The 55,420-nt window shown below is 54.9% G+C and carries 53 protein-coding genes, 1 tRNA gene and 1 pseudogene; 30 read left to right on the plus strand and 25 right to left on the minus strand.

Going from position 1 to position 55,420, the window contains the following annotated elements:
- Positions 1 to 121: 121 nt before the first annotated feature.
- Entirely contained in the window at positions 122 to 595 is a 474-nt protein-coding gene (gene trmL / locus HMPREF3143_RS15910; protein ID WP_021242431.1) for a tRNA (uridine(34)/cytosine(34)/5-carboxymethylaminomethyluridine(34)-2'-O)-methyltransferase TrmL, read from the plus strand.
- Here the strand turns inward: trmL and cysE are convergent.
- The 5 genes from cysE to HMPREF3143_RS15935 all read right to left on the minus strand — a co-directional run bounded on the left by cysE (position 592) and on the right by HMPREF3143_RS15935 (position 3,701).
- Positions 592 to 1,413 (minus strand): serine O-acetyltransferase, encoded by an 822-nt coding sequence (gene cysE, locus HMPREF3143_RS15915; RefSeq protein WP_008502718.1) that lies wholly within the window; start codon positions 1,411 to 1,413, stop codon positions 592 to 594. The two genes, trmL and cysE, sit on opposite strands and share 4 nt — an antisense overlap.
- A 74-nt stretch (positions 1,414 to 1,487) precedes the next feature.
- A complete protein-coding gene (gene gpsA / locus HMPREF3143_RS15920) occupies positions 1,488 to 2,507 on the minus strand; it encodes an NAD(P)H-dependent glycerol-3-phosphate dehydrogenase (protein WP_070533608.1) in 1,020 nt (339 codons plus the stop codon).
- Entirely contained in the window at positions 2,507 to 2,974 is a 468-nt protein-coding gene (secB, locus tag HMPREF3143_RS15925) for a protein-export chaperone SecB (RefSeq protein WP_008502716.1), read from the minus strand. Before secB ends, gpsA begins: the two co-directional genes overlap by 1 nt.
- A gap of 32 nt (positions 2,975 to 3,006) precedes the next feature.
- Positions 3,007 to 3,258, minus strand: a complete 252-nt coding sequence (grxC, locus tag HMPREF3143_RS15930; protein ID WP_008502715.1) for a glutaredoxin 3 — start codon at positions 3,256 to 3,258, stop codon at positions 3,007 to 3,009.
- Positions 3,259 to 3,269: 11 nt separating this feature from the next.
- Positions 3,270 to 3,701 (minus strand): rhodanese-like domain-containing protein, encoded by a 432-nt coding sequence (locus HMPREF3143_RS15935; RefSeq protein WP_008502714.1) that lies wholly within the window; start codon positions 3,699 to 3,701, stop codon positions 3,270 to 3,272.
- 247 nt (positions 3,702 to 3,948) lie between these two features.
- Here HMPREF3143_RS15935 and gpmM point away from each other — a divergent pair, with 247 nt between their 5' ends.
- The 3 genes from gpmM to HMPREF3143_RS15950 are packed head-to-tail and all read left to right on the plus strand — an operon-like array spanning position 3,949 to position 7,722.
- Positions 3,949 to 5,493 (plus strand): 2,3-bisphosphoglycerate-independent phosphoglycerate mutase, encoded by a 1,545-nt coding sequence (gpmM, locus tag HMPREF3143_RS15940; protein ID WP_070533610.1) that lies wholly within the window; start codon positions 3,949 to 3,951, stop codon positions 5,491 to 5,493.
- A 33-nt stretch (positions 5,494 to 5,526) separates the two neighbouring features.
- Positions 5,527 to 6,786: a murein hydrolase activator EnvC gene (envC, locus tag HMPREF3143_RS15945; protein WP_025910576.1), complete on the plus strand. Its 1,260-nt coding sequence runs from the start codon at positions 5,527 to 5,529 to the stop codon at positions 6,784 to 6,786.
- 3 nt (positions 6,787 to 6,789) lie between these two features.
- The gene (locus HMPREF3143_RS15950) at positions 6,790 to 7,722 is read left to right on the plus strand and encodes a divergent polysaccharide deacetylase family protein (protein WP_045337134.1); all 933 of its coding nucleotides are present in this window, start codon (positions 6,790 to 6,792) and stop codon (positions 7,720 to 7,722) included.
- Between the two features lie 33 nt (positions 7,723 to 7,755).
- On the opposite strand, the gene HMPREF3143_RS15955 is transcribed toward HMPREF3143_RS15950, so the two are convergent.
- The 6 genes from HMPREF3143_RS15955 to kbl all read right to left on the minus strand — a co-directional run bounded on the left by HMPREF3143_RS15955 (position 7,756) and on the right by kbl (position 14,926).
- Positions 7,756 to 8,676 carry a capsular polysaccharide synthesis protein gene (locus tag HMPREF3143_RS15955; protein ID WP_224162538.1) on the minus strand — a complete coding sequence of 307 codons (921 nt, stop codon included), beginning with the start codon at positions 8,674 to 8,676 and terminating at the stop codon, positions 7,756 to 7,758.
- Between the two features lie 15 nt (positions 8,677 to 8,691).
- Positions 8,692 to 9,540 (minus strand): glycosyltransferase, encoded by an 849-nt coding sequence (locus tag HMPREF3143_RS15960; RefSeq protein WP_070533612.1) that lies wholly within the window; start codon positions 9,538 to 9,540, stop codon positions 8,692 to 8,694.
- A gap of 71 nt (positions 9,541 to 9,611) precedes the next feature.
- On the minus strand, positions 9,612 to 10,871 hold the full coding sequence (locus tag HMPREF3143_RS15965; RefSeq protein ID WP_307729161.1) for an O-antigen ligase family protein: 1,260 nt from the start codon (positions 10,869 to 10,871) through the stop codon (positions 9,612 to 9,614).
- 65 nt (positions 10,872 to 10,936) lie between these two features.
- Positions 10,937 to 12,517 carry a phosphoethanolamine transferase family protein gene (locus HMPREF3143_RS15970; RefSeq protein ID WP_070533614.1) on the minus strand — a complete coding sequence of 527 codons (1,581 nt, stop codon included), beginning with the start codon at positions 12,515 to 12,517 and terminating at the stop codon, positions 10,937 to 10,939.
- 177 nt (positions 12,518 to 12,694) lie between these two features.
- Complete coding sequence (gene tdh, locus HMPREF3143_RS15975) at positions 12,695 to 13,720, minus strand: L-threonine 3-dehydrogenase (protein WP_021242426.1); 1,026 nt, start codon at positions 13,718 to 13,720, stop codon at positions 12,695 to 12,697.
- A gap of 9 nt (positions 13,721 to 13,729) precedes the next feature.
- Positions 13,730 to 14,926, minus strand: coding sequence for a glycine C-acetyltransferase (kbl, locus tag HMPREF3143_RS15980; protein WP_023294809.1), 1,197 nt, complete (start codon positions 14,924 to 14,926; stop codon positions 13,730 to 13,732).
- Positions 14,927 to 15,141: 215 nt separating this feature from the next.
- Here kbl and rfaD point away from each other — a divergent pair, with 215 nt between their 5' ends.
- The 5 genes from rfaD to HMPREF3143_RS16005 are packed head-to-tail and all read left to right on the plus strand — an operon-like array spanning position 15,142 to position 20,321.
- A complete protein-coding gene (rfaD, locus tag HMPREF3143_RS15985; RefSeq protein WP_008502707.1) occupies positions 15,142 to 16,074 on the plus strand; it encodes an ADP-glyceromanno-heptose 6-epimerase in 933 nt (310 codons plus the stop codon).
- A 2-nt stretch (positions 16,075 to 16,076) separates the two neighbouring features.
- On the plus strand, positions 16,077 to 17,123 hold the full coding sequence (gene rfaF, locus HMPREF3143_RS15990; protein WP_070533616.1) for an ADP-heptose--LPS heptosyltransferase RfaF: 1,047 nt from the start codon (positions 16,077 to 16,079) through the stop codon (positions 17,121 to 17,123).
- A gap of 3 nt (positions 17,124 to 17,126) precedes the next feature.
- A complete protein-coding gene (rfaC, locus tag HMPREF3143_RS15995) occupies positions 17,127 to 18,113 on the plus strand; it encodes a lipopolysaccharide heptosyltransferase RfaC (protein ID WP_070533617.1) in 987 nt (328 codons plus the stop codon).
- On the plus strand, positions 18,106 to 19,215 hold the full coding sequence (gene rfaQ, locus HMPREF3143_RS16000; RefSeq protein ID WP_023294805.1) for a putative lipopolysaccharide heptosyltransferase III: 1,110 nt from the start codon (positions 18,106 to 18,108) through the stop codon (positions 19,213 to 19,215). Before rfaC ends, rfaQ begins: the two co-directional genes overlap by 8 nt.
- Positions 19,212 to 20,321, plus strand: a complete 1,110-nt coding sequence (locus tag HMPREF3143_RS16005; protein ID WP_070533619.1) for a glycosyltransferase family 4 protein — start codon at positions 19,212 to 19,214, stop codon at positions 20,319 to 20,321. Before rfaQ ends, HMPREF3143_RS16005 begins: the two co-directional genes overlap by 4 nt.
- On the opposite strand, the gene HMPREF3143_RS16010 is transcribed toward HMPREF3143_RS16005, so the two are convergent.
- On the minus strand, positions 20,300 to 21,403 hold the full coding sequence (locus tag HMPREF3143_RS16010; RefSeq protein ID WP_044597365.1) for a glycosyltransferase family 4 protein: 1,104 nt from the start codon (positions 21,401 to 21,403) through the stop codon (positions 20,300 to 20,302). The genes HMPREF3143_RS16005 and HMPREF3143_RS16010 overlap by 22 nt on opposite strands.
- A gap of 157 nt (positions 21,404 to 21,560) precedes the next feature.
- Between HMPREF3143_RS16010 and HMPREF3143_RS16015 the strand changes: the two genes are divergently transcribed.
- From HMPREF3143_RS16015 to coaD, 4 genes are all read left to right on the plus strand, one after another.
- Entirely contained in the window at positions 21,561 to 22,544 is a 984-nt protein-coding gene (locus tag HMPREF3143_RS16015; protein WP_025910598.1) for a glycosyltransferase, read from the plus strand.
- 66 nt (positions 22,545 to 22,610) lie between these two features.
- On the plus strand, positions 22,611 to 23,885 hold the full coding sequence (gene waaA, locus HMPREF3143_RS16020; RefSeq protein ID WP_025910600.1) for a lipid IV(A) 3-deoxy-D-manno-octulosonic acid transferase: 1,275 nt from the start codon (positions 22,611 to 22,613) through the stop codon (positions 23,883 to 23,885).
- A complete protein-coding gene (locus HMPREF3143_RS16025; RefSeq protein WP_045406923.1) occupies positions 23,885 to 24,655 on the plus strand; it encodes a glycosyltransferase family 2 protein in 771 nt (256 codons plus the stop codon). The genes waaA and HMPREF3143_RS16025 overlap by 1 nt, the downstream gene beginning before the upstream one ends.
- Positions 24,656 to 24,658: 3 nt before the next feature.
- Positions 24,659 to 25,138, plus strand: a complete 480-nt coding sequence (coaD, locus tag HMPREF3143_RS16030) for a pantetheine-phosphate adenylyltransferase (RefSeq protein ID WP_008502695.1) — start codon at positions 24,659 to 24,661, stop codon at positions 25,136 to 25,138.
- Positions 25,139 to 25,140: 2 nt separating this feature from the next.
- Here the strand turns inward: coaD and mutM are convergent, their stop codons facing one another.
- The 4 genes from mutM to radC all read right to left on the minus strand — a co-directional run bounded on the left by mutM (position 25,141) and on the right by radC (position 27,336).
- Positions 25,141 to 25,950 carry a bifunctional DNA-formamidopyrimidine glycosylase/DNA-(apurinic or apyrimidinic site) lyase gene (gene mutM / locus HMPREF3143_RS16035; RefSeq protein ID WP_008502694.1) on the minus strand — a complete coding sequence of 270 codons (810 nt, stop codon included), beginning with the start codon at positions 25,948 to 25,950 and terminating at the stop codon, positions 25,141 to 25,143.
- 72 nt (positions 25,951 to 26,022) lie between these two features.
- The gene (gene rpmG / locus HMPREF3143_RS16040; RefSeq protein ID WP_003024094.1) at positions 26,023 to 26,190 is read right to left on the minus strand and encodes a 50S ribosomal protein L33; all 168 of its coding nucleotides are present in this window, start codon (positions 26,188 to 26,190) and stop codon (positions 26,023 to 26,025) included.
- Between the two features lie 22 nt (positions 26,191 to 26,212).
- Positions 26,213 to 26,449, minus strand: coding sequence for a 50S ribosomal protein L28 (gene rpmB, locus HMPREF3143_RS16045; RefSeq protein ID WP_002436699.1), 237 nt, complete (start codon positions 26,447 to 26,449; stop codon positions 26,213 to 26,215).
- Positions 26,450 to 26,667: 218 nt separating this feature from the next.
- A complete protein-coding gene (gene radC, locus HMPREF3143_RS16050; RefSeq protein ID WP_008502693.1) occupies positions 26,668 to 27,336 on the minus strand; it encodes a RadC family protein in 669 nt (222 codons plus the stop codon).
- Positions 27,337 to 27,508: 172 nt separating this feature from the next.
- Here radC and coaBC point away from each other — a divergent pair, with 172 nt between their 5' ends.
- From coaBC to slmA, 3 genes are all read left to right on the plus strand, one after another.
- On the plus strand, positions 27,509 to 28,720 hold the full coding sequence (gene coaBC, locus HMPREF3143_RS16055; protein ID WP_139145874.1) for a bifunctional phosphopantothenoylcysteine decarboxylase/phosphopantothenate--cysteine ligase CoaBC: 1,212 nt from the start codon (positions 27,509 to 27,511) through the stop codon (positions 28,718 to 28,720).
- Complete coding sequence (gene dut, locus HMPREF3143_RS16060) at positions 28,698 to 29,156, plus strand: dUTP diphosphatase (RefSeq protein WP_008502691.1); 459 nt, start codon at positions 28,698 to 28,700, stop codon at positions 29,154 to 29,156. The genes coaBC and dut overlap by 23 nt, the downstream gene beginning before the upstream one ends.
- Before the next feature lie 120 nt (positions 29,157 to 29,276).
- Positions 29,277 to 29,873, plus strand: a complete 597-nt coding sequence (gene slmA / locus HMPREF3143_RS16065) for a nucleoid occlusion factor SlmA (RefSeq protein ID WP_008502690.1) — start codon at positions 29,277 to 29,279, stop codon at positions 29,871 to 29,873.
- Positions 29,874 to 29,955: 82 nt separating this feature from the next.
- Here the strand turns inward: slmA and pyrE are convergent, their stop codons facing one another.
- Entirely contained in the window at positions 29,956 to 30,597 is a 642-nt protein-coding gene (pyrE, locus tag HMPREF3143_RS16070) for an orotate phosphoribosyltransferase (protein WP_045406921.1), read from the minus strand.
- A gap of 67 nt (positions 30,598 to 30,664) precedes the next feature.
- Entirely contained in the window at positions 30,665 to 31,381 is a 717-nt protein-coding gene (gene rph / locus HMPREF3143_RS16075; RefSeq protein ID WP_006812424.1) for a ribonuclease PH, read from the minus strand.
- Positions 31,382 to 31,506: 125 nt separating this feature from the next.
- On the opposite strand from rph, the gene HMPREF3143_RS16080 reads away from it, so the two are divergent.
- Both HMPREF3143_RS16080 and HMPREF3143_RS16085 read left to right on the plus strand, forming a co-directional pair.
- Positions 31,507 to 32,370, plus strand: a complete 864-nt coding sequence (locus tag HMPREF3143_RS16080) for a YicC/YloC family endoribonuclease (RefSeq protein ID WP_008502687.1) — start codon at positions 31,507 to 31,509, stop codon at positions 32,368 to 32,370.
- Positions 32,371 to 32,576: 206 nt separating this feature from the next.
- Positions 32,577 to 33,194, plus strand: a complete 618-nt coding sequence (locus tag HMPREF3143_RS16085; protein ID WP_023345196.1) for a trimeric intracellular cation channel family protein — start codon at positions 32,577 to 32,579, stop codon at positions 33,192 to 33,194.
- A gap of 2 nt (positions 33,195 to 33,196) precedes the next feature.
- On the opposite strand, the gene ligB is transcribed toward HMPREF3143_RS16085, so the two are convergent.
- Positions 33,197 to 34,867 (minus strand): NAD-dependent DNA ligase LigB, encoded by a 1,671-nt coding sequence (gene ligB / locus HMPREF3143_RS16090; RefSeq protein ID WP_070533623.1) that lies wholly within the window; start codon positions 34,865 to 34,867, stop codon positions 33,197 to 33,199.
- Between the two features lie 251 nt (positions 34,868 to 35,118).
- Here ligB and gmk point away from each other — a divergent pair, with 251 nt between their 5' ends.
- From gmk to recG, 5 genes and pseudogenes are all read left to right on the plus strand, one after another.
- Positions 35,119 to 35,742 carry a guanylate kinase gene (gene gmk / locus HMPREF3143_RS16095; protein ID WP_008502674.1) on the plus strand — a complete coding sequence of 208 codons (624 nt, stop codon included), beginning with the start codon at positions 35,119 to 35,121 and terminating at the stop codon, positions 35,740 to 35,742.
- Between the two features lie 54 nt (positions 35,743 to 35,796).
- Positions 35,797 to 36,072, plus strand: a complete 276-nt coding sequence (gene rpoZ / locus HMPREF3143_RS16100; RefSeq protein ID WP_000135058.1) for a DNA-directed RNA polymerase subunit omega — start codon at positions 35,797 to 35,799, stop codon at positions 36,070 to 36,072.
- Between the two features lie 19 nt (positions 36,073 to 36,091).
- Positions 36,092 to 38,206, plus strand: coding sequence for a bifunctional GTP diphosphokinase/guanosine-3',5'-bis pyrophosphate 3'-pyrophosphohydrolase (gene spoT / locus HMPREF3143_RS16105; RefSeq protein ID WP_008502673.1), 2,115 nt, complete (start codon positions 36,092 to 36,094; stop codon positions 38,204 to 38,206).
- Positions 38,207 to 38,210: 4 nt separating this feature from the next.
- Complete coding sequence (gene trmH, locus HMPREF3143_RS16110; RefSeq protein WP_021242410.1) at positions 38,211 to 38,900, plus strand: tRNA (guanosine(18)-2'-O)-methyltransferase TrmH; 690 nt, start codon at positions 38,211 to 38,213, stop codon at positions 38,898 to 38,900.
- Between the two features lie 3 nt (positions 38,901 to 38,903).
- A pseudogene (gene recG / locus HMPREF3143_RS16115) lies at positions 38,904 to 40,985 on the plus strand (ATP-dependent DNA helicase RecG).
- Between the two features lie 2 nt (positions 40,986 to 40,987).
- Here recG and gltS read toward each other — a convergent pair.
- A complete protein-coding gene (gene gltS / locus HMPREF3143_RS16120) occupies positions 40,988 to 42,190 on the minus strand; it encodes a sodium/glutamate symporter (RefSeq protein WP_023293746.1) in 1,203 nt (400 codons plus the stop codon).
- Between the two features lie 225 nt (positions 42,191 to 42,415).
- Here gltS and xanP point away from each other — a divergent pair, with 225 nt between their 5' ends.
- Together xanP and HMPREF3143_RS16130 are read left to right on the plus strand one after the other, a co-directional pair.
- Entirely contained in the window at positions 42,416 to 43,807 is a 1,392-nt protein-coding gene (gene xanP, locus HMPREF3143_RS16125) for a xanthine/proton symporter XanP (protein WP_008502668.1), read from the plus strand.
- Positions 43,808 to 43,926: 119 nt separating this feature from the next.
- A complete protein-coding gene (locus HMPREF3143_RS16130) occupies positions 43,927 to 45,621 on the plus strand; it encodes an AsmA family protein (RefSeq protein WP_070533625.1) in 1,695 nt (564 codons plus the stop codon).
- 128 nt (positions 45,622 to 45,749) lie between these two features.
- Here the strand turns inward: HMPREF3143_RS16130 and yicI are convergent, their stop codons facing one another.
- Together yicI and HMPREF3143_RS16140 are read right to left on the minus strand one after the other, a co-directional pair.
- Positions 45,750 to 48,068 (minus strand): alpha-xylosidase, encoded by a 2,319-nt coding sequence (yicI, locus tag HMPREF3143_RS16135; protein ID WP_070533627.1) that lies wholly within the window; start codon positions 48,066 to 48,068, stop codon positions 45,750 to 45,752.
- A gap of 12 nt (positions 48,069 to 48,080) precedes the next feature.
- A complete protein-coding gene (locus HMPREF3143_RS16140; RefSeq protein ID WP_059362242.1) occupies positions 48,081 to 49,472 on the minus strand; it encodes a glycoside-pentoside-hexuronide family transporter in 1,392 nt (463 codons plus the stop codon).
- A 290-nt stretch (positions 49,473 to 49,762) separates the two neighbouring features.
- On the opposite strand from HMPREF3143_RS16140, the gene HMPREF3143_RS16145 reads away from it, so the two are divergent.
- From HMPREF3143_RS16145 to HMPREF3143_RS25030, 5 genes are all read left to right on the plus strand, one after another.
- A tRNA-Sec gene (locus HMPREF3143_RS16145) sits at positions 49,763 to 49,857 on the plus strand.
- Between the two features lie 161 nt (positions 49,858 to 50,018).
- On the plus strand, positions 50,019 to 51,194 hold the full coding sequence (locus HMPREF3143_RS16150) for a tyrosine-type recombinase/integrase (RefSeq protein WP_070533629.1): 1,176 nt from the start codon (positions 50,019 to 50,021) through the stop codon (positions 51,192 to 51,194).
- Positions 51,195 to 51,198: 4 nt separating this feature from the next.
- Positions 51,199 to 52,107: a GapS4a family protein gene (locus HMPREF3143_RS16155; RefSeq protein WP_052929747.1), complete on the plus strand. Its 909-nt coding sequence runs from the start codon at positions 51,199 to 51,201 to the stop codon at positions 52,105 to 52,107.
- A 2-nt stretch (positions 52,108 to 52,109) separates the two neighbouring features.
- A complete protein-coding gene (locus tag HMPREF3143_RS16160; protein ID WP_070533631.1) occupies positions 52,110 to 53,219 on the plus strand; it encodes a GapS4b family protein in 1,110 nt (369 codons plus the stop codon).
- Between the two features lie 232 nt (positions 53,220 to 53,451).
- Positions 53,452 to 53,595 carry an acetyl xylan esterase gene (locus tag HMPREF3143_RS25030; RefSeq protein WP_084832189.1) on the plus strand — a complete coding sequence of 48 codons (144 nt, stop codon included), beginning with the start codon at positions 53,452 to 53,454 and terminating at the stop codon, positions 53,593 to 53,595.
- 5 nt (positions 53,596 to 53,600) lie between these two features.
- Here the strand turns inward: HMPREF3143_RS25030 and HMPREF3143_RS16165 are convergent, their stop codons facing one another.
- The 3 genes from HMPREF3143_RS16165 to HMPREF3143_RS16175 are packed head-to-tail and all read right to left on the minus strand — an operon-like array spanning position 53,601 to position 55,157.
- Positions 53,601 to 54,164 carry a phage polarity suppression protein gene (locus HMPREF3143_RS16165; RefSeq protein WP_070533633.1) on the minus strand — a complete coding sequence of 188 codons (564 nt, stop codon included), beginning with the start codon at positions 54,162 to 54,164 and terminating at the stop codon, positions 53,601 to 53,603.
- A 28-nt stretch (positions 54,165 to 54,192) separates the two neighbouring features.
- Positions 54,193 to 54,411 carry an ogr/Delta-like zinc finger family protein gene (locus tag HMPREF3143_RS16170; protein ID WP_070533635.1) on the minus strand — a complete coding sequence of 73 codons (219 nt, stop codon included), beginning with the start codon at positions 54,409 to 54,411 and terminating at the stop codon, positions 54,193 to 54,195.
- A 2-nt stretch (positions 54,412 to 54,413) separates the two neighbouring features.
- Positions 54,414 to 55,157, minus strand: a complete 744-nt coding sequence (locus tag HMPREF3143_RS16175) for a capsid protein (RefSeq protein ID WP_070533637.1) — start codon at positions 55,155 to 55,157, stop codon at positions 54,414 to 54,416.
- Positions 55,158 to 55,420 lie beyond the last annotated feature (263 nt).

A 55,420-nucleotide genomic window follows, 5' to 3' on the forward strand; every position in this document is an offset into this window, starting at 1 on the left:
AAAAACGGGAGTGACCATAGATTCCGTTTTCCAAACGGCCCTCTATAGTCGCTCGCAGGAACCCGGCGTCGCGTAGTTCCTCTCTTTTCTGCTATTCTGCCCCCGCTATTAAGGGGGCAGCATGCTTAACATCGTTTTATTCGAACCAGAAATTCCGCCGAATACCGGCAATATTATCCGCCTGTGTGCCAACACCGGTTTTCGTCTGCACATTATTGAGCCGATGGGCTTTACGTGGGACGACAAACGCCTGCGTCGCGCAGGGCTGGATTATCATGAATTTACCGCCGTTATTCGCCACCACGATTACGCCGCGTTTCTGGAAGCAGAGCAGCCGCAGCGCATGTTCGCCCTGACCACCAAAGGCACGCCAGCGCACAGCGCCGTAAGCTATCAGGCAGGTGACTATCTGATGTTTGGCCCGGAAACCCGCGGCCTGCCGGCCACGATCCTGGATGCCCTGCCCGCTGAGCAGAAAATCCGTATTCCGATGATGCCGGACAGCCGCAGCATGAACCTGTCGAACGCGGTGTCGGTGGTGGTGTATGAAGCATGGCGCCAGCTGGGATATCCGGGCGCCATTCTCAGAAGTTAAATGCCGTCACCATACTCGAAGGTATGGTGAATGCCGTTGAAGTGCTGATCCATATCCATGGACGGCTTATCGCTGTCTGGCTTACCGACGATGCGCGCCGGTACGCCAGCGGCGGTGGTGTGCGGCGGCACCGGCTGGAGCACCACGGAGCCTGCGCCGATCTTCGCGCCGCGTCCGACTTCGATATTGCCGAGGATTTTGGCACCCGCGCCAATCATCACCCCTTCACGAATTTTCGGATGGCGATCGCCGCTGGTTTTCCCGGTACCGCCCAGGGTAACCGACTGCAGGATCGAGACGTCGTCTTCAATCACCGCCGTTTCCCCGACAACGATCCCGGTGGCGTGGTCGAGCATGATCCCGCGGCCAATCTTCGCCGCCGGGTGAATATCAACCTGAAACGTCACGGAAACCTGGTTTTGCAGGAAGATCGCCAGCGCGCGGCGGCCTTCATTCCATAGCCAGTGGCCGATGCGGTAAGCCTGCAGGGCGTGGAAGCCTTTCAGGTACAGCAGCGGCGTAGAGTATTTATCGACCGCCGGGTCACGGGTGCGCACGGCCTGGATATCACAGGCGGCAGAGGCGATCATTTCCGGGTCAGCGGCGTAAGCCTCTTCCACCACCTCACGAATCGCAATCGCGGGCATGATCGAGGACGCCAGCTTGTTGGCGAGCATATAGCTCAGCGCGCTGCCGAGGTTTTCGTGCTTGAGTAGCGTTGCGTGGTAGAAACTGGCCAGCATAGGCTCACAGTCGGCCAGCGCCCGGGCTTCGGCTTTAATGTTATTCCAGACGATATCCAGTTCTTCACACGGCATTGCTTACTCCAGACGATAGTTAATGACCAGCCAGTTCTGCGCTGGCTGGGTCATTCAGGTGACAACGGTTCCGACTAGTTACTGCTGCGCTCGTCCTTGCGCGCACGACCTAATAAGGTCAATGCTGCCTCGCGCGCATTTTTTCCGCAATACAATACCTGATAAATTTCCTCGGTTATTGGCATTTCGACACCGAAACGGTGCGCCAGCTCGCGGACTTCTTTGGTATTGCGGTAGCCTTCCACCACCTGGCCAATCTTCTCCTGCGCGTCTTTCACATCGCTGCCCTGTCCGAGCATCATGCCAAAGCGGCGGTTACGAGACTGGTTGTCGGTACAGGTCAGCACCAGGTCGCCCAGGCCCGCCATTCCCATAAAGGTGGCCGGATCGGCACCCAGCGCTTCGCCCAGGCGGGACATCTCGGTCAGACCGCGGGTGATCAGCGCCGTACGGGCGTTGGCACCAAAACCAATGCCGTCGGACATCCCGGCGCCAATCGCAATCACGTTCTTCACCGCGCCGCCCAGCTGCACGCCGATAAAATCGGGGTTGCTGTAAACGCGGAAGCTCTTGCCGCAGTGCAGCAACTGCTGGAGATCGTCGGAGAAGGCCTGATCGGTGGAGGCCAGTGAAATCGCCGTCGGCAGGCCAGCGGCCAGCTCTTTCGCAAAGGTCGGGCCGGAGATGACCGCCAGCGGGATCGCATCACCCAGCGCTTCGCGGGCAACGTCCTGCAGCAGGCGTCCGGTTTCGGCTTCCAGTCCTTTCGTCGCCCAGACAACGCGCGCATCCGGGCGCATCAGCGGCTTAATCTGACGCAGCACGTCGCCAAAGACATGGCTCGGGACCACAATCAGAATGTTGCGGCTGGCCGCCAGCGCGGTCGCAAGGTCGCTTTCAAGGTGCAGGGAGTCAGGGAACGGAACGTCCGGGAGAAACGCCACGTTACAGCGGTCGCGCTGTAGCGTCGCGATATGTTTTGGGTCGTGGCCCCACAGGACCACATCGTGACCATTTCTTGCCAGCGTGATGGCAAGAGCGGTGCCGTATGAGCCGGCACCGATCACAGTCATTGACGCATTAACAGTGCTCATCAGGCATCCTGATGTTGTTCAGCACCTTCGCCAGCTTGCTGCTGCAGATAGTTCATGAACAGCGCATCAAAGTTAACTGGCGCAAGGTTCAGTTGCGGGAATGTACCGCGAGAAACCAGGCTGGTGATGCATTCACGTGCATACGGGAACAGAATGTTCGGGCAGTACGCCCCCAGGCAATGCGCCATCTGGTTTCCTTCGATACCGCCGATGGAGAAGATACCGCCCTGCTGTACTTCACACAGGAAAGCAGTCTCTTCGCCCAGAGAAGCGGTCACGGTCACACGCAGTACGACTTCATACACGTCATCAGCCAGTTGGGTTGATGCGGTATCCAGATCAAGTTTAACCTCTGGCTGCCAGTCTTTCTGGAAAACGTGCGGCGCATTTGGCGCTTCAAAAGAGACATCTTTGGTGTAGATGCGCTGGATCTGGAAAATCATTTCATTATTGCTTTGTTCTGACATGGAAATACCCTTTTTAATTGTCCTAAAGTCTCTTAGCTCAGCAGCGGATCGAGTCCACCACGGGCGTCGAGCGCATACAAGTCATCACAGCCGCCAATGTGCTGCGCATCAATAAAAATCTGTGGAACCGTCGTACGACCACTACGTTGGATCATCTCTTCGCGTTTAATCGCGTCACCGTCAATCGGCAGTTCCTGGAACGTGACGCCTTTGCTGTTCAGCAACGCTTTCGCACGGTGGCAGAACGGGCACGTCGCTTTGGTGTAGATCTCAATATGGGCCATGACTGAACTCCTTATTTACCGCGTACCAAAGGAAGATTTTCCCCGCTCCAGCCGGAAATGCCTTCTTTCAGCACAGATACGTTTTCGAAGCCTGCTTTATGTAGCAGGCTGGCGGATTCCTGCGCCTGCATGCCGGTACCGTCAACAACGATAATCGGCTGGGCTTTATGCTTCTCAAGCTCGCCCACATTGTTCGCTTTGATTTCAGCAGGCAGCAGGTTAATCGCACCTGCAATGTGCCCTTTGCGGAAATCGTCACGCTGACGCAGATCGACCACGACAGCATCTTCTTTGTTAATCAGACGCGTCGCTTCACCACGGGTGATAACCTTAATCTTAGACGTCAGGCTCTTAAATGTGGTGAACAGCACAGCAGCCAGCAGGCCAATCCACGCGATGCTCAGAACCGGATGGCGGCTAACGAATTGCATAATTTCTTGCATGGAGGGTAACTACTCCCGACTTAGTGATTAAAAAAACCAGGACAGGAGTATACCTGTGCGTTCTGGCAAATACAGCCAGCGACCCTAACCTAATCCATTTTCTGCGGCATGCCACCTAAAAAAATGCCTCAAAATGGTCTGGCGAGTACCTTGCCCCTGCGCTTTCTTTGATCTTCTGCGGCTATTTGATCGATTCAGCTGTAGTAAAATTACGCAAATTTTGACTCTTGAGCATGAGGTTGTCGCAATGTCGGTTTCTAAAAAACCTATGGTACTGGTGATTCTGGATGGCTATGGCTACCGTGAAGACAGCCAGGATAACGCTATTTTCAACGCCAAAACCCCGGTCATGGATGCCCTGTGGGCAAAACGTCCGCATACGCTGATTGACGCGTCTGGCCTGGAAGTGGGCCTGCCGGACCGCCAGATGGGCAACTCCGAAGTCGGTCACGTTAACCTGGGCGCCGGGCGTATCGTGTATCAAGACCTGACGCGTCTGGACGTTGAAATCAAAGAACGCACCTTCTTCTCCAACCCAACGTTGTGTGGCGCGGTTGATAAAGCCGTTGCTGCTGGCAAGGCCGTTCACATCATGGGTCTGCTCTCTGCTGGCGGCGTTCACAGCCACGAAGATCACATCATGGCAATGGTTGAACTGGCCGCTGAGCGCGGTGCGGAAAAAATCTATCTGCACGCCTTCCTGGACGGTCGCGACACGCCACCACGCAGTGCGGAAGGCTCCCTGAAAGCCTTCGAAGACAAATTCGCCGCGCTGGGTAAAGGCCGCGTGGCCTCCATCATTGGTCGTTACTACGCCATGGACCGCGACAACCGCTGGGATCGCGTTGAACAGGCCTATGACCTGCTGACCCTGGCAAAAGGGGAATTCCAGTTTGCGACCGCCGTTGAAGCGCTGGAAGCGGCCTATGCACGCGATGAAAACGACGAATTCGTGAAAGCGTCCGTGATTCGCGCTGAAGGCCAGGCCGATGCCGCCATGGAAGACGGCGACGCGCTGATCTTCATGAACTTCCGCGCTGACCGCGCGCGCGAAATCACCCGTGCGTTCGTCAACAGCGACTTCGACGGTTTTGCCCGTAAGAAAGTGGTTAACATCAACTTCATCCAGTTGACCGAATACGCGGCAGACATCAAAGCGCCGTGCGCATACCCACCGGCCTCGCTGGCAAATACCTTCGGTGAGTGGATGGCGAAGAACGACAAAACGCAGCTGCGTATTTCCGAAACGGAAAAATACGCGCACGTGACCTTCTTCTTTAACGGTGGCGTTGAAGAGCCGTTCAAAGGCGAAGAACGTATTCTGATCAACTCCCCGAAAGTCGCCACCTACGATCTGCAACCAGAAATGAGCTCTGCAGAATTGACTGAAAAATTGGTTGCGGCCATCGAGAGCGGCAAATACGACACCATCATCTGTAACTACCCGAACGGCGACATGGTCGGTCATACCGGGGTGATGGAAGCGGCAGTGAAAGCGGTTGAAGCGCTGGACCACTGCGTTGAGCAGGTGGCGAAAGCGGTTGAGTCCGTTGGCGGTCAGCTGCTGATCACCGCGGATCACGGTAACGCTGAACAGATGCGCGACCCGGCGACCGGACAGGCGCACACCGCCCACACCAACCTGCCGGTTCCGCTGATTTATGTGGGTGATAAATCAGTGAAAGCCGTAGAAGGCGGCAAGCTTTCTGACATCGCGCCAACCATGTTGTCGCTGATGGGTATGCCGATCCCTGAAGAGATGACTGGTAAGCCGCTGTTCATCGTGGAATAATCGCTCCCCATGAGGGGAAAGGCGATTTTTTCAATCACATGGGTCGTGAAGCCGCTTAGGTTATCAGTCAGACCTCTGTTTTACGCCAGCGCACTCAGCGCTGGCGTATTGCTGTGCGCCGCATCCGCCCACGCGGATGACCGCGACCAGCTGAAATCCATTCAGGCCGATATCGCCGCCAAAGAGCGTGCGGTACGCCAACAGCAGCAACAGCGCGCCGCCCTGCTCGCCCAGCTTAAGCAGCAGGAAGAGGCCATCTCCGCTGCCACACGTAAACTCCGTGAAACGCAAAACACCCTTGCCCAGTTGAATAAGCAGATCGACGAGATGAACGCGTCGATTGCCAAACTGGAGCGCCAGCGCGATGCGCAGGAGCGCAACCTTGCCGCACAGCTTGATGCCGCATTCCGCCAGGGTGAACATACCGGGCTCCAGCTCATCCTCAGCGGCGAAGAGAGCCAGCGCGGCCAGCGCCTGCAGGCCTACTTTGGCTATCTGAACCAGGCGCGTCAGGAGACGATCGCGCAGCTGAAGCAGACGCGCGAAGAGGTTTCCACGCAAAAAGCCGAGCTGGAAGAGAAGCAGAGCCAGCAGCAGACGCTGCTCTACGATCAGCAGGCCCAGCAGGCAAAGCTTGAGCAGGCACGCAACGAGCGTAAGAAAACCCTGGCCGGTCTCGAGTCCTCGATTCAGGAAGGGCAGAGCCAGCTGAGCGAAATGCGCGCCAACGAATCGAAACTGCGCAACAGCATCGCCCGTGCTGAAGCCGCGGCGAAAGCGCGCGCCGAAAAAGAGGCTCGCGAGGCGCAGGCCGTTCGCGACAAGCAGCAGGAAGCGTCCCGCAAAGGGACCACCTACAAGCCAAGCGAAAGCGAACGTTCCCTGATGTCGCGTACCGGCGGCCTCGGCTCTCCTCGCGGTCAGGCTTTCTGGCCCGTTCGCGGTTCAATTCTGCATCGCTATGGCGAACAGCTGCAGGGTGAGCTACGTTGGAAAGGGATCGTTATCGGTGCGTCTGAAGGTAGCGAAGTGAAAGCCATCGCCGATGGCCGCGTGATTCTGGCCGACTGGCTGCAGGGTTACGGGCTTGTGGTAGTGGTCGAGCACGGTAAAGGCGACATGAGTCTTTACGGCTACAACCAGAGCGCGCTGGTCAGCGTCGGCACGCAGGTGCGCGCCGGACAACCCATCGCCCTTGTGGGCAGCAGTGGCGGTCAGGGCCGCCCGTCACTCTATTTCGAAATTCGTCGTCAGGGTCAGGCGGTCAATCCACAGCCGTGGTTGGGAAGATAAGTTTTGCTTCAATTTCGTCGAATCGTTTTCTCCGTCGTCAGCGCGCTGGCGCTGGCTGCACCGGTATACGCCGGTAAGCTCGCTATCGTGATTGATGACTTCGGTTATCGCCCACATTATGAAAACCAGGTGCTGGCGATGCCGTCGGCCATCTCCGTTGCCGTCCTGCCGAATGCCCCCCACGCGCGTGAGATGGCGACCAAAGCCCACAGCAGCGGGCATCAGGTTCTCATCCACCTGCCTATGGCCCCGCTCAGCAAGCAGCCGCTGGAAAAAGATACCCTGCGCCCGGATATGAGCAGCGAGGAGATTGAGCGCATCATCCGAGACGCCTACAACAAGGTGCCGTATGCCGTAGGGCTGAACAACCATATGGGCAGCGCGATGACCTCCAGCCTGTACGGGATGCTAAAAGTGATGCAGGCGCTGGAGCGTTACAATCTCTACTTCCTCGACAGCATGACCATCGGCAACAGCCAGGCGATGCGCGCCGCTCAGGGAACGGGCGTAAAGGTGATTAAGCGCAAGGTGTTCCTGGATGATACCCAGAACGAAGCCGATATTCGCGTGCAGTTTAATCGCGCGGTACAGCTGGCCCGCCGCAATGGTTCGGCCATTGCCATCGGTCACCCCCACCCGTCTACCGTCCGCGTCCTGCAGCAAATGCTGCCGACCTTACCTTCCGATATCACGCTGGTGCGCCCGAGCGATCTGCTGAATGAGCCGCAGGTGGATACCACTACGCCGAATTCTGCGCAGCCCACCCCGACGGCGCCGCGTAATCCGTTCCGCGGCGTGAAGCGCTGCGTACCGAAGCAGCCGCTAGAACCGGTCTACGCGACCCGCTTCTTCTCTGTCATCGGAGACAGCATCAGTAACAGTACGCTGGTGAAATACGTCCAGCAGCAGTGGCAGGGATGGGGTAAGAAAGCCTGACGATAATAAGCCACCGTCATGGTGGCTTTTTTCTCACTTTAGTTCGAAAGTGCCATCAAGGATCAGGCTATATATTGTCGGCTGGCCGTTGTTTGAAGTACGGTAAGACCCTTTATAAGACAATTTATATATGCCTATAGGGTCTTCCATAACTTGTTTTTGTAGTTCAAGTGAGAAATGCTCATTCATACTATTTTTTAGTAAAAAACGATTTTCACCGAGCACAGGTTGAGATAAAATAATTTCTCTTGAGTGGCTATCATTTTCAAAATAATAAGAAAAGATATAATCCATTAAAAAATAGTCTATGATTTTATCATGCTTTTGCCAGTATTCTAAAAGCACATTCATTACATTACCGATTAAATAGCCATTTTTCTCGGAAACCAAAAAATAAGTTGTCCAGAAACCGTTGCTAATACTCCCAGAGCAATCTGCTGGAGTGAAACGCAAAGAACAAAATGAGTAATTGGCAAGGTAGGAAGGTAAATCATGAGCCATAAATATGGTAGAGTCAAGCCATACACCGCCATATTCATACAATAAACAGCAACGTAATAAATCAGAGAAGTGAGCTTTACCGATCAATTCAGAATTATATTTCTCAATAATCACACCAGGTAGTGTGATATAATCCGAAAAATTATCTTCAGTAATAATTATAATCTCATATCCATTTGAGTGTTTATAAACAGAGTCGACACAGCGTTTAACTAACTCAGGCGCGTTATCCAGCCCCTGGAACCAGCAGATCCAGATAATGTTTGATTGCATCGGTTCCGATGTGTGCGAATCGTCAGGTTGAACCTTGAGATCATCAATAATGCTAAAAATCGCTTCTTTTTTCTTCCGCTCAAAATGGCAAGCAGCACGCTGAAAAAGAGAAAAACCCGTTTTTTTGTGCCAGCGCCGGGTTTTCTTGATGAGCTTATTCGTTGCATTCAGATTCATCATTTCACCTAATTAAATTCAGAATAGCTCTTTTAGCGTACGGCGAAACAGTTTCATTTTTAATTTAGCGTCTTTTTTACGCCCGCGTAATAAGCAATTCATGCGCGATGATGTAAAGCCACGAAACGACATAAGTTGGAATAAATTATTGCTGCGGGTCACTTCAGACATGTGCCGACGGTATTTAAAATAGAGTTTCCGATACGCATTGTATTTTTTAACCTGCGACGTAATACGATCGCTCCCGTGTTCAGCATCCACCATCGCAGTACTGAAACTGTATTTGATTCCTGGACCATACTTCAGAATTAATTTAATCCACACATCGCGATCTTGCTGCTGTTTAATTTCAGGGGAAAATCCGCCTACGCCTAACAGTTTTTCTTTTGTGGTCAATACCTGATTGCCAACCACGTTTTCACACAGAATATCCTGCAGCTCAATGATTCGTTTGTCATCAGTTTCCGGATAGGTACGGTGGGTTTTGTCCAACCTGGCGGGCGTGTCCGTCACGAAAGCATACTTATCATCATACCGCTCAGTGAGCTTCGTCAAACGCTCTGGCAGGAAATAATCGTCGTCATCAAGCCCCGTTACAAACACGCCGTGCGAAAGCGCATAGCCCCGGTTACGGCTGAAGTTAGAACCGCTGTTCTTTTCGTTACGCTCGTAGATGAAATGTACAAAGCGCGCCTCACACTCAGCGCGCATACGCTCGATAAGTTGAGGGGTTTTCTCATTGGAGCAGTCATCAACAATAACCAATTCTACTGCGGGATATGTCTGAGCAATAACTGAACGAATTGCGCGTTCCAGCAACGCCTCTCTGTTGTAGGTGGTGATGATGACTGAAATCAGTTCGTTCATGGGGTACTCGTCTGGTAAAAGGTATTTCTCCCTCGGAAGAATACCTTTTTCCCGAGGGAGAATCAAAACGGTTACTTAATGACAGTACGATGTTTGTTTTGTTCCAGAAAAACAATCGACATTATCAGCGTCAACATCCACGCAACAGGAGTTGTTTTAGAATAGAACATCACACCACCTACGCCGAACATAACAATCGAAACCAGGAACGCGAAAAGTATAATACTTTTACGTTTACGTAATGCATACCAGCCAAGCGATATCACAAACAGAATATAAAGAAGAACGCCTGAAGGTCCTTTCACTGAAAGCGTTTCGACGATTTCATTATGAAGATGACCGCGGATGTGATCCAGCGCGCCTGACAAGCTTGGGTCTTTATTAACCTCGGCAATTATCTTTGCGTTTCGCTCATCTGTCGACTGCCATAAATAATTATTTTTAGACGCAGCTAATCCCGTTTTCCACATAGCAAAACGAGCCCCAACAGAAGTGGCACTGTTCGCTTTATCATAGGAAACAATGTCATTGTTAAAGTCGTTATAACGCTTTATCAGGCTGTCTTTCATCATAAATGCACCAGCCAGCAACGCGATCAGGAAAACCGCAACTCCCTTCCATGGGATATGCTTTTCCTTGTAGAACTTCACCACCAGCAATGCGAAGAAAATAATCGGATAGGTCAGAATGGCTGCTCGAGTTTCTGTCGCCACCAGTACCAGGAAAGTGATAAAAAAATGCCCGAGTACAAACAACTCTTTCCATCTACTTAAACTGTGCTGAAGAACCAGAATCGTGTAGAAGGAAATAAATGCAATGGTATAAGCGGCCCCTGTCGCATCCGCCCCACCGGCAAGGGAAAGCGTAACTCTTTGGTTTCCAAGAAAAATATTTTGATATCCTGCATAGACAATAATCATCACCTGCAGCGTGATGACCAGCAACATATGGATTTTATTACTGCCGATTTTGAATTGCTCTCTGCTCACAAGCATGAAGATGGAGAATGCCCCGAAAAGGCAGATTTTCCCGACTTCAAGATAGGCGCGATAAGAGTTGATCGCCTCACTATCAACCTTATACATTCGGTACCAGGCCAAATCGCAAATTCCAATAGCCAGCAGGACCAGACAAAGCCAGAATGCATCGTTCTTTCTGGAATTTTTAATATCCAATAAGAAAATAACGAATGCTGTTACACCCGCCAGGCCCAAAATTTTGGCGGATAAATTAGGTGAAACAACGACGCAACCAAAAGCTAAAGCACACATTCCGAAGAGTAGCTGCAGCAATACAAACTGGACCTTATCTCGTTCTACATTAATCATCATTATTCCATTTACTATAAAGGAAAAACAGGCTAGCACACTGAAAAAACAAGTTTATCACACCTGTGTTAACGAATATTACGCCAGTCAAAGGACTTCCCGGTCGTATCCAGCACGGTTACGTTTTTATTATAACCGGCAAGCCATGATTGTACAGACAGGGCAGGTTCTCCCTGACGATGGATCCCAAGCCATAGCTCAGCCAGCGTATTAATATCATCAGCAGACCAGACAGTTTTATAATCTCCGGTATACTGCTTATCGGAATCCACCTGATGTCCGTACCAGATAAACACAGGGATATGCAGAGCCTCTCGTGGAGGATTAACATTTCCGTGCGAATACGCAACCGCACGCTTCGGATCTCGGACCAGGCCATGATCGGAAAAATACATAACTGATGAGCGCGAGTCTTCGAGCAAGCTAAAGACCTTACCCATCAACATATCCGTGTATCGCACCGAATTGTCATAACAATCATCAGCTTCATTATCACCCTGCAGCACCGCCTGGCTGGCAGGGAAGCGTCGACAGGACGGTTCGTGACTTCCATACAAATGCAGAACAATCAGTTTCTTGCCCGGCGTTTTTAACGCATTCCGCAACAGCGGCAGAAGGTCTTCGTCGTAGCCCCCGTCAATCCACTCATGCTGTTTCGTGTTCAGGGCAATTCCGGTAATGACGTTATTATGCGCCCCTCCTTTACCCTGACGACTAAACCAGTACGTATCATATCCCGCTTTGTTAGCGATATTGATGACGTTATCGCCATACTTACGAGGATCTCGTGCATTCACAGTATCGGCGGTCAACGCCAGCGGAACCGCCATAATCGTGACCGGAGCAGGCGTTACAGCATTACGGAACAATAATAGCTGCGATTTTTGCTTCTCCAGCTCCGGTGTCGTATCTCGAGGATAACCATAGATACCCATATTTGCCGTGCGCTCAGACTCACCAATAATCAATACATAGTTTTCGATGCCAGTATCGGATAGCGTGATTTTATAATCAGGAATGTTATTACCGATATTGGCCACCACGGCATTATCTTCGATGGCCTGCATAAAGACTTTAGACGTGCTGACAGGTGTTGCCTGAACCACGCGCTGCGCCAGGCTCTCTACGCTGCTTTTCCTGAGTTGATGCTGCAAGGCCTGACCATAAAAAGCCAGCAGCGTGACGGCAAGCGCAATGGCGGGCCAGCGACGAAAACGCGGCGCGACAGGCCATATCCCGGTATTGGTGGTAAAAATGAAAAACGCCGAGAGGGCGATAAAAATCAGGCAATCGCGCCAGTACAAACCGAGCATCGAACTTGCTTCACCCGGTGTCGTATTAAGTACGCTTAGCGCAAACCCATAGCTAAACGCAGAATTGAAATTACTCCAGGCATATAACTGTAAAGTGATGTCTGCCGCGACTGGAATTAATAAAATAATCGCAAGTACATTTCTGAATATTTTATTGTTTATACATTTTAACGCCAGCAATATCAGCGCAAAAACCAGCGCACGGTTAATTACCGCATTATATTTAGCATGTATAATATTAACGCCAATGACTATTAGCAGGGAAATAAAGAAAGTTAAGAAAGCGGTAAATCGCGAAGGTGTCTCAACCAACTTCTGTGGAAACAGTGTGGACATAATGACCTAATTAGCCTGGCAGAATCTTTCCTGACGCAATCATTTTAACTACTTGAATGAACGTGCGGAGAAGACGGAATGGAGAAAATTTCGCCAAAAGTTAACAAGTAACCTCTGGAAAGTCAAACCGCTAAGAAAGAACGCTGGCACCCGTAAAAGTGGTGCCAGCAGGCAGATTTAATCCCAGCTCAGAATCACTTTCCCTGACTGGCCGGAACGCATCGCGTCAAAGCCCTGCTGGAACTCATCGATGGAGAAACGGTGAGTAATAATCGGGGACAGATCCAGACCGGACTGAATCAACGCAGCCATCTTGTACCAGGTCTCAAACATCTCACGACCATAGATACCCTTGATGAACAGCCCCTTGAAGATCACTTTGTTCCAGTCGATGGACATATCCGACGGCGGAATACCCAGCATCGCGATACGGCCACCGTGGTTCATGGTGTCGAGCATGGTGCGGAACGCCGGTGGCGCACCGGACATCTCCAGACCCACATCGAAGCCCTCGGTCATGCCCAGCTCTTCCATCACGTCGGTCAGGCTCTCTTTCGAGACATCCACCGCGCGGGTGACGCCCATTTTGCGCGCCAGCGACAGGCGGTATTCGTTTACGTCGGTGATCACGACGTTGCGCGCACCTACATGCTTCGCCACGGCTGCCGCCATAATGCCGATGGGGCCCGCGCCGGAGACCAGCACGTCTTCACCGACCAGATCGAAGGAGAGCGCCGTGTGCACGGCGTTACCGAACGGATCGAAAATGGAGGCCAGATCGTCAGAAATATTGTCCGGGATTTTGAAGGCGTTAAAGGCCGGGATCACCAGGTATTCCGCGAAGCAGCCCGGACGGTTCACGCCCACGCCGATGGTATTGCGGCACAGGTGCGTACGCCCGCCGCGGCAGTTACGGCAGTGGCCGCAGGTAATGTGACCTTCACCGGAGACGCGGTCGCCGATTTTGAAGCCTTTCACTTCCTGGCCGATACCCACCACTTCACCGACATATTCGTGACCGACAACCATCGGTACAGGAATGGTTTTCTGCGACCACTGGTCCCAGTTGTAGATGTGAACGTCAGTACCGCAGATAGCCGTTTTACGAATTTTGATCAGCAGATCGTTATGACCGACTTCCGGTTCCGGCACGTCGGTCATCCAAATCCCTTCTTCCGCTTTCAGTTTGGATAACGCTTTCATCACACGTCCTCAGGCAATGACGCCCAGCTGTTTACCGATGCGGGTAAAGGCTTCCACCGCACGTTCAATTTGTTCAGGCGTATGCGCCGCAGACATCTGGGTGCGGATACGCGCCTGACCTTTTGGCACCACCGGGAAGAAGAACCCGGTGACGTAAATCCCTTCCTTCTGCAGTTCGCGGGCAAAGTTCTGCGCCACGACCGCATCACCCAGCATCACCGGAATGATCGCGTGGTCAGCACCGGCAAGGGTGAACCCTGCTGCGCTCATTTTTTCACGGAACAGACGCGCGTTGGACCACAGACGGTCGCGCAGTTCAGCGCCGGACTCCACCATCTCCAGCACTTTGATGGAGGCGGCAACAATCGCCGGTGCCAGGGAGTTGGAGAACAGATACGGACGCGAGCGCTGGCGCAGCCACTCCACCACCTCTTTACGCGCAGCGGTATAGCCGCCGGATGCGCCGCCGAGCGCTTTGCCCAGCGTGCCGGTGATGATGTCCACGCGGCCCATTACGTCGCAGTATTCGTGGGAGCCGCGACCATTTTCGCCGACAAAACCGACCGCGTGAGAGTCATCGACCATCACCAGCGCGTCGTATTTATCCGCCAGGTCACACACGCCCTTCAGGTTGGCGATCACGCCGTCCATGGAGAATACGCCGTCGGTGGCGATCAGCACATGGCGAGCGCCCGCTTCACGGGCCTCTTTCAGGCGCGCTTCCAGCTCAACCATGTCGTTATTGGCGTAGCGAAAACGCTTCGCTTTACACAAGCGCACGCCGTCGATGATGGAGGCGTGGTTCAGGGCGTCGGAGATAATCGCATCTTCTGCGCCGAGCAGGGTCTCGAACAGGCCGCCGTTGGCGTCGAAGCAGGAGGAGTAGAGAATCGCGTCTTCCATTCCGAGGAAATTCGCCAGCTTTTGCTCAAGCTGCTTGTGGCTGTCCTGGGTACCGCAGATAAAGCGTACGGAGGCCATACCAAAACCGTGGGTATCCATGCCGTTTTTTGCCGCGGCAATCAGCTCAGGGTGATTCGCAAGACCTAAGTAGTTGTTCGCACAAAAGTTGATCACATGGCTGCCGTCGGCAACGGTGATGTCCGCCTGCTGTGCAGACGTGATAATACGCTCTTCCTTGAACAACCCTTCCGCACGTGCGGTCTCAAGGTCGCTGTTTAACTGTTTGTAAAAATCACCACGCATTGCAATTCTCCAGACTCGGCAAATTTCGGGACATATTACCCAAACCTATAGTTCATGACGAGATGACACGTCATCTCTTGTCGTTTTTGCAGCATAAATCACGTGTACCCTTGCGCTATGTCGGTGAATGGCTGAAGGGCAGCCATACTAATGATATGATAGAAACATTAGCGTCCGGGATTGTCCCCGGGCTCCACACTTCAAAGGTTACAGTTATGATCATCGTTACCGGCGGCGCAGGCTTTATCGGCAGCAATATTGTTAAGGCTCTCAATGACAAAGGCATCACCGACATCCTGGTGGTTGACAACCTGAAAGACGGCACCAAGTTCGTTAACCTGGTGGATCTGAACATCGCTGACTACATGGATAAAGAAGACTTCCTTATCCAGATTATGGCAGGTGAAGAGTTCGGCGAGATCGAAGCCATCTTCCACGAAGGTGCGTGTTCTTCCACTACCGAGTGGGACGGCAAGTACATGATGGACAACAACTATCAGTATTCCAAAGAGATCCTGCACTACTGCCTGGAGCGTGAAATTCCGTTCCTGTATGCCTCTTCTGCCGCCACCTACGGCGGGCGCACCTCGGACTTCATCGAGTCCCGCGAATATGAGCAGCCGCTGAACGTCTACGGCTACTCCAAATTCCTGTTCGACGAATATGTGCGTCAGGTTCTGCCAGAAGCGAACTCGCAGATCGTCGGCTTCCGTTACTTCAACGTCTACGGACCGCGCGAAGGCCACAAAGGCAGCATGGCGAGCGTGGCGTTCCACCTGAACACCCAGCTGAATAACGGTGAAAGTCCAAAACTGTTCGAAGGCAGCGACGGCTTTAAGCGCGACTTCGTTTACGTGGGCGACGTGGCGGCCGTAAACCTGTGGTTCTGGGAAAACGGCGTGTCCGGCATCTTCAACCTGGGTACCGGCCGCGCAGAGTCCTTCCAGGCGGTGGCTGACGCCACGCTGGCGTACCACAAAAAAGGCAGCATCGAGTACATTCCGTTCCCGGACAAGCTGAAAGGCCGCTATCAGGCGTTCACCCAGGCTGACCTGACTAACCTGCGCGCAGCGGGTTATGACAAACCGTTCAAAACCGTTGCCGAAGGCGTAACGGAGTATATGGCCTGGCTGAACCGCGACGCGTAAGTATGAAGATTCTGGTGATCGGCCCGTCATGGGTGGGCGACATGATGATGTCGCAAAGTCTCTATCGCACGCTCAAGGCGCGCTATCCCCAGGCGATAATCGACGTGATGGCACCCGCATGGTGCCGTCCGCTGTTATCGCGTATGCCGGAAGTGAATGAAGCGATCCCGATGCCGCTCGGCCACGGGGCGCTGGAAATTGGCGAACGCCGCAAGCTCGGCCATAGCCTGCGCGAGAAGCGTTATGATCGCGCGTATGTTCTGCCCAACTCCTTTAAATCTGCCCTGGTGCCCTTCTTTGCGGGCATTCCGCATCGCACCGGCTGGCGCGGCGAAATGCGCTACGGCCTGCTGAACGATGCACGCGTGCTGGATAAAGCGGCCTGGCCATTAATGGTGGAGCGCTACGTGGCGCTGGCCTATGACAAAGGCGTGATGCGCAACGCGAAAGACCTGCCGCAGCCGCTGCTCTGGCCCCAGCTTCAGGTTAACGACGGTGAAAAATCCCAGACCTGCAGCGCGTTTGGCCTTTCGGCTGAACGTCCGATGATTGGCTTCTGCCCTGGCGCCGAGTTCGGCCCGGCAAAACGCTGGCCGCACTACCACTATGCAGAGCTGGCGAAACAGCTGATCGACGAAGGCTACCAGATTGTCCTGTTCGGTTCGGCAAAAGACCACGAGGCGGGCAACGAAATTCTCGCGACGCTCAGTAATGAACAGCAGGCCTGGTGCCGCAACCTGGCGGGAGAAACGCAGCTTGAGCAGGCGGTTATCCTGATTGCTGCCTGCCACGCTGTGGTTACCAACGATTCAGGCCTGATGCACGTCGCCGCTGCGCTCAACCGTCCGCTGGTGGCGCTGTATGGGCCAAGCAGCCCGGACTTTACGCCTCCGCTTTCCCATAAAGCGCGCGTTATTCGCCTGATCACCGGCTACCACAAGGTGCGCAAAGGCGATGCCGCTGAAGGTTATCATCAGAGTCTGATCGACATTACCCCGCAGCGCGTTCTTGAAGAGCTTAACGAACTGCTGTTGAGCGAAGAAGGATAACGAATGCGGGTACTGATCGTTAAAACCTCGTCGATGGGCGATGTTCTGCACACGCTGCCGTCACTGACGGACGCCATGCAGGCCGTACCGGGCATTCGTTTTGACTGGGTGGTGGAAGAGGGCTTCGCGCAGATCCCCACCTGGCATGAAGCGGTCGACCGCGTGATCCCGGTGGCGATTCGCCGCTGGCGGAAAGCGTGGTTCTCTGCCCCGATTAAAGCCGAACGCAAAACCTTCCGCGAGGCGGTACAGGCGCAGCGTTATGATGCCATCATCGACGCACAGGGGCTGGTCAAAAGCGCCGCGCTGGTGACGCGACTGGCGCGCGGCGTAAAGCACGGCATGGACTGGCAAACCGCCCGCGAACCGCTGGCGAGCCTGTTCTATAACCACCGCCACCACATCGCGAAGCAGCAGCACGCGGTGGAACGTACCCGCGAGCTATTTGCAAAGAGTCTTGGCTATGCAAAGCCGGAAACGCAGGGCGATTACGCCATTTCGCAGCATTTTTTGCACGGTTCGCAACAAACAGACGCACCCTACCTGATTTTCCTTCATGCAACGACCCGCGACGACAAGCACTGGCCGGAAGCGCACTGGCGCGAACTGATCGGCCTGCTGGCAAGTGCGAGACTGCGTATCAAACTCCCGTGGGGTGCACCGCACGAAGAGGCGCGGGCCAAACGCCTGGCGGCAGGGTTTGATTATGTGGACGTTCTGCCGCGCATGAAGCTGGATGGCGTCGCTCAGGCGCTGGCAGGCGCGACGGCTGTGGTCTCCGTGGATACGGGACTCAGCCACCTGACGGCGGCGCTGGATCGTCCTAATATTACGCTTTACGGCCCAACGGACCCGGGCCTGATCGGCGGCTATGGAAAAAATCAATATATCTGCCGCCCGGAACACTCATCGCAGCTGAGCGATCTCAGCGCCGCTGCGGTATTTGCGCAATTAGAGCCTTTGCTGGCAGCAGAGAGAGCCTATGTCTGATTTTTTCTCAGCGGAGCGCCCGCCAAAGCGCGTGCTGATTATTAAGCTTCGTCACCACGGTGACGTTTTGCTTACCTCGCCGGTTTTTACCGTGCTGAAAAAGAACTGGCCGAACGTGGAAGTCGATGCGCTGGTTTATGACGATACCCAGGCGATGCTGACCAGCCACCCGCATATCGACCAGGTGCACACTATTGGGCGCAACTGGCGCAAGAAGGGCTGGTTTGAACAATTCCGTCTCTACCGCGCCCTGCTGAACACCCTGAAAGGCCGTCAGTATGACGTGCTGATTAACCTGACCGAACACTGGCACGGCGCGCGTCTGGCGCGTCGCCTGAAACCGCGCGTCTCCGTCGGCTTTAAGCCGGATAAGCGCGGGGGCCTTGCGCGTCGCCGCTGGGTGAAATCGTTCACCACACTCTATCCGGCGATTCAGGACAACAGCCGTCATATGGTGGAGGTTAATCTGGATGCCCTGCGCCGGATCGGCATTCATCCGCAGTCCGACGAAGACAAACATACGCTTTTTGTGCCCGGTGACGCGGCAGAAGCCTCTGTGGCCGAAAAGCTGGCCGGGTTTGGGCTCACGAGTAAATCCTACATTCTGGTTCACCCGACCTCGCGCTGGATGTTTAAGGCCTGGGATATCAAAAAGCTGGCAGCGACCATTGATAACCTGGCGGCGCGCGGCCTGCCGATCGTCCTCTCCGCCGCGCCGTCAAAAGAAGAGAAGGCCTATATGGACGCGCTGCGCGCAGCCCTCACCCAGCCGGTCTTTGATTTAAGCGGTCAGCTGAACCTGAAAGAGCTGGGCGCGCTCATGAAGCACGCCCGGGTGTACTTCGGCGTGGATTCCATGCCAATGCATCTTGCGAGCGCCGTCGGTACGCCAACCGTCGCCATCTTTGGCCCTACCGGCGCCATCAAATGGGCGCCGTGGGGGGTAAATTATCGCGTAATCGTTGCCGGGTTTACCTGCCAGCCGTGCGGCAAAGCGGGCTGCGGAGACAGCGGTGTCTCTGACTGCATCACGGCCATCACCCCACAGCAGGTGCTGAGCGCCATTGATACGATGCTTCTGGAAACGGAAACACCTGCATGAAGCTGGCGATTGTCCGACAGACCTACAACCCCAACGGTGGCGCAGAGCGTTTCGTCTCGCGTGCGCTAAACGTGCTGGCGCAGGATACCTCCCTTGATGTCACGCTGATTGCTCGCCAGTGGGAGGATGCCGCAGGCTGGAAAACGCTGACGGTCAATCCGCCGTTTCGTAATCGCATCGCGCGTGAATCCGGTTTTGCCGTCGAAGCCGCAGCGCATTTTGCGCAGTATGATATTGTGCAAAGCCACGAACGCATACCGGGAGCAACCATCTTCCGGGCGGGCGACGGTGTTCACGCCACCTGGCTTGAGCAATATGGTCGCATTCTGTCGCCGCTGGCGCGCTGGGCGCAATCTCTGAGCCGCTATCACCGCTACATTCTGCAGGCCGAGGCGCAGATGTTTACCCATCCGCAGCTGCGCAAGGTGATCTGTAATTCGAAGATGGTGCGCGATGATATCGTGCGTCGCTTCGGGCTGCCGGACGACAAGCTGACGGTGATCTACAACGGCGTGGACACCGTTCAGTTTAGCCCTGAGGTCCGCGCCCTTTCGCAGCGTGATGTCCTGGGTATTCCTCCTGACGCACCGGTGCTGGCGTATGTTGGGTCAGGCTTCAGCCGTAAAGGCGTCGCCACCGCGCTGCGCGCCATTGTGGCGCATCCTGACGTCTGGCTGCTGATTGCCGGCCGCGATAAACATGCGCGGAAGTTCGAAAAGCTGGCGCAGGCGCTGGGGATTTCCTCACGAGTGAAGTTCCTGGGCCCCGTTGCCAACGTGCGTGAAGTCTATGGCACGGCGGATGCCCTTATCCTGCCGACGCTCTACGATCCCTTCCCGAACGTCTGCGTGGAAGCGCTGGCCTGTGGTTTGCCGCTGCTTACCAGCCACGGCTGCGGCGCGGCGGAGTGGATAACCGAGGGTCATAACGGCTGGGTGCGCGACGCGCTGGACAGCGAAGGCTACCAGCAGGCCATCTCGCTGTGGCTGAAAGGCCGTGAACAGGGTGTCGATTACTCCGCCGCTGCGCGTGCAACCGCCGAGCCCTTCACCCTGGACAGAATGGCGAAAGAGCTACAGGCGCTTTATCGCGATTTGCTGCGCTGAGCGGCATCGGAGAAGACTTTCTCCATCGCGTCCAGCATACATTCGCGGGTAAAGTGCGTGCTCAGGTAGTCATATCCCTGTTGAGCGAGCGTCTCGCGAAGGGCTGAGTCGTCATAGAGTTTCATTATGGCATCGTGCAGCGCGTTTTCGTCGCGCTGCGCGACCAGCACTCCCGTCTGCCCGTTAATCACCGCATCTCCCGTTCCACCTGCATCCGTCGCAATGGTGGCAATACGGGTGGCTAACGATTGCAGCACGCCCTGTGGAACACCTTCCATATCGTGCGAAGGGCTGAGCGCAATATCAAAGGCCGGGAACCAGCGTTCCGGATCGGATTGATGTCCCGCCATGACCACGCGCTGCTGTAACCCCAGGGCGGTGATTTCCTGTTCCAGCGTCGCTTTGTGCGGACCTTCGCCGACAATCGCCAGCTTGATGTGTGGATTGGCGATTTTCGCCAGGGCGCGCAGCAGTACGCTATGGCCTTTGTTCGGGCGCAAATGCGATACCACGCCCAGCCAGAAATCGTCCTGCGACAAACCACAATGAACCCGGGCCTGGTGCTTATCTCCCGGATGGAAACGCTGTGTATCGACACCGCTTGGCACCGACGTACTCTGGGACATCGGCACGCCAATATCTGCCACCTGATGGCGCAGCGCCTCGCCGGTGGTCACGATATGCGCGCAGGCCGTGCGGAAGAGCCAGCGGGTCGTCCAGTTGTTGCGCGGTACGCCGGACGCATGACGGGTTCTCACCAGTGGTACAGGGTTGGACAGCGTCAGATTCGCCAGCGCCACCAGCCAGGTATCGGCAGAGTTATGGCTGTTGATGACGTCAATCGAGTGACGGTTATCCTTCATCCAGCGACGCAGCACCTGCAGGTTTTTAAGGTTCTTACGCTTCAACGGCATCGTGACCACCGTCAAACCGGCATTGCGTGCCAGCGCGTGGAGCGGCGCAGTTTCCGGACAAAGGAGAGTCACCTGATGGCCACGCTGAATCATCCCAAGCGATTCGTTGATAATGCGCAGAGGCTGCCCGCCTTTGCCGCCGTCTGCTTCAGTGTGAACAATATGCATATATTTCCTGTTAAAAATCTCGCCCGCGTGACGCTAATTTTCCACCTGAAACGATCTTTGTCCCTCCAGGCATATGTTTTTAGTATCCACCAGATATAATACAGCGCGAATGGTACCACCATATTGGGTGGCCTGCCCTGAACACAACGGAGAAAGCATGTCCGACAAACCTTTATTGAGCCTCGTGGTCGCCGTTTATAACGGTGAAAAATTCCTCAATGCATTTTTCGACAGCATTAAAGCTCAACATTTGGACAGTCTGGAACTGGTCGTTGTGAACGACGGGTCAAGCGACAGCTCCTCCACCATCATTGCGCAGTACGCCAGCGAATTCCCCTTCTACAAAGTTATCGATCAGGCCAATCAGGGCGTGTCGGCCGCGCGTAATACCGGCCTGGCGGTGGCAACGGGCGAATACGTCGCCTTCCCGGACATCGACGACGTGATTTATCCGGGCATGTACCCGCGCCTGCTTGAGATGGCCAAAAAGAACGATCTTGATGTCGCGACCTGCAACGGTACCTATATCTACGACGACGGACGCCCGTCGAAAAAGATCTTCCCGTCCGACAAGCTGCAGTCCACCGACGTGCTGGACGGCCCAACCTGGCTTCAGCGCGCGCTTTCATCACGAAAGTTCCTGCACGTGACCTGGCTCAATATCTACCGTCATGCTTTCATCAAGGAGCAGGGCTTCACCTTTGAACACGGTCTGCGCCACCAGGATATCCCCTGGACCACTGAAGTGCTGCTGACCGCCAAACGCGTGCAGTACACCGACGAAACCTTTTACGATTACCTGATCCACTCGGCCTCGGTGTCGCACACGCCGGGAACGGACGACACGCGAATGCGCAACGCCCGCCACTACATGAAAATCCTCGAAATGCTGGATGCAATCAACCAGCGTTACCCGGATGCGGTGCGCCATGTGCCGGCCTGCCAGTGGCAGATTGCCAAAGAGGGTCTGGGCATTCTTCACGCCATTAACAACATCGGCGATCAGAGCAAAAAGCGTGAAATCATCCGCGAGCTGTTTGACCGCGGGATCTGGTCGCTAATCTGGAAAAACGCCCGTGGGCTGCGCCAGCACTGGCGCCTGGGACGCCGTTATTTCCGTCTGAAACGGTATCTGGCATAAGAGATAGCTTTACCTGGCTCAAATGCTTAGAATTTGCCCGCCGAAACTAAAAAAACGGATAATCGCTTGGAATTGTTGTATACCGCCCTGCTCTACATTATTCAGCCACTGGTGTGGCTGAGACTGTTGCTTCGTAGCCGGAAAGCGCCTGCGTACCGTAAACGCTGGGCTGAACGCTATGGCTTCTGCCGCAATAAAGTCGCACCGGACGGTATTTTGCTGCATTCCGTTTCTGTCGGTGAAACGCTGGCGGCGATCCCGCTGGTTCGCGCCCTGCGTCACCGCTACCCGTCGCTGCCGATTACCGTCACGACGATGACGCCAACCGGCTCGGAGCGCGCGTTATCCGCTTTCGGCAAAGACGTTCATCACGTCTATCTCCCTTACGATCTCCCCTGCGCCATGAATCGTTTCCTGAATACCGTTCGCCCGAAGCTGGTGATTGTGATGGAAACCGAACTGTGGCCGAACATGATCTCCGCCCTGCATGCCCGTAAAATTCCGCTGGTGATTGCCAACGCGCGCCTGTCAGAGCGCTCGGCGAAAGGTTACGGCAAGCTGGGTAAATTTATGCGCCGCCTGCTGAGCAAGATCACCCTGATTGCCGCGCAGAATGAAGAAGATGCGGCACGCTTTATCTCTCTGGGCCTCAAACGCAACCAGCTTGCGGTGACGGGCAGTCTGAAATTTGATATTTCGGTTACCCCTGAACTCGCCGCCCGCGCCATCACGCTTCGCCGCCAGTGGGCCCCGCGTCGTCAGGTCTGGATTGCGACCAGTACCCATGACGGTGAAGAAGAGATCATCCTGCAGGCGCACCGCAAGCTGCTGGAAAGCTTCCCTGATTTACTGCTGATCCTCGTGCCCCGCCATCCGGAACGTTTTAAAGATGCCCGTGAAATGGTTCAGAAAGGCGGCTTCAGCTTCACGCTGCGCAGCAGCGGGGAGATCCCTTCCGGCAGCACCCAGGTGGTGATTGGCGATACGATGGGCGAGCTGATGCTGCTGTACGGCATTGCTGACCTCGCGTTTGTCGGCGGCAGCCTGGTGGAGCGCGGAGGCCATAACCCGCTCGAGCCGGCAGCCCACGCGATTCCGGTGCTGATGGGGCCACACACGTTTAACTTCAAAGATATCTGCGCGAAATTACAGCAGGCCGATGGTTTAATTACCGTGACCGATGCGGATTCGGTAGTCAAAGAGGTCTCAACCCTTCTGACTGACGAAGATTATCGCCTGTGGTACGGGCGACATGCGGTCGAAGTGCTGCACCAGAACCAGGGTGCCCTGACCCGTCTGCTGCAACTTCTGCAACCTTACCTGCCCCAGCGGAGCCACTGATGTCAACGCGTCTGTCGGTCGTGATGATCGCCAAAAACGCCGCCGACCTGCTTCCGGACTGCCTGGCGTCGGTAGCCTGGGCTGACGAGATAGTCATTCTTGATTCCGGAAGTACGGACAACACGGTGGACGTTGCCCGGGCAGCGGGCGCAAAAGTCTTTATCAATACTGACTGGCAAGGCTATGGCCTCCAGCGCCAGCGCGCTCAGGGGTTTGCCACCGGAGATTATGTCCTGATGCTCGATACTGACGAGCGCATCACGCCGGAGCTTCAGCAGGCCATTCAGGCGGTGCTTTCCTCACCTCAACCTGATGCTGTATACAGCATTGCCCGCCGCAACTACTTCCTTGGCCGTTTTATGCGCCACAGCGGCTGGTATCCTGACCGCGTGACGCGCCTCTACGAGCGCGAGCGGTATCAGTACAACGACAATCTGGTGCATGAATCTCTGGCCTGCGACAACGCCCAGATCATCCCCCTGACGGGCGATTTGCTGCACCTGACCTGCCGCGATTTCGCAAGCTTCCAGCGCAAACAGCTCAACTATGCCACCGCATGGGCGCAGGAGCGTCACCAGCGCGGCAAGAAGGCCTCGCTGACCGGAATATTCACCCACACGCTGGGCGCGTTCCTGAAAACGCTGCTGCTGCGTGGTGGCGTGCTGGACGGTAAGCAGGGCTGGTTACTTGCGGTAGTCAATGCCCAGTATACTTTCAACAAATACACCGAGCTGTGGGCGCTCTGCCGCGGCTACTCAGAGAAAACGTGAGCCATGAGCACAAAAGCGATTTATCCGGGTACCTTCGATCCGATCACCAACGGTCATCTTGATATCATCACCCGTGCGGCGTGCATGTTTGACAAGGTGATCCTGGCCATTGCCGCCAGCCCCAGCAAAAAGCCGATGTTTGACCTCCACGAGCGCGTCCAGCTCGCCACCGATGCCATTTCGCACCTGCCGAATGTTGAGGTTGTCGGATTTAGCGACCTGATGGCGAACTTCGCCCGCGCCCAGCAGGCGAACATTCTGATCCGCGGTTTACGCGCGGTGGCAGACTTCGAATATGAGATGCAGCTGGCGCACATGAACCGCCACCTGATGCCGGAACTGGAGAGCGTATTCCTGATGCCCTCCAAAGAGTGGTCGTTTATCTCGTCCACGCTGGTGAAAGAGGTGGCGCGCCATCACGGGGACGTAACCCATTTCCTGCCGGTTAACGTCCACCAGGCGTTGATGGAAAAGCTCAAGTAGCCCTATTTCTGGCACTGACGGCAGTAGAACGTGGCGCGCTGGGCGTGCTTCGTGGCAATAATGGGTGTGCCGCAGACTCTGCACGGTTCGCCCTTACGGCCATACACCTGCAGCTCCTGGGCAAAATAGCCCGGCTTGCCGTCACTTTGCAGGAAGTCCTTCAACGTTGTCCCCCCCTGCTCAATCGAGCGCAGCAATACGGCTTTAATCACCCGGACCAGCAGCTCGCACTCCTGCGCCGACAGCGACGAGGCCAGCCGATCGGGGTGGATCCCGGCCGCAAACAGCGATTCGCTGGCGTAGATATTCCCCACGCCGACCACCAGCTTGTTATCCATCAGCCAGGGCTTAATCGGGCTTTTCTTCTTCGCACACTTCGCCTTGAGGTATTCCGCGTTAAACGCGTCTGAGAGCGGCTCCGGGCCCAGATGCGCCAGCACGTTATGCCCTTCCAGCTCCTTCGTCCACAGCCACGCGCCAAAGCGCCGTGGATCGGTGTAACGCAGCACTTTGCCGTTGCTCATCACCAGATCGACGTGGTCGTGCTTTTCCGCAGGCAGTTCTTCGGTAAGAACGCGCAGGCTCCCGGACATCCCCAGGTGGATAATGATCCAGCCGTCGGGCAGCTCCAGCAGCAGGTATTTCGCGCGGCGCTGCACGCTAAGGACGGGTTTATCGCTCAGGGCATGGATCTCATCGGACACCGGCCAGCGCAGACGCCCGTTACGGACAACCGCGTGAAGAATCGTCGCGCCGACCAGATGGGGCTCAATGCCGCGACGGCTGGTTTCTACCTCAGGTAATTCAGGCATGGTTCCTCCGTTGAGATACAGAATGCAAAAAACCCCGCAGTTGCGGGGTTTTTCGATACAAGGAGACTAAAATTATTTGATTTTAGCTTCTTTGTACAGTACGTGCTGGCGTACAACTGGATCGAATTTTTTCAGTTCCAGTTTTTCCGGCTTAGTACGTTTGTTCTTCGTGGTGGTGTAGAAGTGACCTGTACCAGCAGAAGAAACCAGCTTGATTTTCTCGCGAATACCTTTAGCCATGATTTATTTCCTCTTTAAGTACTTAGTACTTTTCGCCACGGGCACGCAGTTCAGACAGAACTGTATCGATGCCTTTCTTATCGATTACACGCATACCTTTAGCAGATACGCGCAGGGTGACAAAACGCTTCTCGCTCTCAACCCAGAAACGGTGAGAGTGCAGGTTCGGCAGGAAACGGCGTTTAGTCGCGTTCAGTGCGTGGGAACGGTTGTTACCGGTCACCGGACGCTTGCCAGTAACTTGGCAGACTCGGGACATGTCTATTCTCCAAAAATCAAATTAGCTCGAGCTTCGTATGGGGTATCGGCGCCTCGTCAGGCTTTACAGCCCGGTCATCGCATAGTTCTAAGTGAACTCTCGATTGCCAGGCCCAAATGCCAAACCCGAGATTCTCAAAGGTGGCGTAGTATACGCTGACTCGGCGGTGTGCTCAAGTCCCGAACAGACAAAGATCCCGATGGATCGCGAGAAATAGCCTAAATCCAGCCATGTTCTGCAAAAGAAATGTACTCTCCGCGGCCAATTATCAGATGGTCCAGCACACGAATGTCCATGAATTGACAGCATTTGATAATGCGCTCGGTGATTTCTTTGTCCGCTCTGCTCGGTTCTGCACAGCCTGAGGGGTGATTATGCGCGAGGATCACGCCCGCTGCATTCACTTTTATCGCTTCCCGCACAATTTCTCGCGGATGCACCTCAACGTGGCTTAACGTGCCGGCAAAGAGGCAGCTATGTTTCAGTACCCGGTTTCTGTTATCGACAAAGATCACCATAAAGATCTCGCGCTCGATATCGGTTAACTGACTTTGCAGGTATTCACGCGTCATCGCTGGCGTCAGGATCGGATCGTCCTTCTCCATGCGGACATTGTAAAAACGGCGGGCAAGTTCAGCAATGGCCCGCAACTGGGCATATTTCGCCACACCGATCCCTTCTACGTGCTTAAACTGCGCCAGTTCGGCGGTCAGCAAACCGTGCAGAGAACCGAAATGTACGATCAGCTCTTTTGCCAGCGTAAATACCGTTTTACCGGGCGTTCCGGTACGTAAAAAGAGCGCCAGCAGTTCATCATCTTTTAACAGGGTGACGTCATAGCGCAGCAGTTTTTCGCGCGGCAGCAGCGGCTCATCCTCTTCTTCCATGCTCTTTCTCCCTTTTTTAACCGCATGCTGCCACAGGCCTGTCAGGCACTCGACGACCACGTTGCGTTCTTGCGTAGCGCCTCGCAAAGTGGTCGAAGGACAAAATCACCCCGTTTTGGGGATTGTGATAAAATGCCCGCTCTCTGGTGAACCCCAACAGGAAAGAATCATGATGAGCCTGGCCGGTAAAAAAATCGTTCTTGGCGTGAGCGGCGGTATTGCTGCCTACAAAGCGCCGGAGCTGGTGCGTCGTCTGCGCGAGCGCGGGGCAGATGTACGGGTCGCGATAACCGAAGGCGGTAAAGCCTTTATCACTCCTCTGAGCCTGCAGGCCGTTTCAGGATACCCGGTATCTGACAGCCTGCTCGATCCGGCCGCCGAAGCCGCGATGGGCCATATTGAGCTTGGGAAATGGGCAGACCTGGTTATCCTCGCCCCCGCCACGGCTGATTTAATCGCCCGGGTAGCGGCCGGTATGGCAAACGACCTGGTCTCCACCATTTGTCTGGCCACACCTGCGCCTGTTGCCGTCGTGCCTGCCATGAACCAGCAGATGTACCGTAACGCGGCTACGCAGCACAATCTTGAGACCCTGGCCTCACGCGGCCTGCTTATCTGGGGTCCGGACAGCGGTAGCCAGGCCTGCGGCGATGTTGGCCCGGGCCGCATGCTTGAGCCGCTGACGATTGTTGATATGGCCGCAGCCCACTTTTCGCCTGTCAACGATCTGCAACATCTCAACATCATGATTACCGCGGGCCCCACGCGCGAGCCGCTGGATCCGGTGCGCTACATCACCAACCACAGTTCCGGCAAAATGGGCTTTGCGATTGCCGCTGCCGCCGCGAAGCGTGGTGCGAACGTCACGCTGGTGAGCGGCCCGGTCTCTCTGCCTACCCCTGCGTGTGTGAAGCGAATTGACGTTACCACCGCGCTGGAGATGGAAGCCGCCGTGCAGGCACATGCGCAAAGCCAGCAGATTTTTATCGGCTGTGCGGCCGTTGCAGACTATCGTGCTGAGACGATCGCCGAGGCTAAAATTAAAAAGCAAGGCGATGAATTAACACTAAAAATGGTGAAAAACCCGGACATTGTTGCCGGTGTCGCCGCATTAAAAAGCCACCGGCCATACGTTGTTGGGTTTGCCGCAGAAACGAATAATGTGGAAGAATATGCCCGGCAAAAACGTACCCGCAAAAACCTCGATTTGATTTGCGCGAACGACGTATCGCTGGCCACACAAGGATTTAACAGCGACAGCAACGCACTGCACCTTTTCTGGCAGGATGGAGATAAAGTCTTACCGCTTGAGCGCAAGGAACTCCTGGGCCAACATTTACTCGACGAGATCGTTACCCGTTATGATGAAAAAAATCGACGTTAAGATTCTGGACCCGCGTGTTGGCGAGCAATTCCCGCTGCCAACCTATGCCACCTCCGGCTCTGCCGGTCTTGACCTGCGCGCCTGTCTCGATGACGCCGTAGAACTGGCTCCGGGTGCCACGACCCTGGTTCCGACTGGCCTGGCGATTCACATTGCTGACCCGTCGCTGGCAGCGGTTATCCTGCCGCGTTCTGGCCTGGGCCATAAGCACGGCGTTGTGCTGGGTAACCTGGTGGGCCTGATCGACTCCGACTATCAGGGTCAACTGATGGTCTCCGTCTGGAACCGTGGTCAGGACAGCTTCACCATTGAACCGGGCGAGCGTATCGCACAGATGGTCTTTGTACCGGTGGTACAGGCAGAATTTAACCTGGTGGCAGACTTTGACGCCACCGACCGTGGCGAAGGCGGCTTCGGCCATTCCGGGCGCAAGTAACGGCCCGACAAACACGTATCTCACAGCGTCATAATGCAATAACAAACCGCAAACGTCCGTTTGCGGTCGCTGTGTGGATGCCAGCCTGGCAAGTGCTTATTTTCAGGGGTATTTTGTAACATGGCAGAAAAACAAACCGCGAAAAGGAATCGTCGCGAAGAAATACTTCAATCTCTGGCTCTGATGCTTGAATCCAGCGATGGCAGTCAACGCATCACCACCGCTAAACTGGCCGCCTCCGTAGGCGTGTCTGAGGCGGCGCTGTACCGTCATTTTCCGAGCAAGACCCGGATGTTCGACAGTCTGATCGAGTTTATTGAAGACAGCCTGATCACGCGCATCAACCTGATTCTGAAAGACGAAAAAGACACTACCGCGCGTCTGCGTCTGATAGTGCTGTTAATCCTGGGCTTCGGTGAACGCAATCCGGGCTTAACCCGTATCCTGACCGGCCACGCGCTGATGTTTGAGCAGGACAGACTCCAGGGCCGCATTAACCAGCTTTTCGAACGCATTGAAGCGCAGCTGCGCCAGGTGCTGCGCGAGAAGAAAATGCGTGAGGGTGAAGGATACAGCATTGATGAAACGCTGCTGGCGAGCCAGATTCTGGCGTTTTGTGAAGGGATGCTTTCCCGCTTCGTGCGCAGCGAGTTCAAATACCGTCCAACGGACGATTTTGACGCCCGCTGGCCGTTAGTGGCGGCACAATTACAGTAACGCCATCGCCGGATGGCGGCTTCGCCTTATCCGGCCTACGAACGGGTAGGCCCGGTAAGCACAACACCACCGGGCAATGCACTTAAACCCCGAACGCTTCGCGATACGCTTTTACCGCTGCCAGATGGTCCGCCATCTCAGGCTTCTCTTCCAGATACGCAATCAGATCTTTCAGGGTGATTATTGACGTCACAGTGCAGCTGTAATCCCGCTCCACTTCCTGAATGGCGGAAATTTCTCCGCGACCACGCTCCTGACGATCCAGCGAAATCAACACGCCAGCCAGCGTTGCACCGTTGGCCTGGATAATCTCCATTGATTCGCGGATTGCCGTGCCCGCGGTGATCACGTCGTCCACCAGCATGACGCGGCCCTGCAGCGCGCTGCCGACCAGATTCCCGCCTTCACCGTGGGTTTTGGCTTCTTTGCGGTTAAAGCAGTACGGCACGTCGCGATCATGATGTTCCGCCAGCGCCACCGCGGTAGTGGTCGCAATCGGAATTCCCTTATAGGCCGGGCCAAACAGCAGGTCAAAATCAATCCCGGAATCCACAAGCGCTTCGGCATAGAAACGGCCTAACAGTGCCAGATCGCGCCCGGTATTAAACAGCCCGGCGTTGAAGAAATAAGGACTTTTACGCCCGGATTTCAGCGTAAATTCGCCAAACTTAAGTACCTGCTTGTTAAGCGCAAACTCAATAAACTGGCGCTGATACGATTTCATGGATTAGCTCCTTTGGTTTTTCTGTCTTACAGGCAAAAAAAAGGCGACTCATTGGTCGCCTTTAAAATCAATTTTCTAACGCCGCTTTCTGCGTCGTGACAATGGATTCGATTCCCCCTCGGGCCAACGCCAGCAGGGAGAGAAGCTCTTCGTGGGTGAACGGCTCGCCTTCTGCCGTGCCCTGCACCTCAATGATGCGACCGTCTTCGGTCATCACCACGTTCATGTCTGTCTCTGCAGCGGAATCTTCAACGTATTCCAGATCGCAAAGCGCTTCACCGTTAACGATGCCTACGGAGACCGCCGCAACCATGCCTTTCATTGGATTGGTTTTCAGCTTACCGGCAGCAACCAGCTTGTTCAGAGCATCGGCCAGCGCTACACAGGCGCCGGTAATAGAGGCCGTACGCGTGCCACCATCGGCCTGAATCACGTCGCAGTCCAGGGTAATCGTGAATTCGCCGAGGGTTTTCAGATCAACGGCGGCGCGCAGCGCACGCGCGATCAGACGCTGAATTTCCATGGTACGACCGCCCTGCTTACCCTTCGCCGCTTCACGGGCGTTACGGGTATGGGTCGCGCGCGGCAGCATGCCGTACTCGGCGGTGATCCAGCCCTGGCCCTGACCTTTCAGGAAGCGCGGAACGCCTTCTTCGATGGATGCGGTACACAGCACTTTGGTGTCACCAAACTCAACCAGCACGGAGCCTTCAGCGTGTTTTGTATAGTTACGGGTCAGGGTGACGGGACGCACCTGATTGGCGCTACGACCTGATGGACGCATGATGGATTCTCCGGCTTGAAACGAATGTGGCTGCGCATTATACGGATAAAGGACGCTTATTCCTATCCTGAGAAGCCCCCGAAAGCTATAATCCCCCCATCTCTCCTTTAAAAACGGGAATGTCTATGATCCGCAGTATGACCGCCTACGCCCGGCGTGAAATCAAGGGTAGCTGGGGTAGCGCTACATGGGAAATGCGCTCGGTAAACCAGCGTTACCTGGAAACGTATTTCCGTATGCCGGAGCAGTTCCGCAGCCTTGAGCCTGTTGTTCGCGAGCGTATCCGTACGCGTCTGACGCGCGGTAAAGTGGAATGTAACCTGCGCTTTGAGCCTGATGCCAGCGCACAGGGCGAGCTGATCCTCAACGAAAAACTGGCGAAACAGCTCGTGAATGCGGCGAACTGGGTCAAAATGCAGAGCGATGAAGGCGAAATCAACCCGGTTGATATTCTGCGCTGGCCTGGCGTCATGGCCGCCGGCGAGCAGGATCTGGACGCGATTGCCGCTGAAATTCTGGCCGCCCTCGACGGCACGCTGGATGACTTTATCGTTGCCCGCGAAACCGAAGGTCAGGCGCTTAAAGCGATGATTGAGCAGCGCCTTGAAGGCGTGAGTGCGGAAGTGGCTAAGGTTCGCACCCATATGCCGGAAGTGCTGCAGTGGCAGCGCGAGCGCCTGGTCGCCAAACTGGAAGAGGCAGAAGTTCAGCTGGAAAACACCCGTCTGGAACAAGAGCTGGTGCTGATGGCGCAACGTATTGATGTCGCTGAAGAGCTGGACCGTCTGGAAGCGCACGTTAAAGAGACCTACAACATTCTGAAGAAAAAGGAAGCGGTAGGCCGCCGTCTGGACTTTATGATGCAGGAGTTCAACCGCGAGTCGAACACTCTTGCGTCTAAGTCGATCAATGCGGAAGTGACGAATTCAGCGATTGAGTTGAAAGTACTGATTGAGCAAATGCGCGAGCAGATACAGAATATTGAATAATGCCTTATCGGGTGGTGTCGACGGCACCACCCATTATTATTTCTAATCCATTCCGGCACCTGATTTTGCGCGTCACCGCCTTTCATCAAGCCTATTCAACATAACTTGATAAAAATTTATAGGGGAAACGGAGTCGCCTTAGAAAAACTCAATCGTGATCTTGCGCACAAATCGCTAACCTCCCCCGCGTTCACACCGGAGGAAATATGCTGCTTCACATCCTTTATCTCATTGGCATCACCGCAGAAGCCATGACCGGCGCACTTGCTGCCGGACGTCGCCGTATGGACACCTTCGGCGTGATCATTATTGCTACAGCGACCGCGCTGGGCGGCGGCTCGGTACGCGATATTCTGCTGGGACATTATCCGCTTGGCTGGGTCAAACACCCCGAGTACGTCATTATCGTGGCGACAGCTGCCGTGTTAACAACCATAGTGGCGCCCGTCATGCCCCATCTTCGCCGCCTGTTTTTAGTCCTTGACGCTTTAGGTCTGGTGGTTTTCTCGATTATCGGGGCGCAAATCGCGCTGGATATGGGGGAAGGACCTGTTATCGCTACCATTGCCGCCGTGGTCACGGGCGTATTCGGCGGTGTGCTGCGCGATATGTTCTGCAAGCGCATTCCTCTGGTCTTTCAAAAAGAGCTGTACGCCGGTATCTCTTTTGCAGCAGCGGTACTCTATATCGCTCTGCAGCATTACGTTTCGAACCATGATGTGGTGGTCATCTCGACACTGCTGTTTGGCTTTACAGCCCGCATGCTGGCGCTGCGTCTGAAGCTCGGACTGCCCGTGTTTCATTACAAACACAGCGCCCACTAGCTTCAGAACCCGTTGATGTGCTGTCCAGCGAGCCATTTCGCCAGCACATCAATCTGAGGCGAGTCCATCCAGACAACAATTTGTCGCGCCTTCCTCTCTCCCGTTCCCGGCAGGCTTTGCCAGTCCTTTGCGTTACGTTCGCTCAACGTCTGCCAGGTTACGTTCCCCATCGCCTTCAGCGAAGCCTGTGTCAGCGGAACACCCAATGCCATGAGCCAGCGAATAAATGGCTTCTCGCGCACCAGATTAAATCGATGCCAGAGCGCCCGCCCGCGCGCGGAGGAAAACCCAGGCGTAGCCTGCATTTGCGCCTGCGTTAATAACAGCCACGAAAAGAGGTGTTCAAAATGATGTGCCTGCCAGAGGGTGCGCCACCCTGACTCGCCTAATCCTTCAATATCAAGTACCTGCTTTGAGCTGAGCCAGGTCAGTCGGGCAAAGAACTGTTCCATACATTCCGGAGAAGCATAGAAACAGCTCAGCGCATGATAACGCGAGGCTGGAGGCTCGGGTTTATGTCTGTCCGTCCCGCGCCAGACCACCTTATCAAACCGGGGAATACCCTGCCCGGCCAGGCTGACCTGTATCTGATCCCCTGAGGCAATATCCAGCCTCTGCCAGCGCTCCACCGAGCCCAGACTCACCCGCCGTACCTGTTTATCGTCCAGTTGCACAGGTTCCAGTGCGGCTACAACGGACATTTTGCCCGTTCGCCCCACGGAAAAATGAATATCACTCACCTCGGCCACCTGGGCTGCAGGCGCATATTTCCACGCAACCAGCCAGTTGCCTTCGCCCGGTAACCAGCCTTCCCCTGCGGGCGCATCCTCCGAACGCACCACAATGCCATCCGTGGCAAAGGGTAATCCGGTTACGTGCCAGGCGGCGCGCTGTTTCTCGACGGCATCAACAGAATCGGCGGGTAGCGTATACCGTGCCGACAGCGTAAAACCGGCCTGAGACAGTTCAGCTAAAGATGTCTGCATATCTTTCGGCCCATCCGGCCAGGCCCAGATGAACACGCCGATCTTGCTCAAAACTGAGTTATCCTTTTGCCGCATCATCGCCCCCGCCACCTTTGCGCGAGCGTTCATCCCGCCCATCTGCCGCTGAATGTGATTGTCGCTTAGCCAGAAAAGCTCGCCCTGTAAGACGCTGTTCGCGAGCTTGCCGGTAAGCTTTTGCGGAATAGTCGGGATCAAACGCACCTTCCCGGTCCAGTCTTCCCCTTTCAGGCCATCACCACGACTGATGGCCTGGGTTAACGTTCCGTCACGATAGACCAGCGTTACCGCCACACCGTCAACTTTGGGCTGCATCCACAGATGCTGTCGCGCACGCATCCACTGTCTCAACTCCTCTTTGCTGGCCACTTTATGTACGCCCGTATGGGCAACAGGATGTTTTACGCTTCCCACCAGCGCAGGGAGTTTCTCCTCTGAAGGCTCACTGCCAAAACAGTGCTGCCACTGCATTAAGCGCCCGTTAAGCTGGTCGTAAACTTCGTCGTTGACCTCGCTCACGCCCTGCTTCCAGTAAGCGTCATCCCAGCGTTTGATTTGCGCGCTTAACGACGCCATCTCTTTCTCAGCTTTTGCCTGCGACCAGACCGGGCACACCGCCGCGCCATAGCCACTCCACAAGAGCATTAACCCGCTTATCCATCGCCACATTGCTACCCCTCCTTTGTGTTGCAGGAGGTATATCCCGATGCCAGAAACAACGCTAACGGCAACGACTCACAATGCGAGACGCTATCCGGTATTTCTTTGGGTTGCTGAAAACCACAGATAAAACCTGAAAACGGCACGCAAAATTCAATAATCCAGGGGAAAAAGTGTGACAAAGGCTACGTCACACGGCAGTGACGTGTATAATAAGCCCGTATGTAGGACTTCTTCGTTAACACATACAAAAGACTCTCATGGCTCAAGGCACGCTTTATATTGTTTCTGCCCCTAGTGGCGCGGGTAAATCCAGCCTTATTCAGGCACTGTTAAAAACCCAACCGTTGTACGACACACAGGTTTCTGTTTCTCACACCACGCGTCAACCGCGTCCGGGTGAAGTGCACGGCGAACACTATTTCTTTGTGGATCACGACGAGTTCAGAGCGATGATCGGCAGAGACGCGTTTCTTGAACATGCGGAAGTATTCGGTAATTACTACGGTACCTCGCGTGAAACCATTGAGCAGGTTCTGGCCACGGGCGTGAATGTGTTCCTGGATATCGACTGGCAGGGTGCACAGCAAATTCGCAAGAAAATGCCTGACTCGCGCAGTATCTTTATTTTACCACCATCGAAAGATGAGCTGGATCGCCGCCTGCGTGGCCGCGGTCAGGACAGCGAAGAAGTCATCGCAAAGCGTATGGAACAGGCTGTTGCAGAAATGAGCCATTACGCGGAATATGATTACCTTATTGTGAATGATGATTTTGATGCCGCACTGAGCGATCTCAAAACCATTCTTCGTGCAGAACGTCTGCGTATGAGCCGCCAGAAGCAGCGACATGACGCATTAATCACCAAACTGTTGGCAGACTGAACCCACTTTCAGTATCATGCCCAGTCATTTCTTCACCTGTGGAGCATTTTAAGTATGGCACGCGTAACTGTTCAGGACGCTGTAGAGAAAATTGGTAACCGTTTTGACCTGGTGCTGGTCGCCGCGCGTCGCGCTCGTCAGATGCAGGTAGGCGGTAAAGATCCGCTGGTACCGGAAGAAAACGATAAAACCACCGTTATTGCACTTCGCGAAATCGAAGAAGGTCTGATCAACAACCAGATCCTCGACGTGCGTGAGCGCCAGGAGCAGCAAGAGCAAGAAGCCGCAGAACTGCAGGCCGTAACCGCTATTGCTGAAGGTCGTCGTTAATTAAACCTGCGGGTCGCCCTTGTATCTGTTTGAAAGCCTGAATCAACTGATTCAAATCTACCTGCCTGAAGACCAGATTAAGCGTCTTCAGCAGGCGTATCTCGTTGCACGTGACGCTCACGAGGGCCAGACACGTTCAAGCGGTGAACCCTACATCACGCACCCGGTAGCGGTGGCCTGTATTCTGGCCGAGATGAAACTCGACTACGAAACGCTGATGGCCGCGCTGCTGCACGACGTGATTGAAGATACCCCTGCCACTTACCAGGACATGGAACAGCTGTTTGGCAAAAGCGTTGCCGAACTGGTGGAAGGGGTCTCTAAGCTTGATAAGCTGAATTTCCGCGACAAGAAAGAGGCGCAAGCCGAAAACTTCCGCAAGATGATTATGGCGATGGTGCAGGATATCCGCGTCATTCTCATCAAACTCGCTGACCGCACCCACAACATGCGCACGCTGGGCTCACTTCGCCCGGATAAACGTCGCCGCATTGCCCGTGAAACCCTCGAAATCTACAGTCCGCTGGCGCACCGTTTAGGTATTCACCACATTAAAACCGAGCTGGAAGAGCTGGGTTTTGAAGCGTTGTACCCGAATCGCTATCGCGTGATTAAAGAGGTGGTGAAAGCCGCACGCGGCAACCGTAAGGAGATGATTCAAAAGATCCTCTCTGAAATCGAAGGGCGCTTGCAGGAAGCGGGAATTCCGTGCCGCGTCAGCGGTCGCGAGAAACACCTGTACTCCATCTACTGCAAAATGGTGCTCAAAGAGCAGCGTTTTCACTCGATCATGGATATCTACGCCTTCCGCGTCATTGTCCACGACTCGGACACCTGTTATCGCGTGCTGGGGCAGATGCACAGCCTCTACAAGCCGCGTCCGGGGCGCATGAAAGATTACATCGCCATTCCAAAAGCGAACGGCTATCAATCTTTGCACACCTCGATGATCGGGCCGCACGGCGTGCCTGTTGAGGTGCAAATTCGCACCGAAGACATGGACCAGATGGCTGAGATGGGTGTTGCCGCGCACTGGGCCTATAAAGAGCACGGTGGCGAAAGCAGCACGACCGCACAAATCCGCGCCCAGCGCTGGATGCAGAGCCTGCTGGAACTTCAGCAGAGTGCGGGCAGCTCGTTTGAATTTATCGAGAGCGTGAAATCCGATCTCTTCCCGGATGAGATTTACGTTTTCACCCCCGAAGGTCGCATTGTCGAACTCCCTGCGGGTGCAACGCCGGTCGACTTCGCTTACGCCGTGCATACCGATATCGGCCATGCCTGCGTGGGCGCGCGCGTCGACAGACAGCCTTACCCGCTGTCTCAGCCGCTCGCCAGCGGCCAGACGGTGGAAATTATTACCGCGCCGGGCGCACGTCCGAACGCGGCCTGGCTGAACTTTGTCGTGAGCTCCAAAGCGCGCGCTAAAATCCGCCAGCTGCTGAAAAACCTCAAGCGTGATGATTCCGTCAGCCTGGGGCGTCGTCTGCTCAACCACGCGTTGGGCGGCAGCCGTAAGCTGGCTGAGATCCCACCGGAGCATATCCAGCGCGAGCTCGACCGTATGAAGCTCACGTCTCTTGACGATCTGCTGGCGGAAATTGGTCTGGGCAACGCCATGAGCGTCGTGGTGGCGAAAAACCTGCAGCAGGGCGAAGCAATACCTTCTGCGCCAGGCGCATCCGGCCATGCTCATCTGCCAATCAAAGGCGCGGACGGGGTGCTGATCACCTTCGCAAAATGTTGCCGTCCAATTCCAGGCGACCCGATTATTGCGCACGTCAGCCCGGGTAAAGGGCTGGTTATCCACCACGAATCCTGTCGTAACATTCGTGGCTACCAGAAAGAAGCCGAGAAGTTTATGGCGGTCGAGTGGGATAAAGAGACGGCGCAGGAATTTATCACCGAGATTAAGGTGGATATGTTCAACCATCAGGGTGCCCTGGCGAACCTGACGGCAGCGATCAACACGGCCTCTTCCAATATTCAAAGCCTGAATACGGAAGAAAAAGATGGCCGCGTGTACAGCGCCTTTATTCGTCTGACCGCCCGCGACCGCGTGCATCTGGCGAATATCATGCGCAAGATCCGCGTCATGCCGGACGTGATTAAAGTCACCCGTAACCGAAACTAGTGGTATGAATTCACAACGTTACGCGCGGATATGCGAAATGCTCGCCAGGCGTCAGCCTGACCTGACGGTCTGCATGGAGCAGGTCCATAAACCGCATAACGTCTCTGCTATCGTCCGTACCGCCGATGCCGTCGGTGTGCATGAAGTGCACGCCGTCTGGCCGGGTCACCGGATGCGCACCATGGTCTCGGCGGCGGCAGGCAGTAACAGCTGGGTTTCCGTCAAATCTCACCAGACAATTGGCGATGCCGTTTCGCACCTGAAAGGGCGCGGGATGCAGATCCTTGCCACTAACCTGTCCGCTAAAGCCGTGGATTTTCGCGAGATCGACTACACTCGCCCGACCTGCATTTTGATGGGTCAGGAGAAAACCGGGATCTCACAGGAAGCGCTGGATCTGGCGGATCGGGACATCATCATTCCAATGATCGGCATGGTCCAGTCTCTCAATGTCTCCGTGGCGTCCGCGCTCATTCTGTATGAAGCGCAGCGCCAGCGTCAGAACGCCGGCATGTACGAGCGTAGCAACAGCATGCTGCCGGAAGATGAACAGCAGCGCCTGCTGTTTGAAGGCGGTTATCCGGTGCTGGCTCGCGTTGCGAAGCAGAAAAAATTGCCTTACCCCCACGTCAACGCGCAGGGCGAAATTGAAGCCGATGCCGAGTGGTGGGCCACCATGCAGTACGCCGGGTAAGCGATGAAAGGCCGCCTGCTGGATGCTATCCCGCTCAACAGCCTGACGGGCGTGGGCGCGGCGCAAAGCAGTAAGTTGGCCAAAATTGGCCTGCACACCGTGCAGGATCTCCTGCTTCACCTCCCCCTGCGTTATGAAGACCGCACCCAGCTTTATAAGATTGGCGATCTCCTTCCCGCCATTTACGCCACCGTTGAAGGCGAAGTCCTGAACTGCAACATCACCTTCGGCGGACGCCGGATGATGACCTGCCAGATCAGCGACGGCACCGGCATTCTCACCATGCGTTTCTTCAACTTCAGCGCGGCGATGAAAAACAGCCTGGCGACAGTCCGCAGGGTGCTGGCCTAGGGCGAAGCCAAACGCGGGAAGTACGGCGCAGAGATGATCCACCCCGAGTACCGCGTGCAGGGCGATCTCAGCACGCCGGAACTGCAGGAGACACTTACCCCGGTTTACCCGACGACCGAAGGCATCAAGCAGGCGACGCTGCGTAAGCTTACCGATCAGGCGCTGGAGCTGCTGGACTCCTGCGCCATTACCGAGCTGCTGCCACCCGAGCTGGCGCAGGGCATGATGAGCCTGCCCGAGGCGCTGCGCACCCTGCACCGCCCGCCGCCCACGCTGCAGCTCAGCGACCTGGAAAGCGGCAAACACCCTGCCCAACAGCGTCTTATCCTTGAGGAATTGCTGGCGCATAACCTGAGCATGCTGGCGCTTCGCGCTGGCGCGCAGCGTTTCCACGCTCAGCCGTTAAGCCAGAATGATGCGCTCAAAGATAAGCTGCTGGCCTCTCTGCCGTTTAAACCCACCGGTGCGCAGGCGCGCGTCACCGCCGAGATTGAACGCGATATGGCGCTCGACGTGCCGATGATGCGCCTGGTACAGGGCGATGTAGGCTCCGGTAAAACGCTGGTTGCCGCCCTTGCAGCCCTGCGCGCCATTGCCCACGGTAAACAGGTCGCGTTAATGGCGCCGACCGAGCTGCTGGCGGAACAACACGCCAACAATTTCCGCGCCTGGTTCGCGCCGCTGGGGATTGAAGTAGGCTGGCTGGCAGGAAAACAAAAGGGCAAAGCGCGCCTTGCGCAGCAGGAAGCCATCGCCAGCGGGCAGGTGCAGATGATTGTCGGCACGCACGCTATCTTCCAGGAGCAGGTGCAGTTCAACGGCCTTGCGCTGGTGATTATCGATGAACAGCACCGCTTCGGCGTGCATCAGCGTCTGGCGCTGTGGGAAAAGGGACTGCAGCAGGGCTTCCACCCGCATCAGCTGATCATGACCGCCACGCCGATCCCGCGCACGCTCGCGATGACGGCTTACGCCGATCTGGATACCTCCACCATCGACGAACTCCCCCCGGGCCGTACGCCGGTCACGACGGTTGCCATTCCTGACACGCGTCGCAGCGATATCATCGACCGCGTGCGCAACGCCTGCACCCACGAAGGGCGTCAGGCCTACTGGGTTTGTACCCTGATTGAAGAGTCGGAACTGCTGGAAGCGCAGGCTGCCGAAGCCACGTGGGAAGAGTTAAAGCTCGCCCTGCCGGAGCTAAACGTGGGTCTGGTTCACGGACGCATGAAGCCCGCTGAAAAGCAGGCGGTGATGCAGTCGTTCAAACAGGGCGAGCTGCATTTGCTGGTCGCGACCACGGTCATCGAAGTGGGCGTGGATGTGCCTAACTCCAGCCTGATGATCATCGAAAACCCGGAGCGCCTTGGCCTTGCCCAGCTCCACCAGCTTCGCGGGCGCGTCGGCCGTGGCGCGGTAGCGTCCCACTGCGTTCTGCTCTACAAAGCGCCGCTCTCGAAAACCGCCCAGATGCGGTTGCAGGTGCTGCGCGACAGCAACGACGGTTTTGTGATTGCGCAAAAAGACCTGGAGATCCGCGGACCCGGTGAACTGCTGGGCACGCGTCAGACGGGGAATGCGGAATTCAAAGTCGCGGATTTGCTGCGCGATCAGGCCATGATCCCCGAGGTTCAGCGCCTCGCCCGCCACATTCATGAACGCTACCCCGAGCAGGCGGCAGCGTTAATTGAGCGCTGGATGCCGGAAACCGAACGCTATTCCAACGCCTGATTTCAGGCGAACATCGGCAGCATCAGGTACAGCTTAATCACCAGCGCGTTGACGATATCAATAAAGAACGCCCCGACCATCGGCACCACCAGAAACGCCATGTGCGATGGCCCGAAGCGTTCGGTGATCGCCTGCATGTTGGCGATAGCCGTTGGGGTTGCCCCCAGACCAAACCCGCAGTGACCCGCCGCCAGCACCGCCGCATCGTAGTTTTTGCCCATCATGCGCCAGGTGACAAACATGGCGTACAGCGCCATAAACAGGGCCTGCACCGCCAGAATCGCCACCATCGGCAGCGCCAGGGAGGCCAGCTCCCACAGCTTGAGGCTCATCAGCGCCATCGCCAGGAACAGCGAGAGGCAGACGTTGCCAAGCACCGACACCGCCCGTTCAAACACGCGGTAGAAGCCCATCAGCGCCAGGCCGTTGCTCAGGATCACCCCGATAAACAGCACGCAGACAAACGTCGGCAGCTCAAACGCGGAGCCCGCCAGCCATTGCGCAACCACTTTGCCCACGGTGAGGCAGATGGCAATCATCGCGATGGTTTCAATCAGCACCAGCGAGGTAATACTGCGCCCAACGTCAGGCTTTTCAAAGGCGGTCGGTACCAGCTCGTCGTCCGGCCTGCCGTTCGGCGTGGTGGAATGCTTCACCAGATAACGCGCCACCGGGCCGCCAATCAGGCCACCCAGCACCAGGCCAAAGGTGGCACAGGCCATTGCCACTTCCGTTGCATTTTCAAAACCGTAGCGCTCGACGAACAATTTACTCCACGCCGCCCCGGTACCGTGACCGCCTGACAGCGTAATCGACCCCGCCAGCAGTCCCATCAGCGGGTCCAGCCCCAGCAAGGTCGCCATGCCGATGCCAATCGCGTTTTGCATCAGCAGCAGCCCCACCACCACAATCAAAAATACGCCGAGCACCTTACCGCCCGCCCGCAGGCTTGCCAGGTTGGCGTTCAGGCCGATGGTGGCAAAGAAGGCCAGCATCAGCGGGTCTTTCAGGGACATGTCAAAATCGATTTCCCAGCCCATGCTTTTTTTGAGCACCAGCAGGGCCAGTGCCACCAGCAGGCCGCCAGCGACAGGTTCAGGAATGGTGTATTTTTTCAGAAGGGAAACGCTATGTACCAGCTTACGGCCAAGCAGTAACACCAGCGTTGCGGCAACAAGGGTCGACAACGTATCGAGATGAATCATAGAAGGCTCCTTTTTTGCGCGTGTTCCATACACACGCGGCGTTATCCTGGGCCGGTTTGCGCTCTTCATGAGCTTCCGGCGCAAAAAGTGTAATTTTTTTTCCTCATCGGATGTAGAAAACCTGCTCACAGCGGCAGATTTTCTTGTCTTTTTTTGCTGGCAATCGTTTGCTTTTACCAGGTGGTCAGATAAAATGCCCGCTTTTCCACCGTGGGATTGCCGCCGATGTCCGTTAACACCATAGAGTCGCCTGATGCGCAACCGATTGCGCAGAAGCAAAATAGCGAACTGATTTACCGCCTTGAAGACCGCCCGCCGCTGCCGCAGACGCTTTTCGCCGCCTGCCAGCATCTTCTGGCGATGTTTGTTGCGGTGATCACCCCGGCGCTGCTGATCTGTCAGGCGCTCGGTTTACCGGCGCAGGACACGCAGCACATTATCAGCATGTCTCTCTTCGCCTCCGGCGTGGCATCGATTATCCAGATTAAAGCGTGGGGTCCGGTGGGATCGGGTCTACTGTCGATTCAGGGCACCAGCTTTAACTTTGTGGCACCGCTGATCATGGGCGGTACGGCCCTGAAAACCGGCGGTGCGGATGTTCCAACCATGATGGCGGCGCTGTTCGGCACGCTGATGCTGGCCAGCTGCACGGAGATGGTGATCTCCCGCGTTCTGCATCTGGCTCGCCGCGTTATCACCCCGCTGGTTTCCGGCGTCGTCGTGATGATTATCGGCCTGTCGCTGATTCAGGTGGGCCTCACCTCCATCGGCGGCGGCTATGCCGCGATGAGCGACCACACCTTCGGCGCGCCAAAAAACCTGCTGCTGGCGGGCGTGGTGCTGGCCATCATTATTCTGCTTAACCGCCAGCGTAACCCATACCTGCGCGTCGCCTCGCTGGTGATCGCCATGGCGGCAGGCTACCTGCTGGCGTGGGCGCTGGGCATGCTGCCGGAGAACACCGCGCCAGCCAACAGCGCGCTGATCACTGTCCCTACGCCGCTGTATTACGGTCTGGGCATTGACTGGGGCCTGCTCCTGCCGCTGATGCTGGTCTTTATGATCACCTCTCTGGAGACCATCGGCGACATCACCGCCACCTCCGACGTCTCCGAGCAGCCCGTTTCCGGCCCGCTGTACATGAAGCGCCTGAAAGGCGGCGTGCTGGCGAACGGTCTGAATTCGTTTGTCTCTGCGGTCTTCAATACCTTCCCGAACTCCTGCTTCGGTCAGAACAACGGCGTGATCCAGCTGACCGGCGTGGCCAGCCGCTATGTCGGCTTCGTGGTGGCGCTGATGCTGATCGTCCTCGGCCTGTTCCCGGCGGTGAGCGGCTTTGTGCAGCACATCCCTGAGCCGGTGCTGGGCGGTGCAACGCTGGTGATGTTCGGGACGATCGCGGCCTCCGGCGTGCGTATCGTCTCCCGCGAGCCGCTGAACCGCCGCGCAATCATGATTATTGCGCTGTCGCTGGCCGTCGGTCTGGGCGTTTCTCAGCAGCCGCTGATCCTGCAGTTTGCCCCGGACTGGGTGAAAAACCTGCTCTCTTCCGGCATTGCCGCGGGCGGTATCACCGCTATCGTGCTGAACCTCGTTTTCCCGCCTGAAAAGAACTGATCCCCTTCACGGCAGGCAGTCAATGTCTGCCGTGACATCTATTTACACCATTCCCGCCTTGAGGATTGCGCATAAATCGTGCATAACTCCCTTATGTGCGTTTTGCGGGATGGAAGACCATGAAATTTATTGGAAAGCTACTCGTCTATCTTCTGGTAGCCCTGCTCATTGTGATACTGGCGCTCTATATTCTGCTCCAGACCCGCTGGGGCGCGACTCAGGTCAGCAGCTGGGTAACGGTGAATACCGACTACGAGCTCAGTTTCGACAAGATGAATCACCGCTTTTCGTCACCATCCCACATCATTCTGGAAAACGTCACCTTCGGCCGGGACGGTAAACCCGCCACGCTGGTGGCCAAAAAAGTGGATATCGGCCTCAGCAGCCGCCAGATAACCGATCCGCTGCACGTGGACACCATCACCCTGTTCGACGGCACGTTGAATCTCTCCCCGCAGACCGCGCCGCTGCCCTTCCAGGCGGATCGCCTGCAGCTGAACAATATGGCCTTTACCAGCCCGAATACCGAATGGGATCTGAGCGCGCAGAAGGTGACGGGCGGCGTCAGCCCATGGCAGCCGGAAGCGGGCAACGTGCTGGGTAATCACGCGCAGATCCAGATGAGCGCAGGCTCGCTGACCCTCAACGGCGTACCGGCCACCAACGTGCTGATCGAGGGCCAGCTTAACGGCAAGGAAGTGGTGCTGAATACGATTGGCGCCGATATGGCCCGGGGCTCGCTCACCGGCTCGGCCCTGCGCAACGCCGACGGGAGCTGGATTATCGACACGATGCGCCTGAACGAGATCCGCCTGCAGAGCGATAAAACGCTGACGGCGTTCTTCGCACCGCTCGCCACTATCCCCTCTCTGCAGATTGGTCGTCTGGACGTGACCGACGCCCGGCTTCAGGGCCCGGACTGGGCGGTGACCGACCTCGATTTAAGCCTGCGCAACCTGACGCTGAGCAAAGGTGACTGGCAGAGCCAGGAAGGCCGCCTGTCGATGAACGCCAGCGAGTTTATCTACGGCTCGCTGCATCTTTTTGATCCGATCCTGAATGCGGAGTTTTCCCCGCAGGGCATGGCGCTGCGCCAGTTCACCTCCCGCTGGGAAGGCGGCATGGTGCGCACGTCCGGTAACTGGCTGCGCGACGGTAAAGCGCTGGTGCTGGACGATGTCGCCATTGCCGGGCTGGAGTATACCCTGCCGCAGAACTGGAAAACGCTGTGGATGGCGCCTCTGCCGGAATGGCTGAACAGCGTCACGCTGCAAAAATTTGGCCTGAGCCGCAACCTGGTGATCGACATCGATCCCGCCTTCCCGTGGCAGATCACCTCTCTGGACGGCTATGGCGCAAACCTGCAGCTGGTGAAAGATCGCCAGTGGGGCGTCTGGGGCGGCAGCGCAACCCTGAACGGCGCGGCGGCGACCTTTAACCGCGTGGACGTGCGCCGTCCGTCGCTGGCGCTGAATGCTAACGCCGCGACGGTGAACATTACCGACCTGAGCGCGTTTACCGAGAAAGGTATTCTGGAAGCCACGGCGACCGTTTCCCAGCTGCCGCAGCGGCAGACCGCGGTGAGCCTGAACGGGCGCGGCGTTCCGCTCAGCGTGCTGCAGCAGTGGGGCTGGCCTGCTTTGCCGATCACGGGCGACGGCAATATTCAGCTCACCGCCAGCGGCAGCGTGCAGGCCAGTGCGCCGCTGAAGCCAACGGTGAATGGGAAGCTGAGCGCGGTGAATATGGATAAGCAGCAGGTAGAGCAGACGATGACGGGCGGCGTGGTGTCGGCGATGGCGCCGGCACAGTAAAAAGCCGGTTGGCGGCTTCGCCTTACCCGGCCTACGAGGTTTTGGTTCCCTCTCCCTGTGGGTGAGGGCATCAGACCGCATAATTACCGTAGGCCCGGTAAGCGAAGCGCCACCGGGCATTTTCCACCTCAGAGCTGAACCACCACCTCATTCCCTTCGGCTTTCACCACCACGCCCCACTCGCTGCCCGCGTGCGAGCCGCCCTTCACGCCGCGCACTTTCTGCACGTTGCGCAAACACACCGACCAGTTTTGCGCGTCTCCCGCGCCGGTAAAGGTCACGATGTCGCCCCGACGTGACGCCTTCAGCGTAAACGCCACCGCGCCGTTCGCCGCAGGCACTTCGCTTACCGCCGTTGCGCCATCGTCCAGGTTAAACAGCTGAAAGGCTGTCCCCTCGTGCCACGCGTAGTTCGGCTTCTGGTTATTGTTGCCCAGCGCCAGCAGCGTGTTGTCGCGCACGTAGACCGGCAGGCTCATGAAATCGTGCTGCTGCTTATGCCAGCGGCTGCCCTGAATTTCGTCGTTGTGCCACAGGTGCGTCCAGCGCCCTTCCGGCAGATAAAACTGCACGTCACCCGCCTCGGAGAATACCGGTGCCACCATCATTGAATCCCCCAGCATGTACTGACGGTCAAGGTAATCGCAGGCCGGATCGTCCGGGAACTCCAGCATCATCGCCCGCAGCATCGGCGTGCCGAACTCGCGGGCCAGCGCCGCCTGACGGTACAAGTACGGCATCAGCTGACACTTCAGCTGGGTGAAGTGGCGCACCACGTCGCAGGACTCGTCATCGTACGCCCACGGCACGCGGTAGGATTTGCTGCCGTGCAGGCGGCTGTGGCTGGAAAACAGCCCGAACGCGCACCAGCGCTTGTAGACGTGCGCCGGGGCGGTGTTTTCGAACCCGCCGATATCGTGGCTCCAGAACCCGAAGCCGGACAGGCCAATCGACAGCCCACCGCGCAGGCTTTCGGCCATCGACTCATAGTTGGCGTAGCAGTCGCCGCCCCAGTGTACCGGGAACTGTTGCGCACCCACGGACGCCGAGCGGGCAAACAGCACCGCCTCTTCTTCACCCACCGTCTCTTTCAGCACGTTCCACACCAGCTCGTTGTAGATGTAGGCGTAATGGTTGTGCATCTTCTGCGGATCGGAACCGTCGAACCACTGGACGTCGGTCGGGATGCGCTCGCCGAAGTCGGTCTTGAAGCAGTCAACGCCGATATCCACCAGCCCTTTCAGCTTGTCGGCATACCACCGGCACGCATCCGGGTTGGTGAAGTCGTAAATCGCCAGCCCCGGCTGCCATTTGTCCCACTGCCACAGGGAGCCGTCCGGACGCTTGAGCAAATAGCCCCTCTCTTTCAGCTCCCGGAAGATCGGGGATTTCTGGCCGATATACGGGTTAATCCACACGCAGACCTTCAGCCCTTTCTCCTTCAGGCGGCGGATCATCCCTTCAGGGTCCGGGAAGGTCACCGGATCCCACTCGAAGTCGCACCACTGGAAGGCCTTCATCCAGAAGCAGTCAAAGTGGAACACGTGCAGCGGCAGGTCCCGTTCGGCCATGCCGTCGATAAAGCTGTTGACCGTCGCTTCGTCGTAGTTGGTGGTGAACGAGGTGGTGAGCCACAGGCCAAATGACCACGCAGGCGGCAGCGCCGGACGCCCGGTGAAGCGGGTATAGCGGTTCAGCACTTCTTTCGGCGTCGGGCCGTCGATCACGAAGTACTCAAGATATTCGCCTTCCACGCTGAACTGCACCTTAGAAACTTTCTCGGAGCCCACTTCAAACGAGACGTTCTCGGGGTGATTCACCAGCACGCCGTAGCCGCGGTTGGTCAGGTAGAACGGGATGTTTTTGTAGGACTGCTCGGTGCTGGTGCCGCCGTCGCGGTTCCAGGTTTCGACCGTCTGGCCGTTGCGCACCAGCGCGGTAAAGCGCTCGCCCAGACCGTAGACCGTTTCCCCCACGCCCAGATCCAGACGTTCGAACACGTAATTGCGGTCGGTATTGCTGTCCTGCACGTAGCCGTTATTTTTCAGCTGGCTGCCGGTAATGCGCTGGCCGTTGCGCAGGAAATCCAGCGCCCAGAACTCGCCTTTGGTGACGCGCACGCTGACGCTGCCGCTTTTCAGCTCGGCAAATTCGGCGTTGTTTTCAATCTCTACCTTCACGTCTTTCAGAACGTTCAGCGGATAGTGCGGGCCGTTGTTTAGCGCGCCCTGGAAGTGCTCGATGCGCACTCCCACAATCCCTTCCTGTGGAGCAAACAGGCGCACCGTGAACATCAACGTGTCGAGCTGCCAGGTGCGCTCACGCACGTCACGCGGCGCCACATACACCACCAGGTCATTGCCCTGCTGCTCCACGTCGAATACCTGCACCGGATACGTCACGTTCAGGCCCGGTTGAATAAGCCAGTTTCCATCACTGATTTTCATACTTTCGTCCTCTTAGTTCTGTAATTCTTTGCTGACCGGCAGGTTTTCAAACTCCTGCTGGTTGCGGCGTGCGCCCTGCGCCAGCTCGCCCAGGATTTTGGTCAGGAAGGGGGTTTTCAGCGTGTAGTAGCGTTTGGCGATGATGGCGCTCAGCACGTAGCAGACCGCCGGGGCCAGGGTAAACAGGCCGATAATGATGCTGATGGTCGCGCTGTTCTGGGTTTTGGCCGCCGCGTCGTAGCCGCCGCCTGCCAGCATCCAGCCGATCATCGCCCCCCCCAGCGCCAGACCCAGCTTCAGCACGAACAGCGTGCCTGCAAAGCTGATGCCGGTCAGGCGCTTGCCGTTGGTCCATTCACCGTAGTCGACGGTATCGGACATCATTACCCACTGGATCGGCGTCACCAGCTGGTGCAGCACGCCAATGACGAAGATAAAGGCGAACATCACCACGGTGGCGTGCATCGGCACGAAGAACATCGCCACGCTGACAACCGCCAGCGCGGCGTTAGTCCACCAAAAGATGCTGACCTTGCACTTCCAGTCGGTGAGCGGTTTTGCCAGCGCGGAGCCAATCAAGTTGCCGACGCAGTAGGTGGTCAGGAACGCGACGAACACTTCCGGCGAGCCCATGATCCAGGTGCAGTAGTACATCATCGCGCCGCCGCGCACGCAGACGGCGAGGATGTTGAGGATGGTCAGCACGCCGACGATGCGCCACTGGTCGTTGTGCCAGATGTCGCGCAGGTCTTCCCGCATGGAGGTGGTGCTCGGCGGCACCTGGATGCGCTCTTTGGTGGTGAAGAAGCAGAACGCCAGCATCAGGAACGCGACCACCGACAGCACGGCAATCCCGCCCTGGAAGCCGAACGCCTTATCGTCGCCGCCAATCAGCTTCACCAGCGGCATCATCAGCACCGTAGAGAGCATGCCGCCCGCCGTCGCCAGCACAAAGCGCCAGGACTGAAGGGAGATACGCTGCGTCGGGTCACTGGTGATCACACCGCCCAGCGCGCAGTAAGGAATGTTGACCACGGTATAGAGCAGGGTCAGCAGGGTGTAAGTCACGGCGGCGTAAACCATTTTGCCGTTAAGGCTGAGGTCCGGCGTGGTGTAGGCCAGCACGCAGACGATACCGAACGGGATCGCGCCGAACACAATCCACGGGCGGAACTTGCCCCAGCGGCTGCGGGTGCGGTCGGCAATCAGCCCCATGCACGGGTCGGAGATCGCATCCAGCGCGCGGGCCAGCAGGAACATGGTGCCGACAAACCCGGCGGGAATGCCGAAAATGTCGGTGTAGAAAAACATCATGTACAACATGACGTTATCAAAAATGATGTGGCTGGCGGCGTCTCCCATGCCGTAGCCAATCTTCTCTTTTACTGACAGTACTTCGCTCATCTTTTTTTATCCTTCACGCTGTAGGGGACGCTGAGACCGGTTGCATTGGTTTTAAACCATTGTTTCAGATGGGGGTATTGCGTTTTCTGGTTAGCAGATTACGTTTCTTGTTTTTTGTGATCGCGGTAAATACTGGAGAGCACGAAAGGCTAACCTGAGGATTTTCTTAAGAATTAACTGAAACAGGGGGGTACAGGTCAAAAGAGAGGTGAAAAAAGTGGTGTGGGGTATGTGGTAAATGCCTGAAAGTAGCTATAATGCGCCCCGCCTCCATGTAGCAATGCAGGCGCGGAAGATCGTCATCTCCGGTGAGGTGGCTGGACTTCAAATCCAGTTGGGGACGCCAGCGTTCCCGGGCAGGTTCGACTCCTGTGATCTTCCGCCAAAACTCCTCCGCCGCCATCCGGGAACGTCTAAAAATCCTTTATTTTCAACATACATAGTAAATCACTTATCCGTAACCGTCCGACAAGTTCTCCCTGAATCCATGAAAAATATGTATAGTGATGTGTATAGATTTTTTATACACATTTTTGACTTATACACATGGCACTAACAGACATACAAATTAAACGAGCAAAGCCCCAAGACAAACCCTATACATTGAACGATGGACAAGGTCTGTCATTACTTATCAATCCAGACGGGTCAAAGGGCTGGCGCTTCCGCTTTCGTTTTGCCGGTAAAGCACGGCTAATGTCATTTGGCAGCTACGACCTTGTGAGCCTCGCAGAAGCACGTGAGAAACGCGATACCGCTCGTAAGCAGGTAGCAAACGGCATAGACCCAGTGGAAGAACGTAAAGCCCAAAAACTGGCACTGCAACTCTCAACAGAGAACTCATTCGAAACCATATGTCGAGAATGGCACACTAACAAAGCTGACCGCTGGACAGTGGCCTATCGCGAAGAAATCATTAAGACATTTGAGCAAGATGTGTTCCCGTTCATTGGTAAACGCCCTATCAGTGAAATCAAACCGTTAGAACTGCTTGAAGTATTGCGACGAATAGAGAAGCGTGGGGCACTTGAGAAAACACGTAAGGTGCGTCAGAGGTGCGGTGAGGTTTATCGCTACGCAATCATAACTGGCCGCGCTGAATACAATCCTGCTCCTGATTTGGCTATTGCTTTAGCCGTTCCGAAGCAAAAGCATCATCCATTTTTATCCGCTGAAGAGTTACCTCATTTTATTCGGGATCTTGAAGCGTATACCGGCAGCATCATCACTAAGAATGCGACAAAAATCGTCATGCTGACCGGTGTACGAACCCAAGAGATGCGCTTTGCTACATGGGATGAGGTTGACCTTGAGAAAGGTATATGGGAAATCCCCGCTGAACGTATGAAAATGCGTAGGCCTCACATTGTACCTTTATCTACCCAGGTAGTTGACCTATTTAAGCAGCTCAGACCTATTACCGACCATTACCCTTACATCTTCATTGGCAGGAACAACCGCAGCAAACCGATCTCGAAAGAAAGCGTCTCGCAAGTTATTGAGTTACTTGGTTACAAAGGACGTGCTACAGGTCACGGTTTTAGGCATACAATGTCGACAATTCTACACGAGCAAGGGTTTGATAGTGCTTGGATTGAGATGCAGTTGGCACACGTGGATAAAAATAGCATTCGAGGCACTTATAATCATGCTCTATATCTTGAGAAGCGTAGAGAAATGATACAATGGTATTCTGATTATCTCACGAAATTGAAAGGATGAAATCATGGGTGAGTTCTCAAAATTAGTTGGTGACGTTGGTGAAAATATCGTCACGAATTTTTTAGATTTATTTGGGTGGGAAAATCACGTAACAAATAAATATGTTAAATGCCATACCCAAAAGCATCAAAAAGAAACACATGGGATTGATGCGCTTTTCGCCTATCATTCCCCCTTAGAAAGTAAAACTATTGAAAATGTCATAGTATCATCAAAATACTCCTCAAATCCTTATTCTAGCGTACCATCTACGTTTAAGGCGCACTTTGAAGACATTGCACTAGCGATAGAATGCTACAACAAATCAACTCTTAAAAAAGAGATTAATGAGCGTCTCAGTACTAATGGATCATGTCGTAAAGTTGAGACAGGTGTTTTGTTTTATATTAATAACGATGAAACCCCTGAAAAGCAAAGCATCATTAATCAAATAAAAAACACACAAAGCAATAGTGAGTTAAAATACAGAACAATTCATGTCATTGATAATAAAAGAGCCGCATTTTTATTTGACAGCATAACCTTCATTAGAAAAAAATATGGGAAAGATAAGGTTAACTTCTTCTACCCACCAACATCTCTAAATTTAATGATGATACAGAAAAAATACTTTGGGAAAATCTTTCCAGTCGAATACATATCATCGCCAATAATCCCTTTCCTTATTGAGCAAGAAAATAACGAACAACCCATTATATGCATGGTTTGCTCTGAACCTTATTCAAGCGATTTATTAGATGGGTTAATAAGCTGTACAAGAGATTTAGTTGCTGATATTTCCCAGAATCTAATGTTTGTTTTTGAGCATTATAATAAACTTAATAGCAAAGAATCTTTAGATGCTATCAAGCTAGCAACTGATAAAAATATAAATATAGAAATTGAATCTTACAATAGCGATTTCAGGGGGTAAAAATGGACCACATTATATTACCAAGCGGAGATAACTTAAAAACTCTTCTCTCCCAGAGTAAAATCACAAAGGCTGATGTTAAATCTATATTACGACAGAGAGGGGTGTTTTGTTCAAGCGATGAGAAGAGTAACACTGTCCCTTTGCTTATGAAATCATTAATTTCACCACTAGAGTTTAATGAGCTGGTAGAAAAAATAAAAACTAAAGAGCATAGTTCTAAAATAAGCATGCGAACTTTAGAATGGGATTCTAAAGATACACTAATTGATGCAATTGGTGGGGATGTAGATCTAACAGGTTTAATAGAGGACCCATTTAGCAATTATGAAATATCTTTTATTTCTGATTTTTATGCTAAAGAAGATAAAGAAAATCTTGTTGCCCTAGACTTTGAAGTTAAACGTACCGATTTAATGAGTGGATGGAATGAAACGGAGCAATTCTTCTCAGGTAGAATTGAACTTGAGAAAAAAAATGGACAATCTGATAAAGTTGAAGTAAATATATCTATCAACCATACTTCTAATGAAACAAAACTTGTTGCTGATAAAATCCTTAGAAGGTTAAACTCTCATTTTAAAGAAAACAATCACATTAAACAAAACGCTGAAATCTTAAAAATACAATTTAACCACTTCAACAATGAAGGGCGCATAGCTTTTCTTAAAGATATATCTGAAAGTCATCGTAAGAATGAGTTCTATTTCAATAAAATTATTGATGTTGATTTCCATCCAGATGAAAATGCCACTTTCCCTCAGGGCATGGAGTGGTTAGAAAAAAACATAGAAGAACTTAAGCTCAAAGGGACTCTTGGTGATTCAATTTTCTTTAGAAACAAAAGCATTCACCCGAGCCTAAAAATAGCAAAACTAGTCGCAAACTACACTATGCAGGATATAGATTATGATGCTGAATGTAAAATATCATATGAATTCCCTGAATATGCTTCTAAAAAAAATGAAGCAGCAGAGTTAGTAATTGATTTCAAATCTTTCAATGGTAAAGGTGCATCTAATACTAAAATCAATAATATAAAATCAGAAATCATGAAAACACTTGAAAGCGTAAAAATTATCGCTTACGAGCGCCATCGTAATAAAGACTAGTAACATATAATAATGCCGCCGAAAGGCGGTGTTATTGTACATTTCCTATAAGCATACCCTTCATACCTTAATCTCCCGTACTCTCGTTCTTAGCAAATCGTGCAAGACAACAGCAAAGCAGTAATTTTCAATCAAAGCCATCACAACGAACTCAAGGGCTAAACAAATAAAGCACCGCGCCGGCGCGCAATGCTCTCCCCGCCCCGCCTGCCCGCTTAAGGGGGCGCTTTTAATGCAGATGCATGAATGGCCTCATAGCGCGCCAGTGCTGGCGCTGGCGGGGGATTCAGTGTCGGTAAAACGCATGCAAAACCATGCACCTTATGCATGCATGGCTTTTTTAAGTAAAAATGGCGGGATTTTCGGGAATTTTTAAACGGACTACTGCGCGGCCAGTTCTGCACGGCGGCGGGTGTAATTCAGGTTCTGTGCAGGTGTGAATTTTTCACGACTATCATCGCGCGAAGCCGCGTCAGGCCTGAATCCGATGGCTGTTAAAATGTCATTATCCTGCACCGAATAATTAATTTTTTCACCGGCGGCCAGCCAGACCTGCAACGCCTCACGCAGACAGTCGACCGAGTGCTGCATGGCGCAGCGCTGAACGGCGGAATGTTGCCCGGAATAATTCATCAGCTCCGGGGCAAGGGCGGCGGCCAGCTCCGCGCCGTGCGCCTGCATAAAATCATTCAGACGGTTACGTATGCTGATGCGCTGCACCTCCTCATGCGAGCGGATATAACGCCCGGCAGCCTGGTTAATTTCCCACTTTTTCACGTCGATAATCTCGCGCAGCGTTTGCAGGCTACGGCCGCTGTGGCCGCTACCGGCAAGCTGTTCGCGGTATGCCTGTTCGGCCTGTGTCAGTTCTTCCCTGCGTTGCAGCCAGGCGGATTTATTTGTCTGACAGGCCTCAAAGGCTTTATGTAGCGTCAGTGTGGTCACGTAAGTTTCTCCTGATGACTGGTCGTGCTTACGCACCGGCACGGTTAACGGTGGTTGCCGATTCGGATGCAGGAATGACCGGCTCTGTCGGCGGCGAACAGATAATCCCGTCAACGGATTCAAGCGTGCGGAAAGTTGCCGAGCACTCGATATTCACGCACTGGTGATAGCGCTGTTTAACGTTCTCTGACAGATAACGACTGGTGCGGGCGTGTGCACTGGTTTTGCAAAACGGACAGTGAAACATACTTATGCCTCCGCCTTAGTGCCGTCATTTTCAGACAGCTTTCTGGCGAGCTTCATTCTCTTCGCCGGGCTGCGTAACAGCTCCATATCCACACCGGTAATCTGCGGCTGGTGCATGCCCGTCACGGCGAGTACCGGCTCCTGCTTCATATCGAAGTGATACAGACTGCCCTGACGGTTGAGGGCATCGCGCAGCTCGCCGATGGCCACGGACTGCGGTGCACTGTCACCCTTCATTTCGAGCGCGCGAATGCGCAACAGGAAAGCACGTATGAGCGCGACGGGGAGCGTGTTGACCACCTGAGCCCATTCCGCACCGGCATAAGCGGTAAAGGCATCGTCATGCGCTGACAGGTATTTACTGGCGGTGGAGCAGGCATTCAGCATGGCGCGTGTCCGGTCGGTCTCCAGCTCCGCAATCAGGCCGGTGAACTCGTCGGCCAGCTCGCGACTGGCGATACGCTTGCTGTGCTCAGCTTTCATTTCAGGGGTGAGATTGCCGCGCAGAGTTCGGAAGCGACTGCGCCAGTCCTGCTCCGCCTCTGCACTCTCACTTAGGGCGGTCTGCCGCTCCTGCTTACAGCGTTCAATGGACGTATCAATCTCTTTCAGTTCCTTCATGCTGGCCGCATGTGTGTTTCTGGCCGCAGTGAATGCGCTCAGCTTGTCTGTGATGAGCTGGCTGCTCTCTGCGGACTGTTGGGCGGCTACATTCTGCAGGGGGGTAATGACTGTTTCGGGTTTCATGTTCAGGCTCTCCGTGTGTTCAACCTGAAATGATTCTGCCCTTCATCACACAACATCTCGATTGATTGCAGTTGTGGCAGTTCTGGCACAAACAGCACTCAAAACCCGGCTTGCCAGAGAAAGGTCTCAGCAAAACCTTGCTCATCGTTTATTTTTTTACTTATAACTATTCACCACTGTTCACCTTAAATAAAATATAAGAAATACAGTAAGATAAAGGGTGAACAGTTGACGGCATGACTGTTCACCGTCTGTTCACCACT

The sequence above is a fragment of the Enterobacter sp. HMSC16D10 genome (assembly GCF_001807145.1).
Lineage (GTDB): Bacteria > Pseudomonadota > Gammaproteobacteria > Enterobacterales > Enterobacteriaceae > Enterobacter > Enterobacter roggenkampii.

What these genes read in the sequence shown, in the direction of transcription:
- HMPREF3143_RS15955 (WP_224162538.1), bottom strand. Translation starts at nt 8,676, where the DNA reads ATGATGAATCTGAATGCAACGAATAAGCTCATCAAGAAAACCCGGCGC.
- HMPREF3143_RS16130 (WP_070533625.1), top strand. Translation starts at nt 43,927, where the DNA reads ATGAAATTTATTGGAAAGCTACTCGTCTATCTTCTGGTAGCCCTGCTC.
- HMPREF3143_RS16160 (WP_070533631.1), top strand. Translation starts at nt 52,110, where the DNA reads ATGGACCACATTATATTACCAAGCGGAGATAACTTAAAAACTCTTCTC.
- HMPREF3143_RS15935 (WP_008502714.1), bottom strand. Translation starts at nt 3,701, where the DNA reads ATGCAAGAAATTATGCAATTCGTTAGCCGCCATCCGGTTCTGAGCATC.
- HMPREF3143_RS16005 (WP_070533619.1), top strand. Translation starts at nt 19,212, where the DNA reads ATGAAGCTGGCGATTGTCCGACAGACCTACAACCCCAACGGTGGCGCA.
- radC (WP_008502693.1), bottom strand. Translation starts at nt 27,336, where the DNA reads ATGGAAGAAGAGGATGAGCCGCTGCTGCCGCGCGAAAAACTGCTGCGC.
- coaBC (WP_139145874.1), top strand. Translation starts at nt 27,509, where the DNA reads ATGAGCCTGGCCGGTAAAAAAATCGTTCTTGGCGTGAGCGGCGGTATT.
- rfaQ (WP_023294805.1), top strand. Translation starts at nt 18,106, where the DNA reads ATGTCTGATTTTTTCTCAGCGGAGCGCCCGCCAAAGCGCGTGCTGATT.
- kbl (WP_023294809.1), bottom strand. Translation starts at nt 14,926, where the DNA reads ATGCGTGGTGATTTTTACAAACAGTTAAACAGCGACCTTGAGACCGCA.
- HMPREF3143_RS15965 (WP_307729161.1), bottom strand. Translation starts at nt 10,871, where the DNA reads ATGATGATTAATGTAGAACGAGATAAGGTCCAGTTTGTATTGCTGCAG.
- trmL (WP_021242431.1), top strand. Translation starts at nt 122, where the DNA reads ATGCTTAACATCGTTTTATTCGAACCAGAAATTCCGCCGAATACCGGC.
- rfaD (WP_008502707.1), top strand. Translation starts at nt 15,142, where the DNA reads ATGATCATCGTTACCGGCGGCGCAGGCTTTATCGGCAGCAATATTGTT.
- mutM (WP_008502694.1), bottom strand. Translation starts at nt 25,950, where the DNA reads ATGCCTGAATTACCTGAGGTAGAAACCAGCCGTCGCGGCATTGAGCCC.
- tdh (WP_021242426.1), bottom strand. Translation starts at nt 13,720, where the DNA reads ATGAAAGCGTTATCCAAACTGAAAGCGGAAGAAGGGATTTGGATGACC.
- HMPREF3143_RS16015 (WP_025910598.1), top strand. Translation starts at nt 21,561, where the DNA reads ATGTCCGACAAACCTTTATTGAGCCTCGTGGTCGCCGTTTATAACGGT.
- HMPREF3143_RS16170 (WP_070533635.1), bottom strand. Translation starts at nt 54,411, where the DNA reads ATGTTTCACTGTCCGTTTTGCAAAACCAGTGCACACGCCCGCACCAGT.
- HMPREF3143_RS16175 (WP_070533637.1), bottom strand. Translation starts at nt 55,157, where the DNA reads ATGAAACCCGAAACAGTCATTACCCCCCTGCAGAATGTAGCCGCCCAA.
- trmH (WP_021242410.1), top strand. Translation starts at nt 38,211, where the DNA reads ATGAATTCACAACGTTACGCGCGGATATGCGAAATGCTCGCCAGGCGT.
- pyrE (WP_045406921.1), bottom strand. Translation starts at nt 30,597, where the DNA reads ATGAAATCGTATCAGCGCCAGTTTATTGAGTTTGCGCTTAACAAGCAG.
- HMPREF3143_RS16155 (WP_052929747.1), top strand. Translation starts at nt 51,199, where the DNA reads ATGGGTGAGTTCTCAAAATTAGTTGGTGACGTTGGTGAAAATATCGTC.
- rfaF (WP_070533616.1), top strand. Translation starts at nt 16,077, where the DNA reads ATGAAGATTCTGGTGATCGGCCCGTCATGGGTGGGCGACATGATGATG.
- slmA (WP_008502690.1), top strand. Translation starts at nt 29,277, where the DNA reads ATGGCAGAAAAACAAACCGCGAAAAGGAATCGTCGCGAAGAAATACTT.
- grxC (WP_008502715.1), bottom strand. Translation starts at nt 3,258, where the DNA reads ATGGCCCATATTGAGATCTACACCAAAGCGACGTGCCCGTTCTGCCAC.
- HMPREF3143_RS16085 (WP_023345196.1), top strand. Translation starts at nt 32,577, where the DNA reads ATGCTGCTTCACATCCTTTATCTCATTGGCATCACCGCAGAAGCCATG.
- HMPREF3143_RS16140 (WP_059362242.1), bottom strand. Translation starts at nt 49,472, where the DNA reads ATGAGCGAAGTACTGTCAGTAAAAGAGAAGATTGGCTACGGCATGGGA.
- gpmM (WP_070533610.1), top strand. Translation starts at nt 3,949, where the DNA reads ATGTCGGTTTCTAAAAAACCTATGGTACTGGTGATTCTGGATGGCTAT.
- rpmG (WP_003024094.1), bottom strand. Translation starts at nt 26,190, where the DNA reads ATGGCTAAAGGTATTCGCGAGAAAATCAAGCTGGTTTCTTCTGCTGGT.
- HMPREF3143_RS16025 (WP_045406923.1), top strand. Translation starts at nt 23,885, where the DNA reads ATGTCAACGCGTCTGTCGGTCGTGATGATCGCCAAAAACGCCGCCGAC.
- coaD (WP_008502695.1), top strand. Translation starts at nt 24,659, where the DNA reads ATGAGCACAAAAGCGATTTATCCGGGTACCTTCGATCCGATCACCAAC.
- HMPREF3143_RS16010 (WP_044597365.1), bottom strand. Translation starts at nt 21,403, where the DNA reads ATGCATATTGTTCACACTGAAGCAGACGGCGGCAAAGGCGGGCAGCCT.
- gmk (WP_008502674.1), top strand. Translation starts at nt 35,119, where the DNA reads ATGGCTCAAGGCACGCTTTATATTGTTTCTGCCCCTAGTGGCGCGGGT.
- HMPREF3143_RS25030 (WP_084832189.1), top strand. Translation starts at nt 53,452, where the DNA reads ATGCAGATGCATGAATGGCCTCATAGCGCGCCAGTGCTGGCGCTGGCG.
- cysE (WP_008502718.1), bottom strand. Translation starts at nt 1,413, where the DNA reads ATGCCGTGTGAAGAACTGGATATCGTCTGGAATAACATTAAAGCCGAA.
- HMPREF3143_RS16080 (WP_008502687.1), top strand. Translation starts at nt 31,507, where the DNA reads ATGATCCGCAGTATGACCGCCTACGCCCGGCGTGAAATCAAGGGTAGC.
- HMPREF3143_RS15970 (WP_070533614.1), bottom strand. Translation starts at nt 12,517, where the DNA reads ATGTCCACACTGTTTCCACAGAAGTTGGTTGAGACACCTTCGCGATTT.
- rph (WP_006812424.1), bottom strand. Translation starts at nt 31,381, where the DNA reads ATGCGTCCATCAGGTCGTAGCGCCAATCAGGTGCGTCCCGTCACCCTG.
- HMPREF3143_RS16150 (WP_070533629.1), top strand. Translation starts at nt 50,019, where the DNA reads ATGGCACTAACAGACATACAAATTAAACGAGCAAAGCCCCAAGACAAA.
- xanP (WP_008502668.1), top strand. Translation starts at nt 42,416, where the DNA reads ATGTCCGTTAACACCATAGAGTCGCCTGATGCGCAACCGATTGCGCAG.
- dut (WP_008502691.1), top strand. Translation starts at nt 28,698, where the DNA reads ATGATGAAAAAAATCGACGTTAAGATTCTGGACCCGCGTGTTGGCGAG.
- gltS (WP_023293746.1), bottom strand. Translation starts at nt 42,190, where the DNA reads ATGATTCATCTCGATACGTTGTCGACCCTTGTTGCCGCAACGCTGGTG.
- secB (WP_008502716.1), bottom strand. Translation starts at nt 2,974, where the DNA reads ATGTCAGAACAAAGCAATAATGAAATGATTTTCCAGATCCAGCGCATC.
- gpsA (WP_070533608.1), bottom strand. Translation starts at nt 2,507, where the DNA reads ATGAGCACTGTTAATGCGTCAATGACTGTGATCGGTGCCGGCTCATAC.
- HMPREF3143_RS15960 (WP_070533612.1), bottom strand. Translation starts at nt 9,540, where the DNA reads ATGAACGAACTGATTTCAGTCATCATCACCACCTACAACAGAGAGGCG.
- rfaC (WP_070533617.1), top strand. Translation starts at nt 17,127, where the DNA reads ATGCGGGTACTGATCGTTAAAACCTCGTCGATGGGCGATGTTCTGCAC.
- ligB (WP_070533623.1), bottom strand. Translation starts at nt 34,867, where the DNA reads ATGTGGCGATGGATAAGCGGGTTAATGCTCTTGTGGAGTGGCTATGGC.
- rpmB (WP_002436699.1), bottom strand. Translation starts at nt 26,449, where the DNA reads ATGTCCCGAGTCTGCCAAGTTACTGGCAAGCGTCCGGTGACCGGTAAC.
- yicI (WP_070533627.1), bottom strand. Translation starts at nt 48,068, where the DNA reads ATGAAAATCAGTGATGGAAACTGGCTTATTCAACCGGGCCTGAACGTG.
- rpoZ (WP_000135058.1), top strand. Translation starts at nt 35,797, where the DNA reads ATGGCACGCGTAACTGTTCAGGACGCTGTAGAGAAAATTGGTAACCGT.